Consider the following 56,944-nt stretch of genomic DNA (forward strand, 5'->3'; position numbering starts at 1 on the left):
GAATGAGAAGTACCCAGCCACGGTTCCGGTTTACAGTCCAACCACTGGAACTATCCGGGAAATCCAAACTGAGCAATTCCCTTTGGGTAAGCAGATCCACATTGCACCCGGCATGGCCTCAGACTATAACATTCGACTTTTTCATATTTACCCTTTGGCCACGCTGAAGGTGGGGGATAATGTAGCTGCCGGTCAGCAAATTGGGACTATTAAAGCAGTGCAAGGTTTTGACATTGCGGTGGAGAAGTTTGGCGCTCAACGTCCTTCGCTTCTCTCGATGTTCGAGGTGATGAATGAGCAGCAACTCGCAGCATGGGCAGCACGGGGTGTCACCCCAGCAAATGCAATTATCTCTAAAGCCGCCCGGGATGCAGACTCTCTAACCTGCAATGGCGAAGCTTTTACGACAAGCCAAGAGAATGCCAAGGATTGGGTGAAGTTGAAGTAGACTGATTTACTACGAAAGTTTGAGTTGAAACGCCTACACCATTGACAATGGAAAAGCCAAAAAAAACGGACAACCATAGTGGTGTCCGTTTTTTTACAAGGAGCCTGTAGAAGACCGGTATTAGTCGTCAGAGCGACCAAAAATCCGGAGGAGGTGCAAAAAGAGATTCACAATGTCCAGGTAGATTGCAACTGAAACGTCTACAGCGTTATCAAGTGTGTAATCTAGCTCCAACGCGCGATTCCAGTCGAACATGATGTAACAGGTGAAGAGTATGGCACCACCGTAATCAAGGATACTTACCCACCAGGGGACGGCTGCGGTGACATCGACAATTGGGGCAAAGAAGACTTCGAGGAGACGTCCTGCGAGTAGGACCAGTAAACCCGCAAAAAGGTACTTACTCCAATGCTGAAGCGAGCCTGGGTAGATGATGCCAATGATCGACATAATCGTCGAAACGCCGATTGTCATCAACAAGGCATTGATGACCACATCTGTTTTATAGAGAGCAACCGTAGGTCCACAGAGTGCCCCAAGCGGAATGACTACCATTAGGTAGCCAAGGAAGGAAATCACCCAGTTACGGCTGTTGACTGAAATGATTATTCCGGCAATGGGAATCCCGAGGCCGATGACAATAGCCATCAACCAGTGTGGTTGCCATGCCAAGCACTGATACGCCATCAACGCGGACGCGATGAGTCCCAATAAGGTAAAGAATGTCACCGCAAAGATGTACGTCCGCTCCGACATACTGGGTGTTTGAGCCCGGGACCAGCCACGATCCCAAACCGAATCAGATAATCCCATACTTTCTCCTCTCACTTTCTGTCCTCAAGTTATTCTACTGTCAAAGAGTTTGCTCATTACTGTAGCGCTATTTCAACACTTTGTCAAGTCCTTGTGCGCTTCCATGAAAAATATAAAGGATTTGATGAAGTAGGCGGTATTTATGCAAAATGAAAAAGCGGGAAGATTTCTCTTCCCGCTTGTATGTACAATTAGAACTTTCGCCCAGCGCCGCCACCGCCAAAGCGACCGCCACCGGGTTTGTACCCAGCGCCGCCACCAGACCGGGAACCGCCAAACGAGCTCGTTCGTCGGGTTTGATTCAGACTGGTGTACGTTTGCCGTGGATGCAAATCATCTTCGGCATAGCTCAGGGCGCTGCCCATAAGCTGTGTTGCATCCCTCAGGTGCTTGCTGACCTCCAACCAGTCAATTGGCGTCTCCGCAATCGATGCCTTAGCTGCTTGTAACGATTTTTCGGCACTCGAAAGTTTGGCCTTGGCTTCCTTTCCAACTTTCTCGTCGGCAACGGTTTTGCTCGCTATTGCAAGTGCATTTGTGAGTTTCTGTAGTTCTTCTGGAACTGTTTGCTGTGCGTGACGTAAATCCGCCAACCGAGCTGAGATTGCGAGAACAGATGCCTCAGCTTGGTTCGCCAGTATCAGCGCTTCTGCTGCAGCTGATGCAGCTTCGATTATGTCGTCTCGTTTTTCAGACTTCAGTAGCGTCGTTGCACGTTGCATGTGCTGCTCTGCTTTCGTGTGGAGTTTGGCAACGACGCTTGCGAAACCTGTCAGTGCGTTCCAGTTTACTGGCGGGTAGTTTTCTCGCAGATGCTGGAGAAGTTTTTCCTTTTCTGGAATTCCTTCTGTTGCACGAGCAAAGGTTTGTTTTACATTTCCTAAGCTCTTCTGCGCATCTTGCCGAGTTCGTTGCAAAAAGCGTTTGCGTTGAATTGGGATGTAAATAATTGCCGTAATCCCCCCAATGACCATAAGACCCAGAAGAACCATCAGGAAACCTTGTAGCAATGCCGCCGTCTCCTGCTTCTCTCGCTGTTGTACTTGCGTGTTGTATGCAAGGCGCTGTTCCCACGATTTTTCTCCTAGAGTGCGTTGTACGGCTTGCACCCCAGCCAGCAGTGCTTCAGCGTAGTGTTCCTGCTTCAACAAACCCATCATGTCTTGATCAATGATATGACCGCAAGCAATGTCCGGTAACTCATTTTCAATGCCGTAACCGGTATGGAAACGTACTTCCCGAGCATCAGGATCTACGGTGAGATGGAGAATGATGCCATTATCCAAACCTTGCTTTCCTGGCTTCCATACATCACCCAGCTTTTGGGTAAATGTAAACATGTCGTATCCACCAAGATTGGCAGTCGTCACCACCACGATTTCAATGCTGGTTGTGGTGTCGTAGGATTTCAGAATACTGTTCAAATGCGCACGCTGCGCATTGGAAAAAACACCAGCGTGGTCCTGTACGTACTCCCACTTTTCGTTGAAGACTGGGACTTCTTGCCCAAACCCAACGGTAATCATACTGGCAATAACCAGTGCTAGCCCAAGGAAAAATACTCGTCGCATCTCGCTTCCTCCTGTTCGGTGATATTGTATTGTTAATGAACACCTGAAACTACCTCATAAAACCTACTTTGTCAAGGTGTAACCATACTTCAGTTTTTTCCTCTATACTCAACTCCTATGCGCATTCCCACCCGTAAACCCGGTAAGTACGCTGACCTCTTCCGCGATCCTCACATGACGCAGGAGAAATTTGATGAACTCAGCGCACTCCTGGCTCGTCTAAAGAAAGCTAGGCCAGAAGCAGCGGCTGAAGTGAAACGTCTAGCCGAGATGGGGGACTTTTCCGAAAACGCGGCATACCAACTCGCCAAAGGCCGGTTGCGTGGGTTGAACCAAAAGCTCATGGAAACTGAGGATCATCTCAAACATGCGAAAATCATCTCCACGGCAAAAGGTAACGGCGTTGTGCAGCTAGGAAGTACAGTAACCGTGAACCAGGCTGGGAAGCAGCAGACGTACCGGATTCTTGGGCCAACCGAGACAAATCCTAGCAAAGGGATTATTTCGCATGTGTCACCGTTGGGTGCAGCATTACAAGGCAAGAAAGTAGGGGATACAGTGCAAATGAATATTGGATCGGACACTGTTCGCATTACCATCATCAGCGTGGCTTGACACTGTATTATAATAAGATTATAATACATCTACTATGACCCAAAAAGTCCTAAAAGTTGGCGATTCCGCGGCGGTGACTATTTCAAAGGAATCACTGAAAAACCTTGGCTGGAAGGTTGGTTCACGCGTAAATGTTACCGTTGACCCACTGAAGCAAATAGTAAAGATAGTCCCGGAAAAGCGTCAGAATGCTGATGAAGACAAGATCGCAAAATTGACGATGCGTTTTATTGAGCGTTATCGTTCAGACTTGTTAGCCCTAGCAAAACAGTAATGCGATACCTTAAAGTTGAGCATCTCTTGAAGATGCACTCATTTGTAGTAGACGAAACTGGTGGCGCTCATGGTCTTCGTGATCGTGGGCGCTTAGAAAGTGCAACAACCCGACCGCAACAGAGTGTGTTTGGAAAAGAATTATTCCCAACAATTTTTCAAAAGGCGGCTGCGTATGCACACGCAATAATTTTTGACCATCCATTTGTAGATGGAAACAAACGAACAGCTATGACTGCAGCGCTCGTTTTCCTTGAAGACAATGGTTTTCGCTGTGTTACAAAAGAAGGTGAAATTCATGCATTCGCTTTACGGATTGTCCGTGAGAAAATGGAAATTCCTTCAATTGCAATCTGGCTGCAAAAACATACTGAGCAAATAAGAAACTGAACCCCATGACACATGATTCCGTTGTTCTCCGTTTTTCCGACGTCAGCTTTGAGTACGAACGCAGCCACAAAAAGTTGCTGGACGACGTGTCTTTTTCTGTACGCACGGGCAGCCGCATCACGCTCATGGGCCAGAATGGCGCAGGGAAGAGTACTATTTTTAAACTCATTACCGGGGAAGCTGAACCAACCGAAGGCCAGGTCTTCCGAACGCCAAGCAATGCTACTGTTGCCATTGCCCGGCAAGTGATGCCCAAGGACATGCTGGGGCTGAGTATCCGGGACTACTTTGCCACAGCTTTCACGGAGGTCGAATACAGTCTGGATAAGCTTATTAAAGATGTCTTTGCAATTGTTCACCTAGATGTACCAATCACCAAACTGGTGAAGGAACTTTCTGGCGGGCAACAAGCGAGGTTACTGCTCGCACATGCACTCATTCAGAAGCCTGACATTCTGTTGCTGGATGAGCCCACGAACAATTTGGACCAGCATGGGATTGACCACCTCACCAGCTTCCTGGTGATGTATGAGAAAACCTGCCTGGTCATTTCGCACGATGCTGACTTCCTGAATGCATTTTCCGACGGGGTGCTGTACTTGGACGTGCACACGCAGAAGGTGGAGCAGTACACGGGGAACTACACAGATGTGGTAGAGGAGATTAGCCAGCGGATTGAACGTGAAAATTTACTCAATGCTCGTATGCAGCGCCAGGTGAAGGAGAAGCGGGCGCAGGCTGAAGTCTTTGCCCACAAAGGCGGCAAACTCCGGTTCGTAGCCAAGCGCATGCGGCAAGCAGCAGAGTCTGCCGAAGAAAGTATTGTCAGCGTTCGCCAAGAGGATAAAGCTATTCGACCTTTTACCATTCTCTGCCAAAACTTTGACAGCCACTTCCATGGGAAAATTGTGCAGCTCCATGCTGTGGGCGCCATGTACAACCACAAAGTGGCAATCAAGAAATTTGATCTGGATATTCGGAAAAATACCCACATTGTGCTTGCGGGTCCAAATGGCATTGGGAAGAGCACGTTGCTGGCCGTGCTCGCCGCAGGCTCGTCCGACTATGCCACCATTGCCCCAGAGGTTGTGGTTGGGTACTACCAGCAGGACTTTGGGAACTTGGATGGTGAGCAAATTGCGTACGACGCTTTGGTGGAAGTCATGGCCGAACGAGATGAGCACAAGCTGCGCTCCACAGCCGCTGGGTTTCTGCTGGACGGAGCTATTCTCTCCCGCAAAATTGAAGCGCTATCCGAAGGGCAGAAGGCGCTACTCTCGTACAGCCGTCTAGTTTTGCAAAAACCTGGACTACTCATTTTAGATGAGCCAACCAACCATGTGAATTTCCGCCATTTGCCTGTCCTGGCTGACGCACTGGATCAGTACCAAGGAGCAATGATTATGGTTTCGCACATTCCAGAGTTTGTGCAGCAAATCCGCGTGGATACGGTTATTGACCTCGCAGCGATACGGTAATGTCGGTGTACGACCTTTTGGTCATTGGTGGTGGCGCAGCGGGGATGATGGCCGCAGGCAGGGCTGCCGAGCGTGGGAAACGTGTACTCCTCCTTGAGAAGAATGCACAGCTTGGTGCAAAGCTCGCTATAACCGGTGGTGGTCGGTGCAACATTACCAACGCAGAAGAGAACCAGCGTCTGTTTTTGGCACACTTTGGGAAGGCGGAAAAATTCCTCTACTCGTCCTTTGCCCAATTTGACAATCAAGATGCAATGCGGTTTTTCACGGATCAGGGGTTGCCCACTGTGGTCCAAGCCGGTCAGAGAGCATTTCCAAAAACGGAACGCGCTGAGGATGTGGTTCGTCTGTTCGTCAACTACTTGGCATGCGGAAAAGTGGAGGTGCGGAAGCGAACAACCGTAGAAACCATCCGTATAGTTGATGGAAAAATAGCTGGCGTTGTGGTGGGGAAAGAACTCATGGTTGCAAAAAATTATCTATTGGCTACAGGCGGACGTTCCCATCCTGAGACTGGTTCAACCGGTGATGGTTTCCGGTGGCTGGCAAAGTTAGGGCATACCGTAGTACCCCCAACACCAACCATTGTTCCACTCGCTGTCGCTGACACCTGGGTAAAAAACTTAGCTGGTGTCGCATTGGATGATGTGCACGTAAGCTTTTTCCAAAAAGGGCAGAAGCTATTGCAGTTGAAGGGCCGGATACTCTGCACCCACTTTGGCTTGTCAGGCCCGCTCATTCTCAACGCTGCGGGCAAGGTGGGGGATATGCTCCGCCAGGGTAAAGTGACCGTGAGTATTGATGTTTTTCCAAAACTGGACTTTGGTAGCCTCGATAAGCACATCACCAAAGTTTTTGATCAAAATAAAAACAAAGTGTTGAAAAATGTGCTGCGACTCCTCACGCCAACCGGCACGGCAGCCAGCATCATTACCTTACTTCCCAGAGTTCTACACGAAAAGAAAATTCATAGTATCTCCCAAGCTGAGCGGAAAGCTCTGGGGCAATTATTGAAGGCTCTGCCCATCACCGTTCAAGGTCTTATGGGCTATGAATGGGCTGTGGTGGCAGACGGTGGTGTTCCCATTCGTGAGGTGGATGGGAAGACTTTTCGATCTCGGAAATACGACAATCTTTTCATTACTGGCGACCTACTGCACATTACCCGGCCTTCAGGCGGGTACTCTTTACAACTGTGCTGGACCAGTGGGTACGTAGCCGGAAATCATACCTAGTTGCTATACTTGCGCTATGGATACCTTGCAAGCGCAAATTGCAGAAATCCAAGCTAGAAATGCCAGGGTTGAAGCTGACAAAGCTTGGGAGCGAAGTTGGATACGTCGTGGCTTTATTGCCCTAACGACGTACGTTTTTGCGCTCCTTTGGTTGCTTGTCATTCACAGTGACCGGCCATTCCTCACTGCGCTCATCCCTTCTGTTGGGTACGTGCTTTCAACCATTTCCCTTCGCTCACTACAGCAAAGGTGGTTGGCACGCAAGAAGCAAGTCGTATGAACCGTCCCCTAATCTTTCTTATCACCCTCGTTGTAGTTGCTGCAGCCTTTGGGGTAGCACCCAAGGCTGGCAAAGCTGCAACGACAAAGACCTTTACCTTTGCAGCAGATATGTACAGCTTCACCTACCCTAGTACGTGGAGCACGAAGCAGGGGAAGAAGGCAGTCACACTTCTTCCACCAGCTGCAAATGTGAAAAAGCTACAGCAGCAAGGGGTTAGCTATACCGCAAACGTGCAATTGCTGAATAATGAGAGTAACATCCTCACAGCCGGGTTGCGAGCAACGTTGAAGAAGAGTTGGTCTGGGTTTGTCACAGCGTATGCGAAAGAGGTGACAAAGAAGAATGGCGCTACCCAAAAGGTTTCAGCATCCAGTCGCTTGGGTTGGCAGGCATCCATCATTACTTTGCAGCGGACAGTTCGTGGCACCAAGACCACATGGCGTATCACCCTACTCTCACCTGACAAGCAAAGCGTCTTTGCAGTTGCAGAAAAATGGACCAAGCAAAGCAGTAGTCCATTTCCGGCGACCATCGCCAATGTCGTAAAGACCCTTACCCCATTTGCAAATGTGCAGTGGTCATTCAACGGGCAGCAGTGGCGAGTGAGTGGTGTACCTCCTGCCTGCCCAAACCCATTGCTCATCCCCTCACCCGTGGACGTAACGCTGGCCACTTCAATGCTCTACCCCGGACAGTACCGGAGCGGGAATTACAAAGCGCACGGTGGCTTTCGGTTACAGGGCGTTCCAAGTGGGGAAGTGGGTATCTGGGTTCCTCAAGATGCGTTTGTTGTAGACGGGGCCCACTACACTGAAAATGGAGATCCACAGTACATGTTTGACCTCCATGCTCCTTGCGGCATACAGTACCGCTTTGATCACCTCCGTACTCTCTCACCAACTTTCGCTACACTGGCTGCGCAACTTCCTGCTGGAGGTGCGGGGGATACTCGCACCACAACTTTCAAAAAACCGCTTTTGGTCAAAGCTGGGACGGCAATTGCCACGACTGTTGGTGAACCTGCCAGTTCAAATATCTTTTTTGACTTTGGGGTCTACGACCTGCGCCAGCAGAATACTGCATCTCGGAATGCTACCTGGACTGCAGAGCACCCTTTGAGTAGTCAAAGTTGGTACGCGGTTTGCTGGCTCAAGCTGTTGCCAGCAGCAGATTCTGCCTTTGTTCTGGGTTTACCTGCAGCAGACGGGGTGAGTGGGGATAGTAGTGATTACTGCAATTAACCGTATGCACCTATGAAAGTGCGTAGGTTTGTCTGCAGTCGTAATCTCGTACTATACTACTGTGAGTTCACTCGCCATAATCATACCTTTGTATGACCAACAGTAGCCAAGCAGGTAGTGATGCACTCATTATCGAACGCACTTTTTCTGCACCCGTAGAAAAAGTCTGGCAAGCCTGGTCTGACCCAGAGCTCGCGAAGAAGTGGTGGGGTGCCAAAGCTTTTACTGCACCTTCTATGACCATTGACTTCCGCGTCGGTGGGAAGTACTTGTTCTGCATGCGCGGCAAGCCCGCACCTGATGCGCCAGAGCAAGATTTTTGGAGTACTGGCACGTACAAGGAGATTGTGCCCATGCAGAAAATTGTGTGCACCGACAGCTTTGCAGATGCGCAAGGGAATATTATTTCTGGGAAAGAGTATGGGATGGAAAACTTTCCACTGGAGTTAGAAGCCACAATTACTTTTGAATCACTTGCCGATGGTACAACCAAGATGCGCCTGGAGCATGCTGGCATGCCGGCTGGTACTGACAAAGAGCTAACGCAAGTTGGCTGGAACGAATCATTTGATAAGCTTGCGGCTGCAATCGAATAGTCTATGCAATCCACAAAAGTTCCAAAAACTGTCTCCGCGTACATTGCTGCTGCGGCGCCGCAAGCAAGGCCTATGCTACGGCAATTGCGGAAACTCATCACCTCTTGCGCACCCAAGGCAGTGGAAGGCTTAAGCTACCACATGCCGTACTACAGCTACAAAGGTCGCTTGGTGTACTTTGCTGCCTTTCGGGATCACTGCAGTCTTTTCCCAGCCAGTGGTTCAGTCACCAAAAATTTTGCCAAAGAGCTAACGAAGTACAAAACGTCTAAAGGGACAATTCAATTTCCCTTAGGAAAAGCTATTCCCGCTGGTTTAGTAAAAAAGATTGTGAAGGCGCGGATGCAGGAGAATGAAATACGAAATACGTTTCGGACTGTCAAAGTGTAGAAAAGGCGGTCGGCATGGAGGCTCGTTAGGTCAGAGGGTATGGAAGAAGGTTTTTTAGGATACATTGCATTTTCTGAGACTCTACCCTCGGCCGTACAACCTAACTAGCCTCCACACCCACTAACCACGTCGCCATACCTTTCCCCTTGCATGCATCGGCTATTCAGCGTACACTAGTAGCCTTTGGGCAACTCCTGCCTGGTATCTGCATTCTTATGGCGAAACCTTCATTTTCACGACGTCCAGGCGGTAAACGCCCAGCTGGGAAGTTTGGGGGTCGGGATCGGAGTGTGGATAGCACAATGCACTTGGCAACCTGCGCGAATTGCGGTGACTCATGTGAGGTACCGTTTTTGCCAAAGGGGAAAAAGCCCGTGTACTGTAACAAGTGCTTTAAGCAATTTGGGAAAGGTGAAGGGGAGGAGACATTTGCGGATGAACCCCGGCTGTACCCGGCAACCTGTGGCAATTGCGGCAATGAATGCACGGTACCTTTCCGGCCTGTGCAGGGTAAACCAGTCTTTTGCAAAAACTGCTTTGGGAAGTACAAAGGTAGCCCCGGCCAAGCAGATGGCGGAAATATGCAGGAGCAAATGGACCGCATCAATATGAAGTTAGATAACATTCTCCGGGTTTTGGCTGCTCGGCCCACCCGGCCTGCCGCACCAACGCGGGATTACCCCCGCACCGGAAAGAATTCTGGCTGGCGAAAAGACAACAAGAAGCGATTCTAAGTCTCTTCCTGTATGTACGTCCTTTACGTTGTTCGGTGCGCAGACGCAACTCTGTACACCGGTATTACCGTAGACATTTCCCGCCGGATTACTGAGCATAATACCTCCAGCAAAGGCGCGCGGTACACACGCAGCAGACGGCCTGTGCGTTTGGTATATGTAAAGAAGTACCGAACGCGTTCCACGGCAACCAAGGCCGAATTGCAATTCAAGCAGCTTTCTCGCAATGAAAAGTTGCAGCTTATCAAGCAGGCAAAGCGAAAAGCAAAGTAGAGTATACTGTGCGATATGAGCACGAGGACGGAAACCATAACTTACCTTTTGGACCAGCTCACTGGCTTGCCGGACATTGCCGCGCGAAAAATGTTTGGGGAATATGCTCTGTACTGCAATGGGAAGGTTGTTGCATTGGTGTGTGATGACCAACTTTTTGTAAAAATCACTGAACCTGGAAAAGGTTTCATTGGCAAGGAATATGAAGAAGGTGAGGCATATCCTGGGGCAAAACCTTCCATGCGGATCAGTGAGGAATTGCTGGAAGATCGGCAGTGGTTTGGTAAACTCATTCAGCTTACGGCAGATGCATTGCCAATGCTAAAATCAAAGCCGAAAAAGTTGGCAAGGGGCCCTCGTTCGTAGTTTTCAGGACTTTTCTTTGTCCATATGCGCAAAGTTGCAATTTTCGACATTGACGGCACTATCTTCCGTTCCAGCCTACTCATTGAGGTCACCAATGCTTTGATTGCCGAAGGAGTGTTTCCTGCATCAACAAGAAAAATGTACCAGAAGCCATTTGAAAATTGGCTGAACCGCAAAGCTGGGTATGACAAGTACATTGCCGCGGTGGTCAAGGCTTTTGATAAGCATATCCAGGGAGTAGAGCGCGCTGTCTTTCTCCGCATTGCGCAGAAAGTTTTGGACTACCAAAGCCACCGGGTGTACCGGTATACTCGTGACCTCATTACTACCCTGCGAAAGCGGGGCTACTTTCTGCTGGCCATTTCTCACTCGCCCAAAGACATGGTGGACGCATTCACCAAGCACTGGGGATTTTCCAAAGTGTATGGTCGTATTTTTGAACTTGATAGCCAAAATTGTTTTACTGGAAAAATTTTGTACCGCGAACTTATTGATGACAAAGCCACAATACTACAACGAGCAATTTCCAAGGAGAAGCTCTCGCTGAAAAGTTCCATTGGTGTTGGAGATTCGGAAGGGGACATACCCATGCTGAAAATGGTTGAGCAGCCTATTTGCTTTAATCCAAACGCTGTCCTCTACAAGGAAGCAAAGAAGCGGGGTTGGGAAATTGTGGTGGAGCGGAAGGATGTGATTTACGTTTTATAGTGCAATGAAAAGGCCTCGTTATGTAACGAGGCCTTTAACGAGCAAGTCGAAATTGTTTATGCGGTCGGCGTACCGTTATTAGGTGCGGCATTGAGCTTCGCAAGGTGGATTGAAATCACCTGTTGAACCTCAGAGCAGATTGATGGCCATGGAACAAGCGAAGTGCGTTCGATACGCACTTTGTACCGATCAACCTTCACGTCCTGAACGCCGTGGATTTTTGAAATCTCGATTACGAGATTTTCTGACGGTTCTGATGATTTCTGGTCAATCAGTTTGAGATGGTGTGCACGGTCTGAAAGTTGGACATTTGTGCTCAACCAGGCGACAGTGTATAGTTCGCCGTTTTGATCCCATGAAAATTGATGAATGCATGGCATTTGTAAAGAACCTCCTGTGCGCAATAGGGTTGCGCGTTCCCATCTTGAATCGATACCGAACACACTTATGGTCGCACGTTCAAGACTGCCTATACTAGCGCATGCAATGTGTATTGTCAAGGCTTACGTGCTCTGAGTATCACAAAACAAGGAAATTCTTGTTATGATAAAAAGTGATAGAATAATGTTATGTCCGACTACTACAACCCCCAAAGAACCAAAAATCTCTACGACCCCAAAAGTCCAGCGCCGTTCCGACTCTCTCGTTCAAAAATAGATTTGTATTTAGAGTGTCCACGCTGCTTCTACCAAGACCGTCGCTTGGGCGTGGGTCGGCCACCGGGGTTTCCTTTCAGCTTGAATAGTGCAGTGGATGAACTGCTAAAGCGGGAATTTGACGTGCACCGTGCCAAAGGTACCAAGCACCCGCTGCAGAAGAAGTACAAAATCAATGCCAAACCCATGGCGCATGAGAAGCTGGACGAGTGGCGTGATTCCCTTCGGCGGGGTATTACGTTCCACCATTCGCTTACAAACTTCCTCATTACTGGTGGCATTGACGATCTCTGGGTCAAACCCAAGGGTGAGTTGATCATCGTTGACTACAAAGCCACATCAAAAAAAGAAGAAGTGAACCTGGATGCGGATTGGCAAATTGGCTACAAGCGGCAAATGGAAGTGTACCAATGGTTGTTCCGGCAAAATGGCTTTACCGTTTCAGACACCGGGTACTTTGTGTACTGCAATGGGGACAGTGATGCAAAAGCTTTTGATGCAAAGCTGGAATTTACCATCAAGCTCATACCCTACGTCGGGAAGACAGACTGGGTTGAGCCAACGTTACTGGATGCGTACCGATGCTTGCAGTCAAATGACCTTCCTGCAGCTGGAGCAGGCTGCGACTACTGTCGGTACGTTGGTGCTATTACGCAAATACGCTCAGCGAAAGGCAAAAGCGGGTTATGAGTTCGTGAGTGGTAGGGGAGGGGAAAAAGCAGTACACTTACAGTACTTCGCATTTTTTTCATGGCTATGCCAGACACCCACGAGCACCATGCTCCATACCGAAAAACTATATTCTGGTGGGTTTTCTTTACCTTCCTTTTCATTGGCTTCATTGCCAGCGGAACACTCTATCTCATCCGAACGAAGTACATTTTTAGCGAAACGCAGAAAGAGCTACAACAAATTGCGATAAACGTCGTTCAAGGAGTTCCTGCAGTTGTGCATGAGTCCCTGCAAAAGCCCGAAGATCAAAAAGAGAGCGGCTACGCGCAAATTGAAAGCTACTTTCAATCAGTGATGAAAGGGAATCCGGCTATCGATGATATTTACACACTCCGCCCAACTGCCAATGCGCATACCATGACTTTTGTGGTGAGTGGTAAAGGATCAACCGACGCAGATGGGAATGGCACCATTGATAATGATGAAGTGAAAGCCATGCTGGGTGAAGAGTATGACACTACTGAACTTCCGGAGCTTGAAGCAGGTCTACTCGCTCCATCCGTAGACCCAGCGTTCACCTATGATAAGTGGGGTACGTGGCTTTCTGGGTACGCGCCGCTGAAGAATGCTGAGGGGACGTCCATTGCTGTTCTGGGGATTGACTTGTCAGCCAGTACAGTGAACGAACAGCGCTGGCAAGTACTTCGCTCCATTGGATATGCAGATTTGATCATTTTTCCAATCGTCCTCATCATCTCCTTGCTCCTGGCTTGGCGGATAAGTAAACCATTTACCATTCTAGCGCAGGGGATGGATCGGGTAACCCATGGGGATCTCAACTTTCACTTGCCAGTAACTGGAAATCGGGAAGAGAAGCATTTCCGAGAACTCTTCAATGGTATGCTTTCGGCTTTTGAAACTGCCCGTGCAAAGCCACCGAAGAAAAACTCATAGCGACTATGCCAATTGTGCAGCACACATCTTGGGAAGATATCTACCAATTTGGGAACCTGCAATCTGCATCGTGGTTTCGGAGTGATGTGGATCCAGATATTGAGAAGGCGGTAACAACCTACGGGCAGAAAGGTGGACGGGTGCTGGACGTTGGCTGTGGCATGGGCATGCAAACTATAGCCTTGGCAAAGCTTGGCTATCCAGCGACTGGAATAGACGTATCACCAACAGCCATTCACCACGCCCGTCAGCTGGCCGAGCGTGAGGGTGTGGAAGTAACTTTCACCGTTGCAAATTTTTTGCACGCACGTTTTCCAGAACCCTTTTCCATTATTTTAGACCGAGCAGTGCTGCAGGGTTTTAGCGTGCATGAGCACGAACTGTACATGGAGGCGTTGCAACATGCCTGTAGCGCCAGCGGCATTGTCATCGTTAAGACGCTGCACCAGCAATCCCAGAAAAGTGTTGGTCCACATGGGTATGACGAGGAAGCGTTGAAAGCTTTGTTCGCGCCAGCCTTTTCTTTGGAAAACATTTGGGAATGCAGTTTTAGCGGACACCCCAACGCCCCAAAGAATGCGCTCTGCGCTATTCTCCGTCGTGAAGCGTAAGGACAGTGGAGAGCGATCAATTTCACGCTATTGTTCTGGAGGCATGGGAAGCGCTTCCGGCACGGTTTCGGGAACGCATTCACAATGTTGCGATCGTCGTTGAGCCGGTTGGCCGCACGCCAGTTGGTTTTGAGCATGGGATTGCCAGAGGTTCCATACTCTTGGGTTTATACCAGGGCATTCCCTTGAACCGGCGGAGCGAAGGCTATAGCGGTGTGCTACCAGACCGGATTACCCTTTTCCAAGAAGCTATTCAGCAGGTTGCGCAAGGGGATGATCACCTCGTTCGGCAAGTAGTGGAAGATGTGCTACTGCATGAAGTTGCACACTACTTTGGCTTTTCGGAGGCTGAGGTTCGAGCAATGGAAAAGACTCGGGCAGCGCGTTTGACGCAGTCGGCTCGTCCTAGGTAGGGTACAGGTATGTCTACCCCGCACGATATTGCCGTCATCATTGTGAGCTGGAATGTCCGCGAGCAGCTTTTGGCGTGTCTGGCGAGTTTGCATGCCCTGCCAGAAGCCGAACAGCCAAACACCATTTGGGTGGTGGACAATGCCTCCACTGATGGCTCAGCCGTTGCAGTCCGCGCGCAATTCCCAGAGGTGCGCCTCCTTGCTCAAGCCACGAATGTGGGTTTTGCTACAGCGAATAACTTAGTGCTGCAGCAGATAGCAGAGCCATTCGCACTTCTGCTCAATCCTGACACGCTTGTTCCTGCTGGATGCTTCCCTGCATTGCTCGCTGCTGCCGAAAGAAACCCACGAGCCGGGATTGTTGGACCCAAATTACTTAATCTCGATGGATCGTGGCAACCCTCGGTTCGCCGTTTGCCGCATGTCTGGACGCTCGTAGGTATTGCGCTAAAAGTGACGCACTGGTGGCCATCACTACTACGAAAGTACTTGGCCAAAGACTTGGATCCTTCAAAGGAGCAAAAGGTTGAGCAGCTCATGGGTGCAGCATTGCTCATCCGCAAGGACGTATGGAAGCACATTGGTCTGCTAGACACGCACTTCCATGTCTGGTTTGAAGAAGTTGATTACTGTGCCCGCACCAAGCAAGCTGGTTGGGACATTTGGTACGTACCAGATGCTGTACTCACGCACCTGGGTGGTCAAAGTTTTCGGCAGGTGCCATCTGTCCGCCGGCAACGGCAGTGGATGCAGAGTGTGAATGTCTATGCCAGGAAATACTTTACTCTGCCATCACACGTGCTCATCTGGTGCGCTGGTTGGATTGGCCTCTTCCTTGTTTGGCTGGCGTCTTTGGTCACCCCAGAGAAGAAAGCAACGTAGTATGTCTTCGTCAACGCTTTGGAAAGTCTTCACCCTCCTCCTCTTGGTTGAAGTGGCATCCTATTTCAGCTGGCATGAACCGGTGCTGGGTGTCGTTTGCTGGGTGGTCATCGTTGCTGCAACGTTTGCCATTTCCCTTAGCCAGCCAGAGATTGGCGTGGCTGTTGTTTTGGCCGAACTGGTGCTCGGTGGCAAAGGCTACCTTTTCTCCTTACCTTTTGGCAGCATGGATATTTCTATTCGCTTGGGGATTTTTGCTGCGGTCTTCCTGGCTAGCTGCATGCACATTGTGCAAGGGAGAAGTCTCTGGGGTGGGCAACGCGCTTTTCGGTACGCGTGGTTGGTACTCTTGGGTGCTGCGGTGTGGGGAGTTGTGGTTGGCTTGTTGCGGAACCACGGTGCAGGTGCAATTTTTGATGATGCAAATGCCTTTCTCTTCCTCGGGCTCATTCCAGCTTTTGGCCTGCTCAAAAACCAAGCGCAGGTTCGCCGATTGCTGTACGTGGCTGGCGTCGCAGTTGTGGTGATGATGGTTAAAACCTTTGCTGTTCAGGCGTTGTTCGATCATATTGCTTCCACGTCGCTCGTCCCGCTCTACCGCTGGGTGCGGGACACAGGGGTAGGGGAAATTACTTACATTGTTGGCCACCTGTACCGCGTCTTTTTCCAAAGCCACATTTATGGCATTTTTGGCTTCTTCCTTGGGGTGAGCATGGTCATTGTTGAACCAGTGCGGCGCTGGTGGTGGATGCTGGTTGCCAGTGCTGGGGCTATGGTTGTTATCACCAGCCTTTCCAGAAGCTTTTGGCTGGGTGCTGGGGTAGCGGTGTGCATGGTTGGTTTTGGTGTCCTCTACAATCGCATTGCCCGGAAGCAGTTTGGAAAAGTACTGCTCTGGAGCGGCTGCGCAATTCTTCTTGGTTACCTTGGCTTTGTGTGGTCGGTGAACTTCCCCGGGCTTTGGGGTGGGGGAGCAAGCGGTGGGTCACTGGTTCGGCAGCGCGCAGAAATTTCCACTGAATCGGCAGTGTCCAGCCGCAAGGAATTACTGCCCGTCATGAACCAAGCAATCACAGCGCAGCCACTTCTTGGAAATGGTTTTGGTACGGCACTGACGTACCGAACCAAAGATCCACGTGTCAGCAAAAATCCAGAAGGCGCACTGTACACCACAACCGCGTACGAACTTGGGTACCACGGCTTTGCTGTCCAGTTTGGGTTGGTTTGGACGCTCGGTATCGTTGCGGCTCTCGCCTGGGTGCTTTGGCGGGTTGTCCACTTGCTTCGGCTCACCTCAGAACATCGGCCGCTCCTTGTGGGTGTGGGAGCCAGTATTCTTGCGCTGTGCGTCATTCACCTCACAACCCCGTACCTCAATCATCCGCTTGGTCTTGGCCTCCTCCTGCTCTGCACAACCATTTTCGTCGTGTACGACCCTCGGTATGCCAACCGTTGACGTTAGCATTGTCACCTGGAACAGCGCAACGCAGATCGCACACCTGCTCCGTTCTTTGCAAGCGCAGACAGTCAAGATTAGGACAATCTACGTCGTTGATAACGCTTCAACGGACGAAACGCAGAAAATTGTTGCAACTTTTCCGCAAGTCAAGTGGCTGCCGCAAACCACCAACGTGGGTTTTGCAGCCGGACATAATATCGCGCTACGGAAATGTGCTGCAGATTATCTGTTGGTATGTAACCCAGATGTAGTCCTGGAACCTACCTACGTGGAAAAGCTTCTTGATACCGCAGAGGAGTACTTAGCCGCAGCTGCGTTCGTTGGAGTTGTGCGTGGAGAACAAGCTGGGACCATTGATACGACTGGCTTGCATGTTTCTCGATATCGCGTGGTTCGAGAGCGAAAGGATGTGCCAACCATCCCCACAAAAATATTTGGGGTATCCGGCGCAGTTGCTCTCTACCGACGTCGCGCCTTAGAGGAGTGCAAAGTTGAAGGCGAATACTTCAACGAACTTTTCTTTGCGTACAAAGAGGATGTGGAATTAGCTTGGCGCTTGCAGTGGGCGGGTTGGGAGGCGATGGTCGTGCCGGAAGCGCTGGCGACGCATAACAGAGCGGTACGTGCGCAGACTCCACGATCGGCACGGAGTGACCAGCGCCGGTTCCTGAGCATTCGGAATCACTACCTCCTCTACGTTACCGCAGAAACCCGTGGCACCCTTGGCTCCGATCTTTGGCTGATTTTTCCAGCGGAGCTGTTCCGCATGCTGTACCTTTTAGCAACGGACTTTCACGTGACTATTCGTGCCCTTGCTCAATTCGTGAAAATGTGGCATGCTGCACGTACGTTCGCAGTTGATGAGCGTCGCTTCGTGCACGCCAAGCAGCTCCGAGCAGCCTTGCGGCTATGACCCAGCCTGACGTTTCCATCATTATTCTCAATTACAAGACCCGTGGTCTGCTTCGGCAGTGCCTGCGGGGCATTAGTAACTCTGGCGATAGCGTCACAGCGGAGTGCATTGTGGTGGATAACGCCTCAAAGGATGGAAGTGTGGAAATGCTGGAGCGTGATTTTCCCAATGTTATCACCATTGCTTCACCAGTGAACGAAGGCTTTGCTGCAGGGATGAACTTCGGGTTACGGCGGGCAACTGGTCGGTACGTCGTGCTCTTGAATACCGACGTGGCAATCATGGACAAGCCGTTTGACCGTCTGGTTGCGTTCATGGATCAGCATCCGCAGGTTGGGCTTGCTGGACCAAAACTGTTGAATCCAGACGGAAGCGTCCAAGATTCCTGCTACCGATTCCATGCCTGGTATACACCGTTGCTTCGCCGCACGCCACTTGGGAAACTGCCTGGCTGCCGGGCGCACCTTCGGCACTTCCTCATGCGAGATTTCAACCATGCGGAGAATGCTCCGGTTGACTGGCTCCTTGGGGCATTCCTCATTGCCCGACGCAGCGCCGTAGAGCAAGTTGGAGAAATGGATAGTCGATTCTTCCTCTACTTTGAAGATGTTGATTGGTGCCGGCGCTTCTGGGAGCGGAAGTGGGAAGTGCGTTACTGTGCAGACGTGGAAGTGGTGCACTACCATAAGCGACAGTCGGCTGATACTGCAGGATTTGCTTCCATTTTTTCCTACCCAACTCGCATTCACATTCGCTCCTGGTTTCGCTATCTCATGAAGTACTGGGGTACACCGATACCGCTTCGCTCCACTTCCGTGTAGAACCCTATGCAACGTAACTTTCTCAAAAAGCAAGCGTGGAAAAAAATTGCTGCCGCAACGTGGCACGGTTGCAAGCGCGCATGGCCATACACCTGGCCGCCGCTTGCGGTGATCGTGGTTATCCTGGGTATTCTGGGTGTGTGGTATGGTCCAGCTGCCAAAACCATTGCCACCGAAGCTTTAGCGGCAAAAGCCGACTTGGAAAAAGCGCAAACCTACATTGTGCAGCAGGATTTTACCGAAGGGCAAACCGCTCTTGCTTCTGGGAAGCAGCATTTGCAAACGGCGCAAGATCGGCTAGGGCGTTTACGCTCATTGAAAAAGCTTCCCTATGTCAAAACCCAAGTCATTGCTGTGGAGGAACTGCTCGCTGCGGGTATAGCTTCCACCGGCGGCATTGAACGCCTGAGCACATGGGCCGAAACCGTTGTTCGGCCATTCAAAACCGGAAAATCTTTTAGCTTAAGCTCGCTCAAGCCTGAACAGAAACGTGTCATTCTCAAAGCTATTGCAGAGGCACAACCGGACTTACAAGCTGCAAAAGCCTCCATTGACTTAGCTATGACGCATATCAATGCAATTCCAGAAACCGGTTTGGTTGGGAAGTTGCGCGAGGCAGTTGAACCTTTTCGGGAGCAACTGCCAGCCTTGCAAGACGGCATTACCCAGGCAATTCCCGCATCCCGCATTCTCCCGCCGCTCCTTGGCTATCCCGAAGAGCAAACCTACCTTTTCTTACTGCAGAACAACGCAGAACTTCGGCCAGCCGGGGGTTTCATTGGTACGTACGGCATCTTGAAGGTAAAAGACGGTGAGATCGTTTCTTTCACAACAGACAACGTATACAATTTGGATGATAAGGCGAAGAACTTACAGGTAACTCCGCCAGCGCCCTTAACCAGGTACAACAAAGTGAATCGTTGGCTCTTTCGTGATTCCAACTGGTCACCAGATTTCCCAACTGCCGCCCAAGAAGCGCTGACTTTTTACCGTCGAGAAGGCGGGAACGAACGCCGCTTGCACGGAGTCATTGCAGTTGACCCAACTTTTTTCCAAGATCTCCTGCAAATCACCGGTCCAATTACGATCAGCAAGAAAACATTTACTTCTGAGAATTTTGCTGAGGAATTGCAGTACATCACCAGCGTCGAATTTGCGCAGCAGGGGATTGATGCGAGTTTACGCAAGGGCATTATTGGTGATTTGGGTGCCGCGCTGATTGAGAAAATGCTGAAGCTGCCAAAGGAGAAGTACGGAAAAGCCTGGACTATTTTTCAGAAGAATTTGGAGCAGAAGCATGTCATGGTTTGGGTTGGTGACACCGCACGCCAAAACCAGCTTACGGATTTGGGTTGGACAGGGCATGTAGAAACGCCACGAGGCGATACGCTCATGGTTGTGGATGCGAACATGGCAAGCTTGAAGTCAGACCCCGCGGTAAAGCGAACTATCACGTACAAGGTTGAACAAAAAGAGAACGCGCTCATTGCGGATCTCACCATTCGGTATGAGAACACTGGCACGCTTAATTGGAAAACCACGCGGTACCGAACGTATACCCGGGTGTACGTACCTCGCGGCAGCACGCTGCTAGATTCCTCTGGTGCAATGGTGGATTGCAAAGTAACTCGTGCTGGAAAAGTGGAAACTTTGGAAGAGCTTGGGCTGACTGCGTTTGCAGGTTTCACCTGTACGGAAGTCGGCGCATCACATGAGCTACACCTTCGCTACACACTACCAAATACCCTTACTGCTCTCGTTGATAGCGGCGAGTACGCGTTGCTCGTGCAGAAGCAACCCGGGACACCAGACCATGCGCTGCAGGTAGAACTGCACTTGCCAGGAGACTTTGTCAATGGGGAAGACGCAGTAGACCAGTTGACCGTAAAGAACCAGGTGTACACTGCTGCCACAAACCTGCTTACGGATAGAAGCTTTCAGCTCCAAGCACCGTAGTATGGCTCTCTTTGGCAAAAAACTTGGGATTGACCTTGGGACAACCAACACGCTGGTGCACATGCCCGGACGTGGGATTGTGCTAAATGAACCATCAGTCGTAGCAATTTCTGTTTTGGACCGGCGGGTACTTGCTGTGGGTCTGGAAGCGAAAGAAATGCTTGGGCGAACTCCTGACACGATTACTGCTTCCCGGCCTTTGAAGGAAGGTGTGATTGCAGATTATAAAACCACGGAAGCAATGCTTCGGTACTTCATTAACAAAGCTTTGGGCGGTGTGCGCTTTTTCCGCCCCGAGGTTATGATTGCTGTGCCCGCGGGGATTACGAGTACCGAACGCCGGGCGGTCATTGACGCGACTATCCAAGCCGGGGCAAAAGCTGCGTACATTATTAAAGAACCCATTGCAGCCGCAATTGGTGCAAACATTCCCATTGGCTCTGCTTCCGGCCACATGATTATTGACATGGGCGGTGGGACGTCCGAAATAGCCGTCATTTCCCTGGGTGGTATTGTTGCCAACACGTCCGTTCGCATTGGGGGAAATAAGTTTGATGCAGCCATCCAAGAGTACACTCGGAAGAAGCACGGTGTTGCTATTGGTGAACGGTCAGCAGAGGAGTTAAAAATCACTGTAGGGTCGGCCTTACCGTTGGAGGAGAAACTCTCCATGGACATTCGTGGTCGTGACATGGTCAGTGGCCTCCCAACCACCCTTCGGGTGACGTCTGATGACATAACCGCAGCAATTCAAAACGAACTTGCTGGGATTGTTCAGGCCGTGAAATCGGTTTTGCAAAATACGCCACCAGAACTCTCTGCTGACGTGATTGATAAAGGCATGGTACTGTCCGGCGGTTCCTCCATGCTCCGGAATATGGACAAACTGTTTAGCCAAACGACTGGCGTACCAACCTACATGGCTGACGAACCGCTCCTCTGCGTAGCAAAGGGCACAGGTGTGGCGTTGGATAACCTTGATTCGTACAAGCGGAGCGTGCTTTCCACGCGTTAGGTACACTATGCGCATTGGCATTGATGCGTCCCGGGCAAATGTTGCACAGCGCACGGGCACCGAATGGTACGCGTTCCACTTGACGCGAAGTCTTTTACCGTTCCTCCGTGAACATACGGTCTACCTCTACGTACGAGAACCCTTGCGTCCAGAGTGGGGGAGTCTGCCTTCACATGTCAAGGTTAGGGTTCTTCGCTGGCCGCCAAAGATCATGTGGACGCAGTTGCGACTGAGTTGGGAAATGCTCTGGCACAGGGTGGATGTACTGTTTGTTCCAGCACATACCATTCCGTTCATTAGTCCACGTCAAACCCTAACGACAATTCATGATGTGGGTTTTGAACGAACGACGACGCTCTACGGCCGCAAGCCACTTGGGCAATCCACCGTGGGTCGCCGGTTTACCAACCTCCTCGTTCGGGTCTTGACCCTAGGGCGGTACTCGGCAACAGAACTTGACTACCATCGTTTCTCCGTCAGACTCGCAGTTCGCCGCTGCAAGCAACTGCTTACCGTGTCTGCATTCTCAGCAAAGGAAATTACAGAAACCTTGGGTGTCTCTCCCGACCGAATCACCGTTGTCGCAAATGGGTACGATGCGACGTTGTACAATGCTGCAGTCCGAGAAGCAAAGTCCCACATTGCTGCTGTGCAACAGCAGTACAAGCTTACTGCGCCATACATTCTCTCCATTGGTCGGATTGAGAAGAAGAAAAACACCTTGCAACTAGTGCAAGCATTCCAGGCACTTCGCATGAAACCAGCATTTGCGAATCTCCAGCTCTTCCTTGCTGGCAGTCTGGGTGAAGGTGCTGCAGAGGTTGTTGCCTGGAGAGAAAGAGAGAAGTTGCAAGCCTACGTGCACATGCCAGGCTGGGTTGCAGAAGCTGCTATGCCGGCTCTCCTCGCTGGGGCTGAAGTGTTCGTGCTTGGTTCCGCGTACGAAGGTTTTGGCATTCCGGTTTTAGAAGCAATGGCGTGCGGTACCCCAGTGCTGTGCAGTGATATCCCAGCGTTACGAGAGGTTGGTGGAACAGCCGCACGCTACTTTGCGGTTGGCGACGTTACTCAATGCACCCAGGGATTAGAGCAAATACTGTCTCACCCTCCATTGCAGCAGGAAATGCGGGCTGCCGGGCTTGCCCGGGTACAGGATTTTTCATGGGCACAGAGTGCGGCTTTGGTTGCGAAGCTGCTTATTGGGATGCATAGGTAAGTACTTGCCAAAGAAGGAAAAATATTGTATTGTGCGATGGTAGTTCACCATGGCAAAAGACGCAATACAACGTATTGGCCAAGAGGCGTTAGACCGTGCGCTCGGGAAAGTACTTCACGGGCGCCATTTTGGACATGCTTTTGGCTTTTTTGGTCCAGATGCTGCTGCGGTGAAAGCCCAAGCAACCTGGTTCACCAACGTCCTGGCATGTGCAAAGCAATCACTAGAACCATGTGGTGACTGTGAAGCATGCAAAAGCATTGCCCGGGCCGACGGCGTGGTGCTGATGCACGTGGAACCCGAGGCAGACCAGCGATCCATTTCCGTTGAGAGGATTCGCGCCTTGCGGCAAGATGTTGCTTTGCTGGCCGGTGCCCTGCCACGGATCATTTTCATTCCACAGGCCGACCGCCTTGCTGGTGCGGCTGCAAATGCGCTTCTGAAACTTCTGGAAGAACCTGGTGCAAAAACTTTCTTTGTGTTAACTGCCCCAAACGCAAAAAGCGTCTTGCCTACCATTCGTTCGCGAACTGCGTGGTATGCCGTTCAAGCCATTGCTGCGGAGCAAGCAGCACAGGCATTATGCAACGCTGGGTATGCAAAGCCGCTTGCAATGCAAGCACTACGCTTTGTCCCTGGTCAAGCACAGCTGGCTGCCCAACTGTGTGCTGCACCAGAACAGCTGGCGACGTTGGAAGCTACAGAACGTGCGTTGCTGCACATTTTAGCCCAACCACTTCCTCAGCGTTTTCAAAGCATGCAGCAACTTCTTGGGAAGAAGACAGAATCTACTGTGGAAACATCTCGGGTCTTCGCTATGCTCAATCAGCTCCTGTACCTTATCCGCCAGCAGCCTGGCCTCTGGCCAACAATCCCCAGTATTGGTAGAGCTTTCCTTCGCTTGCGTACCAATGCGCAACCGCGGTTGATCCTCGAAGCAATTTTCGCGGCCCTCCCTCAAACAGTATGAGAAAAATTTTCTTCCTTAGCGCGTTTGCTCTCGTAGCGTTCCTTCCAGCTTGCTCCCTTCGCTTGGGGGGTAGCGGAACCCCCAAAGCCCAAAGCCTGGCTGACGGTGGCGTCTTCATGTCCATAGACCGTGGGGAAGCGTGGACGCAAAAAGTATTTGTGCAAGACACAGCGCAGGGGAAGCAAACCATTAGCGGCACCAACGCTGGGTACTTCACCTTCCACCCAACAAGTTCGGAGATCCTCTACCTGAGTACCCTGGAGAACGGCTTGTGGTTTAGTGAGAATGCTGGTGAGCAGTGGACGCAACTTGGTTTGAAAGTAGGCTACGTTCGAGGGTTGAGTATTGATCCAAAAGCGACGAACGTACTATACGCCGGATACCAAAATACGGTGCAGAAGAGTCTTGACAGTGGTGCGACGTGGACCGTGGTGTATACCAACCAGCCTGGCAATGCAATCACGCAGGTGCGCCTTGATCCGTTTGATAACCGAGATGTCTACGCCACGACTGACGGAGGTGTCATGCTGAAGAGTGATGACCAAGGAACAACTTGGCGCATTCTACAACAGTTTCCTGGCGAAAACTTGAAGCGGCTGGTGATCTTGCAAAATGATTCTCGAATTATGTTTCTGGTGACCGCGGGAAAACTCCTACGCTCTTCTGACGCAGGCGTCACTTGGACCGATCAACCCACGCAGTCACTGCAAAAGGTGGGTGGTTTACCGGTAAACGATTTTACCTTCACCGAACGAACTCCCTCAGTGATGCTCGTCACTAGCAATGCTGGACTTTTCCGCTCACGAGATGGCGGTGCGACGTGGAACTTGGTTCCCACAGTCATTCCCACCAGCACTGTTCCTTTGAACGCCGTGGCGATTAATCCATTTGACGAAACTGAGCTGTACTTCACGGCTGCTGCAACTTTCTACAAATCAGAAGACAATGGTGCAACCTGGCAAACGTTGAAAAACGTTCCCTCAAGCCGGCAATTTACTGTCCTCACTGCTCACCCACGGCGCCCGGGAACGCTGTACTTGGGCACCCTCTTCGTCGGCAAAAAGTAACTCTATGCTTGTTGATCAACACCAAGAATCATTTGCAAAAGTTTTGGATCACCTCCACGAAGATTTGCAGACGTTGCGCACAGGTCGGGCAACCCCAGCAGTTGTGGAATCGCTCTTGGTGCCGGTCTACGGCACTGCCACACCTTTGCAGCAACTTGCAAGCATCACCTCACCTGAACCAACCCAGCTGCTCATTCAGCCCTACGATCCAAACATCGCCAAAGATATTGCGAAAGCAATTCAGTCTTCACCTTTGGGGATTACCCCAAGCATTGAAGGTATAAGCATTCGTTTAGCTTTCCCGCCCCTCACCGAGGAACGGAGAAAGGAAATGCAAAAGGTGGTAAAGGAAAAAGCGGAAAAAGCGAAGGTGAGTATTCGTAGCATTCGGGAGGGAGTGCAAAAGGATCTGAAGCAAGCAAAGGCAGATAATGAGCTTTCGGAGGATATGCAAAAAGCTGAAGAAAAAGCTTTACAAGAAGTAGTTGACAGTTTTGTAGGAAAAATTTCTGAGATGGCCAGCCGCAAAGATGCGGAGCTGATGCAAATCTAAACCGGATGTCTACTTTACTCACCTTCATTGTCGTTCTTGGTCTCCTGGTCTTTGTCCATGAACTTGGCCACTTTGTGGTGGCCCGGCTTTGCGGTATTAAAGTAGACGAATTTGGTTTTGGCTTCCCTCCGCGGCTGTGGGGATTTCGCCGGAAAGACACGGTCTACAGTATTAACTGGATTCCTCTTGGTGGGTTTGTGCGCCTTCATGGCGAGGATAAGAATGAGCGAGGTCCAGGAACATTCCTGGCGCAGAAGGCGTGGAAACGCACCCTGGTCATTGTCGCTGGGGTTACGATGAACGTCGTCCTTGCCGCATTCCTCTTTGGCATAGGCTTCATGCGCGGTCTCCCAGCAGATGTAGGGAGCGGTGTTCCAGCAGGGGCAACGATCCGCAATCCACAAGTGCAAATTGTTGAAGTGCCAGAGGCAAGTCCGGCTGCCACTGCCGGGTTGCAGGTAGGGGATGCCTTGGTACGTTTGAATGGTGAAACCATTACGGATATTCCAAGTGCGCAAGACGCTGCCAAACGCGCTGGCGAGGTGGAAGTCCCAGTGGTTATCCGCCGAGGTGATGCTGAGCAAACTGTGCAGGTGACTCTGAAGAAACTGGAAGGACTGGAACGGCCTGGGCTTGGTGTTTCACTTGCACATACTGGCATGGTGTCTTTTGGCTTCTTCCGTTCCCTGTGGGAAGGCGTGCTCACTGCAGGTCGATCTTTTGGGTACATTGTGGTTGCCTTCAAAGATTTCTTCGTCAATTTACTCGTCCACCGAGAAGTGGGTGCCGATGTGGCTGGACCAGTTGGCATTGCGGTGCTCACCGGCCAAGTTGCCAGGCTCGGCTTTGCGTACCTGTTGCAGTTCACAGCGCTGCTCTCCTTGAACCTCGCGTTGATCAATGTCCTGCCCATTCCTGCCCTTGATGGTGGCCGGTTACTCTTCCTCCTTTTGGAAAAACTTCGAGGAAAACCCGTAAGTACACTTTTGGAAGCAAAAATTCACAATGCGGGGTTTGTGGTGCTCATTGGACTCATTGCGGTCGTGACTTTCCGAGATATTCTCAACCTTTCAGCGGTGCAGGATTTCTTCCAGCGCCTTTTCTAAGCTTGTATGTTGCAAAGCCATCTTTTCATCCCAACCCGAAAACAGCCACCTGCGGATGAGCCATCCAAAAATGGACAACTCCTCGCCCAGGCTGGGTACGTTGACCGGCTGCATGCCGGTGCATACTCATGGCTCCCTCTTGGTCTCATGGTGTTGAATCGGGTGGCGAACGTCGTACGGGAAGAGCATGCCGCAATTGGCGCGCAGGAAGTCCTCTTGCCGGCATTGCAGGTACCCGGGGTTTGGGAAGAAACTGGCCGTTGGGAGAGTTTGGGAAAAGAAGTCATGTACCAGTGGAAAGACCAGTCTGGTCACCCATTTGGTTTAGCCACGACGCATGAAGAGGTGATGGTTGATTTGGTTCGACGGGGAGTGCAAAGTTACCGTGACTTGCCCCAAGCGCTCTACCAAATCCAGTGGAAATTCCGGAATGAAGCCAGGGCAAAGTCTGGCGTCATCCGTGGCCGGGAATTTCTCATGAAAGATTTGTACTCCTTCAACGTGGATGCGAACGCGCATGCAGCCTACTACCAAACAGTACAGGAGGCGTATAAGCGAATTTTTTTACGATTCGGTTTGAACGCGTTGGTGACTGAAGCCTCAGGCGGAAGCTTCACCAAGCAACACTCGCATGAATTCCAGGTTCCCAGTGATGCCGGTGAAGATCGGATTTTGACATGTGCTGCCTGCGGGTACGCGCAGAACGTTGAACTTGGAGAGTCAAACCAGTGCCCAAGCTGCAAGGCTGAAGCAAAAATAGTGAAGTCCATTGAAGTTGGAAATACGTTCAATTTTGGAAACACGTATGGTGACTCAATGAAGCTCACGGCAGTGGACACGCAGGGGAAGCCGCAGCCACTCTACGTTGCTAGTTACGGGATTGGCATCTCACGGCTGGTTGGCACTTTGGCAGAAGTCTTTGCAGATGAGAAGGGATTGGTGTGGCCAGCCGCTGCCGCGCCTTTTGCGGCGCACGTGCTCATCCTTGGGAGCGGAACCACAGGCAAAGCCAATGCACTTGAGCTAGAAAAGCAGAGTCTGGCTCGTGGTCATGCAGTACTCGTCGATGACCGTGATGTGTCTGCTGGGTTTAAGCTCAAAGACGCTGACCTGCTGGGTATGCCCTGGCGCATCGTGTGCAGTGACCGCCATGGGGAACAAGTGGAATTAACTGAACGTCGGAACGGGAATACAAAAATTGTCCCCCTCGCCGAAGCACTCGCTACAATGCACCAGGTATGATTTTTGACCGCTTCCTTGGAAAATTTTCCCGCGACCTTGGCATTGACCTTGGGACTTCCAGTACGCTCGTGTACGTCAAAGGCCGAGGGATTATGATTAACGAGCCATCCGTGGTGGCAGTGAACACGCGCACTGAGCAGATTCTTGCCGTGGGAACTGATGCCCGGAAGATGGTGGGAAAAACGCCGAGCCATATCATTGCTGCCAAGCCCATGGTGGATGGTGTTATATCTGACTTTGAAGTAACAGAAAAGATGCTGCGCTACTTTGTGGAGAAAGTGCATAAGGAAGGTTTTACGCTCGTCCCGCGCCCACGCGTGGTCATTGGTATTCCCTTGGGTGTAACCGAAGTCGAGCGGAAAGCCGTTGAAGATGCCACCTTGCACGCAGGCGCACGAGAAGTATTCCTCATTGAGCAACCTATGGCCGCCGCTATAGGGTCGCGTCTGCCTGTGCAAGAAGCGGCAGGGTTACTCGTTGTCGATATTGGGGGTGGAACCACAGATATCGCCGTTATTTCGTTGGGTGGTGTAGTAACCTGGCGAAGCCTTCGGAATGCTGGCAATGCTTTTGACGCCAGCATCATCCAGTACGCGCGTGAACATTTTAACTTGCTTATTGGTGAGCGGTCAGCCGAAGATGTGAAAATTGCCATTGGCTCCGCAATTGAAGAGCATGATCAGCTGGAGACAAAAGTGCGCGGTCGGGATTTAATCACCGGCTTACCAAAGGAAATCACCATTACTGGCGAACATATTCGAGAAGCGCTAGCCCGAAATTTGAACCAGCTTGTAGAGAGTATTGGAACGGTTATTGAGGCAACGCCACCTGAATTGGTCGCGGATATTCATACCCGTGGCATTTTGCTCACTGGTGGTGGCGCATTACTACGTGGCCTGCCAGAACGGATTCATCGAGAAACGAAAATTGCAGTGCACGTTGCCGATGATCCACTGACAGCGGTGGTGCGCGGGACTGGTATTGTCCTAGAAGAACTTGATACGTTACGGAATATTCTCGTCCTCTCTTCTGATGGATCGGGGGGCAGTGGAGTGAAGCATTAAGCTATGGCCGCAATCCGCCTTTCCAGCCGTGGTTGGACTATTGTGGTGAGCGTCGGCATTATGCTCGCTTTGATCATTGGCATTCTGGAGCCTGTACGTGGCGTTGCCACACGAGTTGTTGCACCTGTTGGCCAAGTGGCCTACCAGGTATTCCAGTGGGTTGATGGCCGTTTGGCACAACGGCAGACCACCAAAGATGCACAAGCAGCATTGGCTCGTCTGCAAGAGCAATTGACGGAAACCCAGCGCGCCTTAGCGCAGGCCCAGCAGCAGCTAGTTGATCTCCATTTAGTGCGTACCGAAAAGGCATTCATTGAGGGTCGTCATTTGCAGGGAATTCCTGTGCATGTCATAGGCCGATCGTCAGTCAATGCGCAGGAGCTTCTCGTCGACGCTGGTGGGCAGCAGGGGATTCGGCAAGGTGCAGCGGTCCTTGCCCCAGCGGGTGTGCTGGTGGGCATGGTGCGTGAAGTAGCAGAAAGCACTGCGTCTATTCAGCTCCTCACCTCCAGTAGTACAAATGTTGCTGTCCGCACACGGAAGCCCGATGGCCCACCCGGCATTGTGGTAGGGGAGCGTGGTACTGGACTACGCCTTACGCTCGTTCCCCAAAATGAAGAATTGAAATCAGGAGACTTGGTTATTACCGCTGATGTGCAGCCAAGCATTCCCAGTGGTTTACTCGTTGGTAGCATTACAAATATTGATGCACAACCTGGTGCTCTTTTCCAAAGTGCGACGGTACTGCCAGCAACGGCGTACGACCGGCTTTCCGTCTTGACTGTGCTTGTCCAATGATGAAGTACCTCAGTCGTGCTGTAGCGATTGTGCTCTGTTTTTCCGTGCAGATTGGGAGCGCAGCTTTTACCCCGTATGCGTGGACGCCAGCCTTCCTCGTAATCCTGACAGTGGTTGCGATATGGCGTGACCGCCAAGATGTACTGAGTGTGGTTATTCTTCCCACGGCGTTGCTGGTTGATTTCATTCACCCAGTTCATTTTCCACTCGTGAGTCTCAGCGTGCTCAGTGTCTGGGGTAGTACATGGCTCGTGCAGAGGTCCTGGCTCACAAATCGGAGTTCTGCTTCGCTCATGGGTCTTGCGGTGGTGGGCGTTGCAACGCGGGTTGGGGTGACGGTTGGTGGGCTTGCGCTCATGAACCTTTTCGGCTTTACTACAGCTTCAGTGAGCACCGGCTGGCAAACCGGTAACAATAGTGCGCTCTTGGGCATTGAATTTTTCAGCATCCTCCTTGTGGGTATTACCTGGCAATGGATTGTACGTCTCACACATCGAAGATTTTTTTATGGCACACGCTAATCCCTTCGACCTTGTTCCAACCTCAGGCTTGGGACGCTCACGCGTGGTCAGAAACTTTCGAAGTTTTGAATTGGAAGATGCATCCCTGGAAGCCCTCACCTCAGATGTGCCAACAATCAAACACCAGGTGTACAGCCACCGTTTTTTTGCACTCGCCTTCGCATGTTCGCTCATTTTGGGCGGGCTCATGTTTCGTGGAGCCTGGCTGCAGGTCGTCCATGGTAGTGCTTTCCGAGCTTCCGCTGAGGATAACCGGCTGCGCATTATCACGACACCTGCGCCGCGTGGCATTATCACCGACCGAAATGGAAAAGCCCTGGTGGAGAATGTTGCCGAATTTACTTTTGGCATTATCCCGGCTGACTTACCAAAAGTGGAAGCAGAGCGAACTTCTCACCTTCTCCGTATTGCTACTGCAGCAAAGCGACCACTCTCTGAAGTAGTGGAGATCATTTCTGGTGAGAATGGAAGGACAACGGAATTTCTCGCACTCCGTGATCACCTAACGTATACGGAAGCCATGCAGTTGAAACTCAGCATGCAAGACGAACCAGCGGTGCGCGTTGATGCAACTCCTCGTCGTCACTACCTTGGCAATGTGCTCTTCACCGGCGTGCTTGGGTATACCGGAAAATTGACAAAGGAAGAGTGGGACGAATTGAAGCTTGCCGCAAATCGGGAGTACCGGAAGAGTGACGTGATTGGCAAAACTGGCCTAGAGCTTAGTTACGAAGCCCAACTTCGAGGCGTAAGTGGCAAAGCCTCTGTTGAGGTAAATGCAGAATTGCGAGAGCAGAAAGTGATTAGCGCGCAAGATGCGCAACCCGGTCAAACGTTGCAGACCACCCTGGATTTCGATGTGCAGAAGGCCCTGTCTGAAGCAGCAAATGCTGCCATTCGCAACCTGCCAACTTCGGGTGCCGCCGCGGTGGCTATTGACCCGCGGACGGGAGGTATTATTGCGCTTGTGAGTGCACCCAGCTACGACGCAAATACTTTTGTGAGTGGCCTGAGTCAAGAGGCGTACAAAGAGCTCACTGATAATCCCAAACGACCACTGTACTTTCGACCCTTGAGCGGTGAGTACCCATCTGGTTCCACGGTAAAACCCATTATCGCTGCTGCTGCGCTGGATCAAGGGGTCATTACTCCAAGTACTTCCATTATGAGTACCGGTGGTATTCGGATTGACAAATGGTTCTTCCCCGACTGGAAGCCTGGCGGGCACGGAAGTACGGATGTTGGCAAAGCTATCGCTGATTCCGTCAATACCTTTTTCTACACCATTGGCGGTGGGACAGACACTTTTGAGGGTTTGGGTATTGAGCGAATGACGCAGTACGCTCGCGCTTTTGGTTTAGGTGCACCAACGGGCATCGACCTACCAGGTGAGCGGGGTGGTTTCCTCCCCTCCAAAGCATGGAAGGAGCAAACGAAGAAGGAACCCTGGTACATTGGTGATACGTACCACTTTGCCATTGGCCAAGGGGACTTACTCGTCACGCCGTTGCAAATGGCCTTAGCCATTAGTGCGATTGCGAATGGAGGAACGTTGTACAAACCACATGTGCTCAGCAGCTTCCAGTCCGCCGATGGGCATACCACCTCTGCTTTCAGACCAACCGCACTCCGGCAGACCACCGCAAGCCCAGACGCGGTGCAAACTGTACGAGAAGCAATGCGACAAGCAGTGACCAATGGCAGCGCCCGGCGCCTGCAAAGCTTAGGTGTCGCAGCCGGAGGGAAGACTGGAACCGCACAATTTGGCAATGAAGGAAAAACGCATGGCTGGTTTGTGGGATTTGCACCGTATGATCACCCAACTATTGCAATTGCGGTCATTGTAGAAGCAGGTGGCGAAGGACATGCCACAGCCCTCCCAATTGCAGAGGCTGGACTCAAGGCCTGGTTGGCGAAAGGTACCCCGGCGAGTTGACAGCTTTTCCGTTCACCCGTATCCTGTCAACCACACCTCCATCTCGCTCGACTTTTGATTGCTGCACCTATGACCCAGAAACAATTTCTCACGCCTGAGGGTTTAGAAAAACTCACCGCTGAATTGCAGCAGCTGAAGGTTGAGAAACGCCGTGAGCTGGCAAACCGCATTCAGGAAGCAAAAGAGTTGGGTGACCTTTCTGAAAATGCAGAGTACCAGGAAGCGAAGAATGAGCAATCCTTTGTGGAAGGCCGAATTTTGGAAATTGAAATGACGCTCAAGAGCGCAGAGGTTATTCAACCATCCAATTCTGGTACGGCGCAGGTTGGTTCGCACGTGACCATTGCCATGGCGGGGAAAAGCCATACCTACCACATTGTGGGTTCCAATGAAGCGGACCCAACGAATGGCCGTATTTCCAATGTGTCGCCGTTGGGCCAAGCCTTCCTTGGTCGGAAGGCGGGGGATACTGCCAGCATTGCCACCCCCAGTGGGGAAATTGAGGCAAAAATTACCAAGGTCGCGTAATCAGCTCCGGTGTTTCGCATACCCAGAAGCGCCATGCGCGTCCGTTCTTGGCTTGTCAAAAAGCAGAAAAACCCATAAAATCAGGGCATGCCTGTGGATATTAATGACGAACGAAGTGTCCGATTGCAACGCCTGGGTGAGCTCCAGGGCGCGGGTATTTCGGCGTACCCAAGTCACTCGATGCGGACGCATACCATTGCGCAGCTCATCGCAGCCTTTGCCGATGGGGGCGAGGAAGTAACCATCGTTGGGCGGCTACGTGGCGTGCGCCGCCATGGCGGCTCCACATTTTTGGATCTTGAGGACAGTACTGGTCGCTTTCAGGTTTTTTGCAGTAAAGCGGATTTGGCAGCAGTGTACGAGCAGCTCATCACTCGGTTGGATTTAGGTGACCACGTCCAAGCGACAGGTAAACCTTTCCGTACCAAAGCTGGTTCACCGGCACTCCACGCTTCAGACGTGACGCTGCTCAGTAAGGCGCTCCGCCCTTTACCTGAACAATTTCACGGTTTGACCGATACAGAACTTCGGTACCGTCGCCGTGAGCTTGACTTGATTGCCAACCCCGAAGCTCGGTCCGTCGCCCGAACTCGGTCGATGATTCTCCGTACCCTGCGTGCGTACCTGGATGAAGCCGGTTTTTTGGAAGTGGAAACCCCAATATTACAATCTATTGCCAGTGGCGCTTCCGCAAAGCCTTTTGTGACACATCACAACACCTTGCACGAAGACCTCTACCTCCGCGTGGCACCAGAGCTCTACCTGAAACGTTTAATCGTGGGCGGTTTGGAAAAGGTGTACGAAGTTGCACGTTGCTTCCGGAACGAGGGTATGGATCCGCAGCATAATCCGGAGTTTACCCAAATTGAATTCTACGCAGCGTACTGGGACTACCAGCAGATGCTCACGTTCTGCCAGGATGTGCTGGTGCACACTGTGGAAAAGGTGCACGGCAAACTGGTATTGGAATTTGATGGGAAGGCCCTGGACTTCACGCCGCCCTTCGCCAAAGCCTCATACATTGAGCTCCTGAAGGAACATTGCGGCGTCAATATTTTAGAAGCGACTGAGCAGGAACTTTCCGCCGCCATTGCAGCAGCCGGAGGAGACGCAGACCCCAAGGCTGGTCGTGGCAAACTCATTGACGAACTGTGGAAGACGGCGGTTCGGCCATCCATCCAACGCCCAACATTCGTAACAGATTATCCAGCTGAACTCTCGCCACTCGCCAAACGCTCAGCGAAAGATCCACGCGTGGTAGAAATGTTCCAGCTGGTCATTGCCGGCAGTGAGCTTATCAAAGCTTTTACAGAGTTGAATGACCCAGTTGACCAGCAGGCTCGTTTTACGGAGCAAGATGCCTTACGGAAAAAAGGTGATGATGAAGCGCAGTATACTGACGAAGTATTTGTGGAATCTCTAGAGTACGGCATGCCGCCAACCGCGGGCGCTGGTCTGGGCATTGACCGGCTCACGAGTATTCTCACCGGCAGTCATAGTGTGAAAGAAGTGATTCTCTTTCCCACGCTGCGAAAAAATTAGGTTCCCATGCTTGACCGAAAAATTTTTCTCACGCAGCCAGACGCAGTTTTTGCCGGCCTGAAAAAACGTGGCAAGAAGTTTTTTGATGCAGCCAAACTGCTTGCGGAACTACTGGAAAAAAGTCAGGGCGAGCGGCAGGCACTGGAATTGCTGCAGAGCCAGCTGAATGCCGGCAGCAAAGCTTTGGCACAGGTGAAAGGGGATGAGCGAACCAGCAAGCTTGCAGAATTAAAAAAACTTTCGGAGAAAGTGAAGGTTGATGAAGCACGGCTTCGAGCATCGGAAGAGGCAATTACCACGGGCATCCAGGCCTTGCCAAATATTCCGCTTGCGGATGTGCCTGAAGGAAAAGACGCGGATGCCAATGTGACCCTGCACGAGGTAGGGGAGCGGCCAAACCTGCAATCACCCAAAGACTACCTTACCCTAGCCGAAAGCTTAGGAATTATTGACGTACAGCGTGCCGCGAAAGCCTCTGGCTCGCGTTTTGGCTACCTTGTGGGTTCTGGGGCGCTTTTAGAGTTTGCGTTGCTCCAATACGCCATGAAAGGCCTTCTGGAGGCTGGTTTTACCCCCATGATCCCGCCAGTGCTGGTCAAAGAGGAGTTTATGGCTGGAATGGGGTACCTGGCACAAAGCGGGGAGGAGGAAGTGTACCACTTCCCAAAGGATAAGCAGTACTTGGTAGGAACGTCCGAACAAACCCTTGGCGCTTACCACGCAGATGAAATGTTGACACCCGAAGAATTACCGAAAAAGTATGCTGGTTTTTCCACCTGCTTCAGAAGGGAAGCGGGGAGTTACGGGAAAGACACGAAGGGCATTCTACGGGTACATCAGTTTGATAAAGTGGAAATGTTTGTGGTCTGCACACCTGAGGCATCGCAAGACCTGCACGAAGAACTTCTAGCGATGCAAGAAAAACTCGTTCAAGGTTTAGGCTTGCCGTACCGAGTAGTGAAACTTTGCACTGGTGACATGGGTTTCCCTTCGGCAAAAACCTACGACATTGAATGCTGGCTCCCAGGCCAGAATAGCGGTAAGGGTGAGTATCGAGAAACGCATTCCACGTCGAATACGACGGACTACCAAGCTCGCGCGCTGAATGTACGGGTGAAAAATGCCGAAGGGAAAAATATTGTTGCACACATGCTGAACGGCACGGCGTTTGCTATGGGCCGGACCATCATCGCCATTCTGGAAAATTACCAGCAGGCAGATGGGACAATTCGGGTGCCAGAGGTTCTGCAACCTTTCATGCATGGGGTGACGGAAATCCGGTAAGCCAGCAACGAATCCATGCTCACAAGTATTCACGTATCACGTTCCGCTCTGGTACGGAATGTGCAGATTTTTCAAAAACTACTCTCACCGCGAGTGCAGCTCATGGCAGTCGTGAAAAGTAATGCCTACGGTCACGGGGTCAAATTGTGTGCGCCGGTTTTTGATCATGCCGGCGTTCAGCGGTTTGGCACGGCCAGCGTTTCCGAGGCGCTATTGCTTCGAAAGTACGTGACGCGAAAACCCATCCTTGCCCTGAGCTACGTGGATGTCACAGATACTGAGCTCCGCCTCGCCTGGAAACTAGGTATCCGCGTTCCGGCGTATACCATGCAGATGCTCAAACGTTTTCAGAAAGTAGCTCGGCGGTCTCAATCACCCGTACGTATGCACCTAAAGGTAGACACCGGCACAACCCGCGTTGGTTTTCAGCTGCATGAAATGCCATCGGTGATCCGTTACCTGAAAAAATGTCCGAAAATTATGGTAGAAGGGATTTTTAGCCACTTTGCCGATGCAGAAGGGGAGTCAACAGCTTTTTCCAGCCTTCAGACCAAACGATTTGTAAAAATTTCTCAGGGACTTGCCCAAATAAACAAAAAACGATTCCTTACGCATCTCTCGTGTTCGGCTGGGGTGTTCCGATTTCCAGAAGCAGATTTTTCCATGGTTCGAGTAGGTATGTCGCTCTACGGTATTGGCACAGTCACCAAGCAACAAGCAGTCAGCTCTCGGTCAGGGATTGACCAGTTGCGACCCGCGCTCTCCTGGTACACACAACTTATTCAGGTCAAGGATGTTCCCGCAGGGACAAGTGTTGGGTACGGCCGGACATTCCGTTTTCAGAGGGCTGGAAAGGTTGGTATCCTGCCAGTTGGATACTGGGAAGGCTTAGATCGACGCCTGTCCAATAAGGGTAGCGTGAGCATAAGCGGGCAGCGTGTGCCGATCCGCGGGCGCATTTGCATGAACCTCTCCATGGTTGATGTAACGAAAGTAAAACGAGCGAAAGCCGGAACCCCAGTGGAGCTCATTGGCCCTCACCAACCTGCCACAAAAACTGCAGAATTGGCTGGGATGATACCCTATGACTTTCTCACTCGCCTGAATCCAGAGATTCCCAGAGTCTTAGTACCGTAGCTATGCGCTGGAATAATCGAACTCGCTCAACGCACCGAGGCAACCCGCTCTTTGCTGAACCCCAGCAAGGATCGTGGATTCTTCGGCACCCGCGGTGGAGCATCTTCATTTTCTTGGTTATCGTCATTGGGGCAATGTACGGAATCTACGGCGCACCGTTTTGGCAACTGCAGAAAGCAGAAGTGCGAGGGACGTACACATTGCCTATTGACCAGCTTCGTGCCGAGATAAAAGCGCAAACCCAGGCGCGATGGTTGCTCTTCTTCCGGCAAAGTGGCTTGTGGTCGTTTGATACCAAAGCCCTGGAGCGACGCTTACGCTCCCGTTGGATATTTACAGATCTCAAGGTTACTCGTTCGCCCCTGCATACGCTGCGCATCACACTTCAGGAGGAGTTACCAACTTTCCTGTTGCCAGTAAATGGTATAACTTTTGGCATCAATAGCCAGGGCGTAGCCTCGGCCATGGTCGACGTTACCAAGCTTGGCCAGGTACCACTGCTCACCCCTGCGCAGCTCCCAAGTCCACTGGCGTTAGAAGCCGAGATTGTAAGCCCAGCTGATGCGAGCTTTCTCCATACGTTTTCCCAAGCGGTACGCGAACGCGACAGCAAGCAGCTCGCCGTGAAAAGTATTACCTTGCCCGCAGCGCCGGATCGTACAGCACAGCTGACCCTGGCCACTGGTTGGTCCATCATTGTTGACCGCTCTGGTGACGCAAAGAAGCAGCTGGAAGCTTTCCTGCTGGCCTATGACCAGAAGCTGGTAGGGAAGTCCCTGGAGTACGTCAACGTGACTGTGCCAGCCCGGGTCTACTACAAATAATTTTTTATGCTCCTAAGTGTCCATGTGGTTACCGGTGCAGCAGTTGCGGTTGTGATCCGTGATCCTACACTCATCCCACCATTATGTTTTGCGACACATCTGGTTATGGACATGCTCCCACACTGGAATTTTCCCATTCCAAAAGGGAAGTCTCTTGGGCAATTTGTGGAATCCTTTGGTCCAGACTTGTTTGCGACGATCCTGGTGTACCTTGGATTGCTCCTGTGGCATCCAGAACTGTGGTGGTTAACCAGCTGGGGCGTGTTCTGGACCGTCCTGCCAGACTTCCTAACCTTGTTCCGCAAGGACAAGCCTTGGCGGCTTTGGCTGCGTGGCTACTACAAGCTCCACAATGCACTGCAAACCGAAGTGCAGCCAAGTATTGGTTTGATCATGCAAGCATTTGTAGTCTTCATTTGCATCATTATCTTGCGTAGTGCCTAAGCAGGCATTCTAGGGGGAAAGTAGCCAGAAACCCCTTGGCATCACGTACAAAGGTTTCTTTCTATCCTATTGGGTCATAAAAGGTATATTCTGCGACACATAATATGTACAGGATACTCATCATTCAGTACCATCCCCTGTAGCCAAAGTACATTTAAAAGAAGGAGAGTACATGAGGGCACTTCCATCGGTTACTGGAATGTCAAACTTTGAACTCAGGATTTTTCAATGGTTTTCCTGGGTCGGGTGGGTGTTCTTTTTCAGCATTATTGTCTGGGTTGTTTTACCGCAATGGACAAACATGCCGATGTGGATTCAGATAGTCCTAAATCCATTGACGGCAATCCTCAGTTGGTTGCTTGGCTATAAGTTACTAGTCGGTCCCCTCTTCTGCGGGTTTGCAACTCGGATTGAAACCAACCAAATCGGTGAGTAAACAAAATAGGCGTACCTATCCAATGGTACGCTTTCTTTTTTCACCTAAGTTCTTATGGCAAGTAATCTAACGGGTTCACCGGAATCCCGTTCAAACGCACTTCAAAGTGCAGGTGTGGCCCAGTGGTCATATTCCCTGCACCGGGTGTCCCGGGCATGCCACCGGACAGACCAATAATCTGCCCTTTCTTCACGAAGGTATCCTCCGCAACATTGATTTGGCTCACGTGGCCGTAGACTGTCGAGATGCTGTTGGAGTGCACCAGTAAAATGTAGCTGTACCCAAAACCAGCGTTCTTTGCCCGAGCCACGTAGCCATCATCTGGAGCGGCAATGGGTGTACGCTGCGGCGTTGGCACGTCAATGGCTGGGTGCTCAAAGTACTTGCGGTACGGGTAGCTTGGGTCATGGAAGTACGCGCTGATCCCCTTGGCGGGTGACACCGGCCAGGCGAGTTGCACGTTGCGGTTACCAGTGAACTTGGTTAGACCATCATCACTCCCCTGCCCGTTGGGTTCCAGCTTCGCTTTTACCTGCTCCTGCAGTTGGCGGATGTCACTGTCAGCGGAAAGTTGCTCCTGCCTTGACTGATCAAGGAGATTTGCGTACTGCTGCTCACTGGATTTCGTTTCATCGAGCAACGTTCCTTTGTAGGTTTTTTGGTCGTTCAAACTTGTCTGCGTGGCTAGCAGTTCTTTTTCTAAGTTTTCTAATTCGCGCTTGCGCACCTCACGATCCTGGCGCTCTCGTTCCAAGTTTACTTTGACGCCTTTAAGGTCAGTAAGTGTATCCGTCACCTGACGTTCCATCGTTGTGGTTGTTCGTAAGTCATTCACCACATCGGAAAAAGAATTGTGAATGACTAAAAGCTCCAAAGGGTCTTTTTGGTCATACCGATGAATAGTACGGACCAGCTCACCTAAGTAGGCTCGCTTCGTCTGCATGTCCTTTTCCGTACTTTCAATCTGCAGTTGGGTTGCGGTAATTTCGCGTTGCTTATCTTCAACTGCAAAATCAATAGTTTGCATGTCCGCTTCAGCTTTTTGCATCTGTGCGTCAAGCAGCTCCAGTTCCCCATGCAAACTTGCAGCAACTTTCTGCTTTTCTGCAACTTTCGCCGCATACTCCTCTTGCTTCTGCTGCAGTTGCTTGCGTTCAGCTTCTCGTTGCTCAATGGTTCGGTTCAGCTCCTCCACCGTGGTGTTCCCGCTCACCTGCGCACGCACAAAGACCCGGGCTGGAATCAGCGCTAGGCTGGCGACTATAACGGTCACGCCGAGGATGAGGATTTTCTTTTTTTGCACTTTCTGCATGGCAAAACCACTATAGCACATTCCAAGCAAAAAATCAAGTTTACCTACGACAGTGTACTGCTGGCTTCAACCAGGCGCTGCAGACTTTTTGCTTTGCCCAGAACAATAGCGACGCCAAAGACATCCGGACTTTTCGCTAGTCCTGTTAATGCAACTCGGGCTGGCCAGAGTACGGTGCTAGTATCCTGACCTGACGTCGTAATCCACGCCAAGGTTTGCTCTCGGAGACTATGAGCCGACTCCCAAGCGCTGTCCGTGAGCTGTGACCAGAAGGTGTGGATACTTTGTAAGGCGTGCTGGGTTGCCTTTGGCTCACCCTTTTTTGGCACCAAAAGCGTTGGCGCAAATGCCAGTTGGTCTGCGAGCAAAAAACTCAGGCGCTGGGGAATTTCGGAAAGGGTAACCGCCTGTTCTACCGCCAGAGGAATGGCTAGTCGGGCTTGCTCCGGGGTAAGGTGCAAACCTGCTGCTTGCGCCACAGTAATTGGATCAGCCGCGCGGAGGTGGAGCCGGTGCAGGTGCTGCAATTTTGCCAAGTCAAAGATTGCGCCAGCTTTGTTCACCTGCGTGATGTCAAAAGCGTTGATGAGCTCTGCATAGGTGGGGAAAAACTCCTGCTCGCTCTTTGGGTTCCAACCCAGGAGGGATATGAAGTTCACCATGGCAAAGGGAAGGTAGTCTTTCAGAAAGTCTCCAGCCGCGGTTGTGCCGTCACGCTTGGAAAGTTTTTTCCGGTTAGCGCCAAGGATGTGTGAGAGGTGGCCAAAGGTTGGTGCTGACCAGCCAAAGGCTTCGTAGAGCTGGAGGTGCAAAGGTAAGGACGGTAACCACTCCTCGGCCCGGAAGACGTGGGTGATTTCCATGGCATGGTCATCCACAACATTCGCCAGGTGATAGGTTGGAAAACCGTCACTTTTGAGAAGTACAGTATCTTCCAGCAGCGCGCTTTGGAAGTTGATGGAACCCCGAATGAGATCGGTGGCCAAAATTGCGCCGGCCGCTGGCATGCGAAACCGAATAATGTGCCGCTCCCCTGCTGCCGCACGCTCTGCAGCAGTGGTGGGTAGAATGTCGCGGCAGGTACCATCGTAGCCTGGTGGCAAGTGTTGGCGCTCCTGGGATGCGCGGAGCTCTTGTAAACGTTCTGGCGTGCAAAAGCACGGGTAGGCCTTGCCCGCTGCAACGAGCTGCTGTACTGCCGTGGTGTAGGATGCTAAACGCTTGGACTGCGTGTACGGTCCACAAGCGCCTTGCTCCGCAATTTTTCCATCAACCCGTACTGGCCCTTCGTCTGGAACCAAGCCGTACGCTTGCAAAGTATCAACGATGTCTTCAAACGCGCCAGGGACGAAGCGTTGCTGGTCAGTATCTTCAATCCGCAAAATGAACGTCCCACCATGCTTCTTGGCAAAGAGGTAGTTGAAAAGCGCGGTACGTAAACCACCAATATGCAAACGACCGGTGGGTGAGGGAGCAAAACGGACACGAGGTTTCATGGGTAGTGGATTTACTTCTGAAATCGGAGAAGCCAGAACTGCACCGTAGCCCGCCAAATCCGGGGGAAACGTTTGGGTTGGGTGACCAGGCGCCACCCCCACTCTAACCCAAGCGAACGCAAAAAGCGAGGCGCGCGGTGGCGGGCACCGGTAAGGAAGTCAATGGCACCACCCACACCGATCATGAGTTTGATGCTGGGCAAGTGCTTCTTGTTCGCCAGCATCCATTCCTCTTGCAGTGGTTGGCCCAAGGCAATGAAGAGTAATTGCGTGTCACTCGTACGAATTTGCTGGATGCATTCAGGGGTGTTTACCATCCAACACAGGACCTGGATGCCAGGAAATTTCTTCTGCATCGCTGCAATGACTTGATTGGGGCTTGAGAGACCCTGGGCTGGCACTACAATGCCCACGGGTAAATTTCGCTGCACGGCTTGGGCACACAGGGCAAGCACGATATCCGCCCCTGGGTAGCGTTCAGCGACAGGCGTTTTTCGCTGCACGGCCCATTGCAAGCCAACCCCGTCAATGAGACTGGCATCAGTGAGCCGGGACAATTCCTGCAGACGAGGTTGCTGCTGCGCAAGTACCACGTACTCTGGGTTTACGGTCATCACGGTTTTGGGGTGCGCGGTTTGCAAAAACCCATGGAGCAGGTGGACTTGCTCTTGCCTGGATCCGCAATCCACTGCTACGCCATGGTAGAAAATTCTTTGCATATCTGCATTGTGCTGATTTTCATGGTTTTTCGCAAGCTGCTGCAATACACAAAATTAGTAGGCTTGCAAATGTCTTGGCTGTGCTGTATACTCGTAGCTCATGCAATTTCTTCATCTTCCTAGATGGAAAAAGCTCGCGGCTGTTCTTGCCCTCATGGCAATATGCATGCCGGTTTTTGCGCAAGCTGCCTTCCAACCGGGCAGCATTATTAGCGATGCAGAATTTACGGATGCAGGGAGTATGACGATTGCGGATATCCAGCGGTTCCTTGACCGGCGTGGCGGCGCACTCGCAAAACTATCTGTAGAAGATTTCAACAAGGTGCCGAAACCCGCAGCCCAGGCAATTTTTGAAGTGGCGCAACTGTACGCAATAAACCCACGGGTTATTCTCGTCACCCTCCAGAAAGAGCAGAGCCTGCTGACCCTCACCGCACCTTCCCAGCGAGGGCTAGACTACGCCATGGGCTATGGCTGCCCAGACAGTGGTGGGTGCAGTGCAAATGCTGCAGGCTTCTACCGGCAAATTGATTTTGCCACCTGGCAATTCCGGAAGTACTTCACCTTCCCGTCCCAGTATACGTACAAGAGTGGCGGAACCTACACGTTCCGAGATTTGGGAAATACCCGTATTTCCACGGTAACCATCCTCAACCAAGCGACGGCAAACCTGTACAACTACACGCCGCACGTCTACAACGGGAATTTCAATTTCCATCGTTTCTACGCAGAGTGGTTTAGCAAAGTGTACCCTGACGGCTCGTTGCTCCGGATAGGGAAGAACGGCGGCATTTGGCTCATCCAAAATGGTGAACGTCGCGCCATGCAAAACCGTGCCGCGTTCGTTACCCGCTTTGGCGATTTCAAAAAAGTCATTGAAGTAACCGCCGACGTGATTGAACTCTACCCCCGGGGCGCAGACATTCGTTTACCAAACTACTCCTTGGTCCGCACACCGGACGGCCACATCTACATGCTCAGCGGGGATGAGAAACGGCTCATTGCCTCAGATGACGTTTTCCGTAACTTAGGGTTTAACCCTGAGGAAGTAACAGATGTCACCATGGAAGACATTGCGCCATACTTGGATGGAGTGACCATATCTAATGCTAGTGCGTATCCTGCCGGCGCCTTGGCACAAATCAAAGAGACCGGTGCAATTGTCTGGATTGAGCAAGGTATCTGGTACCCCATTGTTGACCGTTCCATTTTGCAGTCTCGGTTCCCAAACCGCAAGCCAACCCTAAAAATCACTTCGAGTGAGTTAGCGAAGTACGAACGGGCAGCCTCGTTGACACTCCGGGATGGTGAGCTGGTTCGAACCAAAGGCGAAGGTGGTGTCTACGTCATCTCCAATGGTCTTCGCCGGGCAATTCGTTCGCGGCAAACCTTCAACCGGTACGGGTACAACATGAAAAATGTGCTGACCATTAGTCCCCGGGTCGCCGAAATGCACCCGGTTGGAACGCCGCTTGATGATCCAGCCTAACTATGGCAATTGTCGCTGCGGCCTTCGTTTCCCACTCTCCCCTGCTCCTGCCTACCACCAAAGCAACACACGCCAAGCGGCTTGCGGATTTGCACAATGCCATGGATCGAGCCATGGAACACCTGTACGCCGCGAAAGTAGATTCGATCATTGCCTTTAGCCCGCACGCCTTGCAGGTTGGGAATACCTTCACCTTCAACCTCTCTCCTACCCTGGAGGCGCACTTTGACGACTTTGGGGATGTGAGCACTGTTGCCCACGCAACTGGGGACCCCAGTTTTGGCTACCGGCTGAAAGAGCAACTGGAAGCCCTGCTCCCGGTCAGTGCTGTGCACGACCCTCGGCTCAATTACGGCAGCGGCATTCCCATGCTCTTCCTGAACGCCCTGCCCACCAAGCCCCGCTGGGTGAATATTTCCACCCGCCTGAGCACCCTGGATGAGCACATTCGCTTTGGCGTAGCACTCCAAGAAGAACTGCAGAACACCACCCACCGGATTGGGATTCTGGCCAGCGGCGACCTGACCGCCAGATTTTCTGATGCCGCGCCCCAGGGCAAGCACCCCAAAGCCGAAACGTTTGTCCAAGCCTGGCACGCAGCGTTGCAGGCCCATACTCTGCCTAGCTTCCTCCGGAGCTGCAGCGCTGAGCAAATCCAAGACTTAGGTGCGTGCGGTGCCTGGAGCATGGCGCAACTGCTGGGAAGCATAAATTCGCTTCAGATGCACCACCAGGAGCACTACGCCGCAGCGCCGTACGGAGTTGCCTACAGTGTGGTTACATGGACACCTGCCTAAGACCTAGCACCTAGGAGCTTTTGGTGCATTCCAGTACACTGCGGGTATGCAGCCAGCCTTTGTCCAAATCATTCCCCTCCGCCGGGTGCCCCGGCAATTTGGTGTACTTGATTACCAGCTAGCTGCAGACCAACCCCACCTCCAGCCTGGAGATATTCTGCAGGTGCCTTTTGGCACGCAAAAAATGGAGGGTGTGGTGTGGGCATTACTCACTGAGTCGAAGTTGCAGAAAGTCCGAACCATCCCTGCTCAGCAACCCCAAAAGTATTTTACCCCTGCGCAAATAGAGGTTCTGACCCAGCTACACCGAGCAAGTCTGGCGCCTTTGGCAGCTATTGCCCGGGGCATGGAACCACAAACGTACCCTCGGGTAAAGCAGAAAAAGCAAACGTCAAAGCAAGTGGAACCAACCATAGTTCTCACGCGAGATTTGCAAGCCCGCACGAAAATGCTCCAAGAGATTGTCCGCCGTGCGAGCGCCGAAAAGCAGGGCTTGACCTGCGTTGTGGTGCCCACGTACACCGCACTTGCCGAGTGGGAAAAAGTCGCTGGGTCTGCTGCAGTGATACTCACGGCTAAGCAATCGCACAAGGAGCAAGTTGCTGCACTGACCAAAATTGCACACACACAGCTCCTGCTCTGCCTAGGCACCCAGCTCCTCCTGCCTTTTCCCGGACTCCACCGTCTGGTGCTTGACCAAGCAGATGACGCCGCGTACGGTCTGTACGAACAGCAGCCGCGCTTTGATGTCCGATGCCTGGCGCAAATTGTGGTACAAGTCTACGGCGCTTCGCTTACCGTCCTTGCCCGTTGGCACAGTCCACGCCTGCAAACCTGGATCCCAGCCCGTAGGACTCCGGTCACCTTAGGGACGCTGGCTCCGGTAACCATCATCAACCGGCAATTGGAAACTTTGGAAGATCGTCGGCTACCACTCTCACCAACCTTACTGACTAACCTGCATTCGCAAAAAGTTCTGTGGCTCGTTGATACCCCAGATGACGCCAGGGCGCTGTGGTGTGCAGCCTGCGGTACGCCAGTACGCTGTCCAACCTGTAGCAACACCCTTCAGGTACGCAGTGAGGGACGAGAATTATTCTGTTCAAAAGATCGAACACGCATGGCAGCACCAGCACTCTGTGCAGCGTGCGGCAGCGCGCATTTGACCATGCAGAAGAAAGGCACGGCCGCGGTCCGGCAGCAATTGCGGAGTGTGATTCCGGCAGAGGAGTTTACTGAGATTGTCTCCAAAAAACCTGAGTTACCGTCCGCCACAGCTAGGCACGTTCTCTCCACGACAATAATCCAGCGCTTTCCAGAATTACAGTTTGACGCGGTGGTCATTCCCTTTTTGGATTACACTATTACCCGGGGTGATGACTTTGCCGCGAGTGAGCGAGCTATGGATATTCTCGCTCTCGCCCGCATGCATGTTGCCCCAGGTGGAAAGATTTTCGTGCAAACCTTCCAACCTGACGCAAGCTTCTTTACCCACGTCCAGAACCCAGAGGCCTGGGCAGCTCACCTTACTGAGGAACGGCGTGAGCTTGGCTACCCTCCAGCAGGCATCTTGGTTACCCTAGAACAGCAAAGTCCCACAAAAGCCACGGCTTCGCTCCCAGACTTCCCTAGCTTTGTTCGAGCCAGCAGCTTGAGTGCGCACCTGACCAGCCTTCGAGTGCCAAGAGCAAACTACGCAGAACTTGTCCCACTTTTGCAAACGCTCTCAGGCCAAGGTTGGAACATCCAGGTGAATCCTCCACGTTTGCCACGCCTGCAGGCTTGACGAAAAGGACTTTTTGCTATACTATTCTCCGATGGCGCTTTTACCACTCACCCTCATCCCCAGCCCAATACTCCGGCAAAAGACCAAGCCGGTAGACCTTGCTGTTCTGGAAACGAAAGACTTCCAAGTTTTTTGCGATGACCTGATTGAAACCATGTTCGAAAAAGATGGGATTGGCTTGGCCGCACCACAAGTTGGGCAGAGCATCAGCGTCTGCGTAGTCACCCATGTGGATGGTCCAGTGATCATGGTCAATCCAAAGATCACCAAACATTCATTTCGCAAGCAGGTTATGGAAGAAGGTTGCTTATCCATTCCTGGTGTCTTTGGGACAGTCCGACGTCCCAAGCGTGTGGCAGTGACGTACACTGATCGCTTTGGTAAGGAGCAGAGCGTTGACGCCCAAGGGCTTTTTGCCAGGGTGATACAGCACGAAATAGACCACCTGAACGGTATCCTCTTTACGGATATGGTCATCACCTACACCCATGGCGAGCGACCAGCCAAAAGCTAAAACCTGGAAAATTCTCTTTGCTGGGTCACCAGCATACGCTGTTCCCAGTCTTGAAGCTATCCATGCACTACCAGAATGTTCTCTGGTGGGGGTCTGCGCTCAACCAGCCAAGCCGCATGGTCGTGGCCATGTGTTACAACCAACAGCGGTTGAAACCTGGGCAAAGGCGCACAACATTTTTTGTCTAACTCCAACTACCCTTCGAACCCCAGAAGCCCAAGCTGCTATCCGGGCATTGGCCCCAGATGTTGCCGTTGTAGTTGCGTATGGCAAGCTTATTCCCGCAGACCTGCTGGAAATGCTTCCCTATGGTTGGGTCAACGCCCATGGATCTTTGCTTCCCCGCTGGCGTGGCGCTTCGCCAATCCAGCAAGCAATCCTTGCGGGTGATACGGAAACCGGCGTGACGCTTTTGAAGCTTGATGCGGGTATGGATACCGGGCCAGTCTTTGCCTCGCTTCACGTTCCCATTGCAGATGATGATACTGCGCCAACCCTGGCAGAAAAACTTGCACGGTTAAGTGCTCAGGCATTCCAAGAGCACCTTGTCCCCTACCTCCTGGGAGAACGTCCGCTCCAACCACAGCCTGTTGATGGCGTGACCGTTGCGCCAATCTTAGAGAAGTCGGACGGGCAATTGCACTGGGATGAACCGGCCTCTGCTCTGTGTAGGAAAATCCGCGCCCTCCAACCCTGGCCAGGCTGCACCACAATCTGGAATGGCCAGCAGTTGACCATTTGGAAAGCCGAAGAAATTGTAGGTTCTGCGCAACCCGGCCTTGTTCAAGCGAACGGTGTAAGCTGTACCATTGGAACTGCTAAAAATTTGCTCAACGTTCTGGAAGTGCAACTGGCGGGAAAAAAACGAGTGCCCGTAGACGCATTTCTGCGCGGGGCACCCGGGTTTATTGGAACGACCTTACCTTAGTTACTCAGCAACAATTTCCACCTTCTCCATCACGTCGCCAACGGCGATTTGCTTTACGACTTCCAAGCCTTTGGTCACCTGTCCAAAGAGGTTGTACTGCTTGGGGAGTTTGGTGGTTAAATCATCCAGGGCAATGAAGAACTGCGAGCCATTTGTATCAGGTCCAGAATTTGCCATGGAAACTGATCCTACCAGGTACTCACCCTGTACTGGTTCATCCTCAAACTTGTACCCAGGTCCACCCGTGCCGTTACCCACTGGGTCTCCACCTTGAATGACAAACTCAGGTTCGACCCGATGAAAGGTCAAACCATTGTAAAACCCTTGCTCCGCCAGGTACACAAAGTTGCTGACCGTCTTTGGCGCGGCATCACTCTTGAGCGTAAACTCAATAACTCCTTTGTTTGTCGTTAAAACCACCTTCTTGCTGCCAATCCGATCTGCGGGTAAAACTCCTGGGAAGCTGTAGTTCATAGTTTTCGTTGTTGATTGCGAGGTGTTCACATTTAATGCACTATAATTGTCGGCATTGGTATTTTTTTTGGTTCCAGAGTTGGTCCCAGACCAAATGAGCACCACCGCGGCTATGAGAACGATGCCTACGACAGAGCTAAGCACAAGGGTGAGTTTTTTTATACGCATAAAAGCAGACGGATAGCGTTTGATAGGCCTAGTATAGCAGGCTTCACTGTGAACGGCCAAATGCGCTATACTATTTCCCAGAAAGGATACCCCTTATGCGAAAAATGACTCTTGTGTTTAGTGCTTTTGTGTGTGCCCTCCTGCTGGGTACTCCAGCGTTGGCACAGGTCAACGGTTCAACCGATCTTACCAAACCCACTATTTCCAGTGTGACGGTTAGCAACATTACGTCCACCCGGGCTGAAGTCACCTGGTCCACCAACGAACCAGCCACCAGCTATGTGGATTTTGGAACCAGTGACCTCTACGGCACCACTGCTGGTGAAGGGAGCTACCTGACCGCACACGTCGTTACGGTTTCCGGCTTAACCGCAAACACCATTTACCACTTCCGCATTCGTTCCAAAGATGCAGCTGGGAATGAGGCAACCAGCACGGACACGACCTTCACCAGCGCAGCAACTGCCGTGACAAATACAAACACTGCGGTGAATAGTAATGGGAATGTGAATACAAAGGTGAACACGAATACCGCAGTCAACGCGAACGCGAATAAGAATACCAACACCGCGGTCAACAAGAATACGAACACGAAGGTGAATACGAACGCCAACAAGAACGTGAATACGAATGCAAATGCAAACAAGAATGTGAACAAAGCAGCGGATGAAACGAATGTGAATTCGGCAAACCTGAATACCAACACGGTGAATGAGAACGCAAATGACGCACTGGATCTGAATGCTAGCGCAGACACCACCAACACGACGAACACGGCGGATACCGGAACAACGTCCGATGGACGGACTGGCGTGCTCTTAATTGTCTTGGGATTACTCTTGCTGGTTGGCGTCCTGGTCACCCTGTGGGTGAAGTCCCGCCGGGAGCGCGGACCCCGCCCTTAGTCCAAGGGCTGGTCAATAGTAGCTCCACCCAGGCAGACCTGCTGGTCGTAGAACGCGCAGATTTGCCCAGGCGTGATTGCACGCTGTTTACGGACAAAGTTGACCGTCAGCAGCCCATCATCACCCACAATCACTGTACAGGCCTCCACAGGCTGCCTGTAGCGTATTCGTGCTGCACAATTAAAGGTTGCCCCAGGTGGCGTCCCTGCAACCCAGCTGGCTCCTGAAGCGGTTAGGCCTTTGTGGTACAGCACTTCATCTCGGTTCCCTTTGGCGACGATTAAGGTGTTGGTAGCTGAGTCTTTTGCTGCAACGTAGTACGGCACGCCACCCCCAACCCCTAGCCCATGCCGTTGGCCAATGGTGTACAGGGCAATGCCCTCGTGCTGGCCAACCACTGTACCATCAGCGGTTTGCACTGGTCCGGGATGAACACCAAAACGCTCTTTGAGCAAAGCATGCACATCCACCTTGCCCACAAAGCAAATCCCCTGGCTGTCAGGTTTCGCAGCAGTTGGTAACTTTGCTGCCTTTGCCATTGCACGTACCTCGGGCTTCCGTAAATGGCCAATGGGAAACTGCACATGCCGCAGCATGTCCTGGCTGAGCATGCACAGAAAGTACGTCTGGTCTTTTTCGGTATCAACAGCCGTAAGCAGCTGAACATGTTTTCCGTCACATTCAACCCTAGCATAGTGTCCGGTAGCGATTTGATCGTAGCCTTCTGCAATCGCTTTTTGTAAAAACACCCCAAACTTAATTTCTCGGTTGCACCACACGTCTGGGTTTGGCGTCCTGCCCGCTGCGTAGGTGGCGTAGAAGTACTCCAAAACCGCAGCACTGTACTCTTTGGTAAAATTCCAGGTTTCCCAAGGAATACCAAGGTGCTTGCTCACCTTCTCTACATCTGCCTGATCAATTTCCCACGGGCAGTCTGCCAGAGCATCTGGCGGTGGTTCATAGTTCTTCATGAATACGCCGCGCACATCAAAACCCTGCTGCTGCAGAAGCAGCGCGGCTACGGACGAATCAACCCCACCGGAGAGAGCAACAATAATCTTAGACATGGACAGCTTCTTTGCGTTGGATTACGCGGCTGCTTTAAATTTTTCCCCACTCACGTCACCAGTCTTTTTCTTGCGGAGGCGGAACGCAAACCGAGAATCTGGACTAAACTGGTCGTCATCCGCAACCCACTCCCCGTCCAATGACAGTCCGTCCTCGCTTCGTCCGAGAGAAAAAATGTCCGGATAGCTCCTCCTCCCAATAATTTGCTTCATGCCAGTATATAATGACTCGTTCATTGGCTGGTTGGCGTATTTCAGTCGGTACTGTGGCCCCACATTCGCAGCACACGGTTCCAAACCCAACTCCTGGGCACGTTTGAGGATTTCCTTGATCGTGGTGTATCTCTGGAAACCCAAGCTTTGCACGGTAGGGCAAATTAGGTGAGCTGCTTCAGATTTTTCCATCACTGAAAAATCTGAACCCCATAGCATAGCTTTTGCGTGATCACTTATTATGACGCCTTGTTCCTCAAGCTGGCGGAGAAGTTCTTCTTTTGTTGTGCCGCCAATCTCTATAGTATCTTGTCTGATACGTCCTTCGGGGAAGGATGTGTAGATGTGTGCCATGCCTTCGGGCAGCATCTGGAAGATACCAGGAACGAGTTTGCCCACGTAGGCCTTTGTATCTTCGGTAATATCCCCGGCGTCTCGGGCGATTTGGTCTGGGCTACACTCGAACACCACAGGCATATCTGCTTCAGGGTTGCGAGTTTTAAGGAGTTCAGCAATCCGCGGGTCGCGATCATAGCCGAAACCCTCAATTTCGCTATCCAGTTCGTAGAGGAAACAGAGTTGTTCCTTCGTGAGGGCTTCTCCTGCCTTCGTGGCGTGCTCAATGGCCGTGAGTATCTTCATGTCCGCAGACTTCTTCTTGTACCCTTCTGCGCCGGGGAGGCTAGCCATTTTCTGCTCGGCGATGTCTGCCATGTTGCCTTCCAGGTTCTGCTGGTTATCTGCCACCCCACGGACTTCACCAATGTGGTCACCATCCATGCGGATGGCAATGCGGGGAATAGTGGGTTTGCCTTGGCTGTCGAGAGTGTAGTACACGTGGAAGTCGCCACCTTCGAGCTGCTTCTGGGCTGTGGCAAAGCCTTTGGTGCACCAAGCTGTGCCTTTGTTCTGCAGGGAGGCCCAGAGCGCGGTGGGGTCAGTGCCCTTTTGGTACGTCACCCACTTGCCTTGGGTTTCCTCACGCATCTCTGGGGTAATTTCCCCGGCCTGGCGGATACCCTCGGCGTACTGCTTGGCAAAGGAGAGTTTCGCAAAGGCGGCGGCTTTCTCCTTAGTGAGGAGCTCACCTGCTGGGAGGTTGTTATTCGCGGCGGCGCGCTGGGCATCCTGGAGGCGCACCAGCATGCCTGGGTCTTTCGCGGCCTCAATCATCTGCTGTACGTGCGCCAAGGCTCCGTGGTCCACATCGGGGAACAGGCGGGTGGTACCGGGGGAACGCTTCGTGAACTCGCCTTTGTCCTTGTCAAAGTCCCCCATCTCCAGCACGTTGCGAAAGGCGTAGTACCGGAACCAAGTGGGGTAGGGTTCGTTGGCGTCAGAGAGGTACAGCAGCCAGTTGTCCAGGGACTTTTCCAGGTCGACGACGGCAATGTCGCCACGCTGGTCCAACGCTTCTTCGTTATACCGTACATCCATTCCCAGGTTGCGGGCTGCACGCTCTTCTACCCGCGCGGCACCTTCGGCTAGCTTGTCTTTGTTGGTACGGACGTACTTCTCCATGACCATCTCCCGCAGCAAGGAGAGAGCACGGGGTCGGGATTTCCCAGCCACCATTTTCTTACCTTGGGTCTTCTCCGAGTCCATGGCCAGCCGTTCCAGACGGCCAAGGTAGTTCTGGATTTTTGCTGCTGGATCCTGCGGGACTTTTTCACCCGTCCGTCCCTCCGTATGCACAGCAGCACGTTCCACCTCATCACTGGTGTGGAGGTTATACTTTTCTTTTAGAAATTCAGGATTTTCGCCACGCATATACTACTCCTACTCTATCCCCTTTTTCTTGAAAAACCAAAAGTTGTTCTCGTGGTTCACTAGCTCAAAACGTTCATCCTTTTGCAAGTCTTCAAACTGTACGTGGTTTCGCTGCCACTCTAAAGAACCTTCTTTTGCCAGGAGGACGAGAATGTAATCTGCCAACTCAATCCCCTGGGGGAATTGGTACAGGTGTTCCCGCTCAGCCAGTTGCGCGCCAACGGTGTTGGTTGCAGAGACTGGTGCATTTTCTGGGATCTGGTCAATTGCCGCGTGGATAACTGGCGCCATGGGTGCGCGCCAGTATGCCCGCATATCTGCATGCTGTGCATACGGTAGTGGGCTGAGCCGGTATGACTCCACTGCCCCTATAACGAGCAAGAAGAGGGCCAAGAAACCAAAAAGAGATAGTCTCATCCAAGACTTTACCCGCCGATCCCACCAGGCTCCAAAACGACGCTGGAGTGCTGCGATGCCAAAGATGGTACTAATGAAGACAAAACCGCCAATCGCCGCCTGATAGTGATAGATGAGGGTTCGTGGCTCGATCCGTTCATTGAAAAGGTTCACCACAAAATCTGGCCAGGCAACAGCCAGCCAGAGCGGACTGGCGATGGAAAGAAAGCCAACTGGCCCCATGACCCCAGCGTACATATGCCGTGCCTGCTTCCCCGCCACCATGGAGACAATCAACCGCGGATTGGTCGTTGCAGTTTTCAGAATTTCCGAAGGTGACGAACCTAGGGTATCGTACAAAACTGTGTACTTATTAGGCACACCATGCCGTGCAGCAGGCATGATGAGGAAGTACACCAAGCAGAAGTACGCAACAGCCAAGCCAATAACCGTAAGTGCTCGTTTCCAGGCAATACGATCTCGGAAGTACATGAGCACCCCCACCCCGGCCACCATCAGTGCCAGCTCCTCTTTGCATAATGCGAAGAGGATGGCGAAAATAGCAAACCGCCACCAACGCTTTTCCACCATAGCCAGGATCATGCCAATGGCAAAGGTTGGCGCTAAGGTTAAACCATGAAAGTCAAAGAGCACGGCACGTTGCAGGGTTGGGTAGAACAGGTAGCTGAGCGCTAGGACCGCGGCTAGCCACTCGTGCCCCAGGACTTTTCTGGCCAACCGGAACACGAACCACCCACCCAAGGCCACAATGCAAGCCTGCAAGACGAGTAGCAACATGGGGCTGGCAAAAATCCAGTACAGCGGGGCGATGAGAATGAGAATGAAGTCCGCGTGGTGAATTGCTCGGTAGACTGTTTCCGTGCTGTAGGGGTTGGTAAATTGGAATATCCTACCCTGGCTGGTGTTCCATACGGTCTGGTCCATATTCCCCAGGTCAAACCGGGAAGTTATGACTTTGGACTGCATGACCAGGGTGATGATGGAAAAGTAAACTGCAAAACCGATAATGAAAACAACAACGATCCCGGCTGGGGTGCGGATTTTTTGCCAGAGCCATACTAATCCTTGCCTGATGTACGACCAGGCAAAGATGCCAACGCATACAAACTCTGCAATCGTTGCGCCCAAACGGACAAGTGTGGCGGCAATAACGCTGCTAGGTCCCAAGCTGACGCTCAAGAGGCCAGCGAGCACGGCCTCTCGCACGCCAATGCCGCTGGGGGTGAGGAAGCTCAGGTACCCCAATGCCCAGCTCAGAGGCAGTGCGGCCAGCGCCAACACAATGGATACAGCCGCTTCAGTTTGAAAAGCTCGGAGCAGCAAATACCCACCAACGCTGTACGACGTCCATGCGAGGAGCTCCCACACGAAAATAGTACAGAAAACTTGCCCGCCAATTGGCGCTGCAACGAATTGCTTCCCCATGCGCTGCATACCCCAAGCCAAGAACCGGTGGACAAGCTTGGTTGCAAAGACTGCAACCACCGCGCCAGCCGCACCAAGACCGCCAGCATACCGAACCCATGATGGAAGATCTGAAGTGAAAAGCGCAAACGCACCACCTAACGTTGCCGCTGCAGCCAGCATGCCCGCGACTTCAATAATCGTTGCGTACAACCCGGTGCCAGACGCCATCCCAAACTTTGCACTCTGCGCCATGCGGCCAAGCACGCTCCATACATTCCCCGGAATGTACCGCACTGCATCAGAGAGCATGATAACCTGTCCGGCTTCCCGGTACGACAGACGCGTACCCAAGGCTTTACTCAGGTGCTGCCAGGCAAAAATGCGGAAAAAGGAAAAGCCACTAAAACCAAGTAAGCCCAGCACCAGCCAGCGGACGTCCGGTGCGTGCCACGCCTGCGCAACCGTGCCCCAGCTCTGTTGCAGAGCGCGTGCGAAGAAAAGAACGACAAGCAGGACAACCACGGTTGCCAGCACCCGGCGTATGGGCTTTTGCAGATTAGACCAGCTCACCATGCCCATTCCATTCATCTCGCACAGGGACAGAATCACGATCTACGGACCGGACGAGCAATTCTGCAAGGAGACCGGTAAAAATGAGCTGCAGACCAACGAGCGCAAAGAATATGCCAAAGGTGAGGAGTGGCCGGGTGCCAATTGCTGCGCCGGTGAAGAGTTTGACGCAGACGAGGTAGAGTAGAATGACACTACCCAGGAATGTCATGCTGGCGCCAATGCCACCAAAGAGGTGCAGCGGCCGCCGATTGTACTTGGTGAGAAAAAGTACAGTGAGCAAATCCAAGAAACCTCGAAGGTACCGTGCGCCGCGGTACTTCGTTTCGCCGTACTTTCGGACCCGCGTGTGCGTTGGCACTTCCACCACGGAAAAACCTTGGGTGTGCGCCAAGATAGGAATGTACCGATGCAGCTCGCCGTAGAGTACCAAACTCTGCGCAGCAGTTCGGGTGTAGGCCTTAATGGCAGAATTGAAGTCATGTAACTGCAAGCCAGACACTTTTCGGGTAATCGCATTAAAAAACTTGGACGGAAGTCGCTTCTCCAGACTGTCCGGCCGGTCAAACTTCCAACCATTCACCACATCCGCCCCGTCTGCAATTTTCTCTAAGAGCTTGGGGATCTCTGCTGGGTCATTTTGCAAATCAGCATCCAGGGTCACAATCACCTCACCCCGAGCCTTTTGGAAACCAACGTAGAGTGCTGCAGCTTTCCCCATGTTCCGCCGGAGGATAATGGGATGTAATCGAGTGTCCGTCAGCGCTTGCGCACGGAGGAACGCTTGGCTGCGATCAGTCGAGCCGTCGTCCACCACAACAATTTCGTACGGGATGGCCAAAGTTTTGGCAAAGGCATGGAGTTCAGCAAAAAGCTCAGGCAAGCTCTGGCGCTCGTTGAATGCTGGGGTAACGAAAGAAATCGACCGGGGTGTCATACCCCTGTATGCTAGCAAGCCCTGGAAGGATTTGGCAAACCCGATACCACAAGAGAAAGTAAGGAAATTTCACTATTCATACAAAAGGAAAAGAGGGCATCGTTATCGACCGAAGTCGAATGTGCGTGCCCTCATGTTTGGGTCACTTGACCCTAAAGATAGATGTATTTGAAAACAGAATACGAAATAAAGTATACAGTAATGAAAGTTTTTGTCAAATGGAAAGCACATTTTTGGCTTAGCTAAGCTAAAATTCCTAAGATATATTAATACCTTAACCACTGCTACTTGAACCGCACGACCTGACCAAAAGCAATGGGTTGTTCAGGGTCAGACTCTTTGGCGAGCTTGGGTTTTTGGGCAGGTGGAATAGGCTTTGGCTCTTCTGCTGGTGTTTGCGTAGGTTGAGATGTCGCAGCTGGTGCAATTGGCCGCTGGGAGGCCTGGGGTGCTGGAACCTGTGGCTGCAGTGGCCGGGGTTGCTGGTTGAAGCGTGGTGAAGGATTGTACGACGGTCGTCCACCAGGGCCTTGCCGGCGGGGGCCTTGGTGCTGGCCAAAACTGGAACCACCTTCCCGCCCAGGGCCGGTGGGACGAGGACCTTGTGGACGTGGGTACGGCGGTCTTTCAGAACGGGGTGCAGGTGACGCTGTACGATTTTCGCTGGGTGGTGCTGTTGGCTGGCTTGGCTGCGACTGTGGCAGCAAATCGCTGAGCTTCATTGCTGGTTGCTCAGGCGTGCTGGCGACAACTGGTTCCACCTCCACTTGGTCACGCTGGAAGAGATTATTTGGCGGCCGGCGCTTCTTGCCCTCTGCCCGGTATGGCGACTCCTCTTGCTGCACGGCAATGTTCTCCTCTTCAGCCGAAGCTCGGTACACCTCATCAACTCCGCTCCAGCGGAGAATTTTCTCTTCAACTTCTTTCTGTGGGGCGCTGTACCGTTCCCGTGAAGCAGCAATCACCTTTGCTCGGTTGTCAGTTCGACCACCCACGGGCGGCAACGTGGTAGCGCTAAACGGTTCAGAGGCAACCCCGTCAATCATCAACTTGAGGTAGATTTCGTACTTAGGGAGGTTCACTAAATCCACCTGGGTAAAGGTCGGGAAAAACTCTTTTTCCAAAAATTCACCATCTGCCCCACCCACCCGGAATGCCATAATCGTACCCACGTTCCCAAAGACCGCCGGTGCAACCTTCTCATCCAACTGCTCAATGTACTGGTGGGCAATGGTGAGATTCAAACGGTACTTCCGAGCTTCGGAGAGAATGTTCGCAAAACTCTCCGTGGCAAAGTTTTGGAATTCGTCCACGTACAGGAAGAAGTCATGACGCTCTTCTTCCGGAATGTCCACCCGGCTCATGGCTGCCAGCTGCATGCGAGTAATCATCATGGCGCCCAGCAAGGCAGAGTTATCTTCACCAATGCGACCTTTGGAAAGGTTGAAGAGCAAAATTTTTCGGCTGTCCATTATTTCCCGCAAATCAATGGAACTCTTGGACTGGCCAACAATGTTGCGAATAATGGCACTGGAGAGAAA

Annotated in this window: 58 protein-coding genes (2 of these 58 running past the window's edge); 46 read left to right on the forward strand and 12 right to left on the reverse strand. The window is 51.9% G+C overall.

The features are described from left to right. Positions 1 to 448 carry the 3' portion of a hypothetical protein gene (locus tag WCV85_03020; GenBank protein MFA6473822.1) on the forward strand. It extends 338 nt beyond the left edge of the window, so 448 of the gene's 786 nt are visible here — the last part of the coding sequence; its start codon lies off the left edge, out of view; the stop codon is at positions 446 to 448. Between the two features lie 120 nt (positions 449 to 568). Here the strand turns inward: WCV85_03020 and WCV85_03025 are convergent, their stop codons facing one another. Together WCV85_03025 and WCV85_03030 are read right to left on the reverse strand one after the other, a co-directional pair. Next, on the reverse strand, positions 569 to 1,261 hold the full coding sequence (locus WCV85_03025) for a Bax inhibitor-1 family protein (GenBank protein ID MFA6473823.1): 693 nt from the start codon (positions 1,259 to 1,261) through the stop codon (positions 569 to 571). 191 nt (positions 1,262 to 1,452) lie between these two features. After that, positions 1,453 to 2,832 carry a TPM domain-containing protein gene (locus tag WCV85_03030; protein MFA6473824.1) on the reverse strand — a complete coding sequence of 460 codons (1,380 nt, stop codon included), beginning with the start codon at positions 2,830 to 2,832 and terminating at the stop codon, positions 1,453 to 1,455. A 117-nt stretch (positions 2,833 to 2,949) separates the two neighbouring features. Between WCV85_03030 and WCV85_03035 the strand changes: the two genes are divergently transcribed. The 13 genes from WCV85_03035 (at position 2,950) to WCV85_03095 (ending at position 11,414) form a co-directional block, all read left to right on the forward strand. Next, complete coding sequence (locus tag WCV85_03035) at positions 2,950 to 3,447, forward strand: GreA/GreB family elongation factor (protein ID MFA6473825.1); 498 nt, start codon at positions 2,950 to 2,952, stop codon at positions 3,445 to 3,447. Between the two features lie 34 nt (positions 3,448 to 3,481). After that, entirely contained in the window at positions 3,482 to 3,721 is a 240-nt protein-coding gene (locus tag WCV85_03040) for a hypothetical protein (GenBank protein ID MFA6473826.1), read from the forward strand. Further along, a complete protein-coding gene (locus tag WCV85_03045) occupies positions 3,721 to 4,110 on the forward strand; it encodes a type II toxin-antitoxin system death-on-curing family toxin (protein ID MFA6473827.1) in 390 nt (129 codons plus the stop codon). Before WCV85_03040 ends, WCV85_03045 begins: the two co-directional genes overlap by 1 nt. A 5-nt stretch (positions 4,111 to 4,115) precedes the next feature. Further along, on the forward strand, positions 4,116 to 5,588 hold the full coding sequence (locus tag WCV85_03050) for an ABC-F family ATP-binding cassette domain-containing protein (protein MFA6473828.1): 1,473 nt from the start codon (positions 4,116 to 4,118) through the stop codon (positions 5,586 to 5,588). Further along, on the forward strand, positions 5,588 to 6,823 hold the full coding sequence (locus tag WCV85_03055; GenBank protein ID MFA6473829.1) for an aminoacetone oxidase family FAD-binding enzyme: 1,236 nt from the start codon (positions 5,588 to 5,590) through the stop codon (positions 6,821 to 6,823). Before WCV85_03050 ends, WCV85_03055 begins: the two co-directional genes overlap by 1 nt. Before the next feature lie 16 nt (positions 6,824 to 6,839). Then, positions 6,840 to 7,103: a hypothetical protein gene (locus WCV85_03060; GenBank protein MFA6473830.1), complete on the forward strand. Its 264-nt coding sequence runs from the start codon at positions 6,840 to 6,842 to the stop codon at positions 7,101 to 7,103. Then, positions 7,100 to 8,347 carry a hypothetical protein gene (locus tag WCV85_03065; protein ID MFA6473831.1) on the forward strand — a complete coding sequence of 416 codons (1,248 nt, stop codon included), beginning with the start codon at positions 7,100 to 7,102 and terminating at the stop codon, positions 8,345 to 8,347. Before WCV85_03060 ends, WCV85_03065 begins: the two co-directional genes overlap by 4 nt. Before the next feature lie 92 nt (positions 8,348 to 8,439). Next, entirely contained in the window at positions 8,440 to 8,943 is a 504-nt protein-coding gene (locus tag WCV85_03070) for an SRPBCC domain-containing protein (GenBank protein MFA6473832.1), read from the forward strand. A gap of 3 nt (positions 8,944 to 8,946) precedes the next feature. Next, the gene (locus WCV85_03075; GenBank protein ID MFA6473833.1) at positions 8,947 to 9,333 is read left to right on the forward strand and encodes a DUF1801 domain-containing protein; all 387 of its coding nucleotides are present in this window, start codon (positions 8,947 to 8,949) and stop codon (positions 9,331 to 9,333) included. A 215-nt stretch (positions 9,334 to 9,548) separates the two neighbouring features. Next, positions 9,549 to 10,067: a CxxC-x17-CxxC domain-containing protein gene (locus WCV85_03080; GenBank protein MFA6473834.1), complete on the forward strand. Its 519-nt coding sequence runs from the start codon at positions 9,549 to 9,551 to the stop codon at positions 10,065 to 10,067. A gap of 12 nt (positions 10,068 to 10,079) precedes the next feature. After that, a complete protein-coding gene (locus WCV85_03085; GenBank protein ID MFA6473835.1) occupies positions 10,080 to 10,340 on the forward strand; it encodes a GIY-YIG nuclease family protein in 261 nt (86 codons plus the stop codon). Between the two features lie 15 nt (positions 10,341 to 10,355). Beyond that, positions 10,356 to 10,706: a TfoX/Sxy family protein gene (locus WCV85_03090; GenBank protein ID MFA6473836.1), complete on the forward strand. Its 351-nt coding sequence runs from the start codon at positions 10,356 to 10,358 to the stop codon at positions 10,704 to 10,706. A 24-nt stretch (positions 10,707 to 10,730) separates the two neighbouring features. Then, on the forward strand, positions 10,731 to 11,414 hold the full coding sequence (locus tag WCV85_03095) for an HAD-IB family hydrolase (protein ID MFA6473837.1): 684 nt from the start codon (positions 10,731 to 10,733) through the stop codon (positions 11,412 to 11,414). A gap of 56 nt (positions 11,415 to 11,470) precedes the next feature. Here the strand turns inward: WCV85_03095 and WCV85_03100 are convergent, their stop codons facing one another. Then, positions 11,471 to 11,794 carry a hypothetical protein gene (locus WCV85_03100; protein MFA6473838.1) on the reverse strand — a complete coding sequence of 108 codons (324 nt, stop codon included), beginning with the start codon at positions 11,792 to 11,794 and terminating at the stop codon, positions 11,471 to 11,473. 189 nt (positions 11,795 to 11,983) lie between these two features. Here WCV85_03100 and WCV85_03105 point away from each other — a divergent pair, with 189 nt between their 5' ends. From WCV85_03105 to WCV85_03230, 26 genes are all read left to right on the forward strand, one after another. After that, positions 11,984 to 12,760 (forward strand): PD-(D/E)XK nuclease family protein, encoded by a 777-nt coding sequence (locus WCV85_03105; protein MFA6473839.1) that lies wholly within the window; start codon positions 11,984 to 11,986, stop codon positions 12,758 to 12,760. A 66-nt stretch (positions 12,761 to 12,826) separates the two neighbouring features. Then, complete coding sequence (locus WCV85_03110) at positions 12,827 to 13,696, forward strand: HAMP domain-containing protein (GenBank protein MFA6473840.1); 870 nt, start codon at positions 12,827 to 12,829, stop codon at positions 13,694 to 13,696. Between the two features lie 5 nt (positions 13,697 to 13,701). Next, positions 13,702 to 14,307, forward strand: coding sequence for a class I SAM-dependent methyltransferase (locus WCV85_03115; GenBank protein ID MFA6473841.1), 606 nt, complete (start codon positions 13,702 to 13,704; stop codon positions 14,305 to 14,307). A gap of 5 nt (positions 14,308 to 14,312) precedes the next feature. Then, the gene (locus WCV85_03120) at positions 14,313 to 14,720 is read left to right on the forward strand and encodes a metallopeptidase family protein (GenBank protein MFA6473842.1); all 408 of its coding nucleotides are present in this window, start codon (positions 14,313 to 14,315) and stop codon (positions 14,718 to 14,720) included. 9 nt (positions 14,721 to 14,729) lie between these two features. Then, positions 14,730 to 15,602 (forward strand): glycosyltransferase family 2 protein, encoded by an 873-nt coding sequence (locus WCV85_03125; GenBank protein ID MFA6473843.1) that lies wholly within the window; start codon positions 14,730 to 14,732, stop codon positions 15,600 to 15,602. 1 nt (position 15,603) lies between these two features. Further along, the gene (locus tag WCV85_03130; protein MFA6473844.1) at positions 15,604 to 17,058 is read left to right on the forward strand and encodes a hypothetical protein; all 1,455 of its coding nucleotides are present in this window, start codon (positions 15,604 to 15,606) and stop codon (positions 17,056 to 17,058) included. Then, positions 17,045 to 17,974, forward strand: a complete 930-nt coding sequence (locus WCV85_03135) for a glycosyltransferase family 2 protein (protein MFA6473845.1) — start codon at positions 17,045 to 17,047, stop codon at positions 17,972 to 17,974. Before WCV85_03130 ends, WCV85_03135 begins: the two co-directional genes overlap by 14 nt. After that, a complete protein-coding gene (locus tag WCV85_03140; GenBank protein MFA6473846.1) occupies positions 17,971 to 18,795 on the forward strand; it encodes a glycosyltransferase family 2 protein in 825 nt (274 codons plus the stop codon). The genes WCV85_03135 and WCV85_03140 overlap by 4 nt, the downstream gene beginning before the upstream one ends. 6 nt (positions 18,796 to 18,801) lie before the next feature. Then, a complete protein-coding gene (locus tag WCV85_03145) occupies positions 18,802 to 20,751 on the forward strand; it encodes a DUF4012 domain-containing protein (protein MFA6473847.1) in 1,950 nt (649 codons plus the stop codon). 1 nt (position 20,752) lies between these two features. After that, positions 20,753 to 21,766, forward strand: coding sequence for a rod shape-determining protein (locus WCV85_03150; protein MFA6473848.1), 1,014 nt, complete (start codon positions 20,753 to 20,755; stop codon positions 21,764 to 21,766). Positions 21,767 to 21,773: 7 nt separating this feature from the next. Continuing rightward, on the forward strand, positions 21,774 to 22,982 hold the full coding sequence (locus WCV85_03155) for a glycosyltransferase family 1 protein (GenBank protein ID MFA6473849.1): 1,209 nt from the start codon (positions 21,774 to 21,776) through the stop codon (positions 22,980 to 22,982). A 49-nt stretch (positions 22,983 to 23,031) separates the two neighbouring features. Further along, positions 23,032 to 23,952 (forward strand): hypothetical protein, encoded by a 921-nt coding sequence (locus tag WCV85_03160; protein MFA6473850.1) that lies wholly within the window; start codon positions 23,032 to 23,034, stop codon positions 23,950 to 23,952. Beyond that, positions 23,949 to 25,019, forward strand: coding sequence for a YCF48-related protein (locus WCV85_03165; protein ID MFA6473851.1), 1,071 nt, complete (start codon positions 23,949 to 23,951; stop codon positions 25,017 to 25,019). The genes WCV85_03160 and WCV85_03165 overlap by 4 nt, the downstream gene beginning before the upstream one ends. Before the next feature lie 4 nt (positions 25,020 to 25,023). Continuing rightward, positions 25,024 to 25,572 carry a ribosome recycling factor gene (frr, locus tag WCV85_03170; protein MFA6473852.1) on the forward strand — a complete coding sequence of 183 codons (549 nt, stop codon included), beginning with the start codon at positions 25,024 to 25,026 and terminating at the stop codon, positions 25,570 to 25,572. 5 nt (positions 25,573 to 25,577) lie between these two features. Further along, positions 25,578 to 26,678 carry a site-2 protease family protein gene (locus WCV85_03175; protein MFA6473853.1) on the forward strand — a complete coding sequence of 367 codons (1,101 nt, stop codon included), beginning with the start codon at positions 25,578 to 25,580 and terminating at the stop codon, positions 26,676 to 26,678. Positions 26,679 to 26,684: 6 nt separating this feature from the next. After that, the gene (locus WCV85_03180) at positions 26,685 to 27,920 is read left to right on the forward strand and encodes an aminoacyl--tRNA ligase-related protein (GenBank protein ID MFA6473854.1); all 1,236 of its coding nucleotides are present in this window, start codon (positions 26,685 to 26,687) and stop codon (positions 27,918 to 27,920) included. Continuing rightward, positions 27,917 to 28,984, forward strand: a complete 1,068-nt coding sequence (locus tag WCV85_03185) for a rod shape-determining protein (GenBank protein MFA6473855.1) — start codon at positions 27,917 to 27,919, stop codon at positions 28,982 to 28,984. Before WCV85_03180 ends, WCV85_03185 begins: the two co-directional genes overlap by 4 nt. Positions 28,985 to 28,987: 3 nt before the next feature. Then, positions 28,988 to 29,782 carry a rod shape-determining protein MreC gene (gene mreC, locus WCV85_03190; GenBank protein MFA6473856.1) on the forward strand — a complete coding sequence of 265 codons (795 nt, stop codon included), beginning with the start codon at positions 28,988 to 28,990 and terminating at the stop codon, positions 29,780 to 29,782. Next, positions 29,779 to 30,303, forward strand: a complete 525-nt coding sequence (locus WCV85_03195) for a hypothetical protein (GenBank protein MFA6473857.1) — start codon at positions 29,779 to 29,781, stop codon at positions 30,301 to 30,303. Before mreC ends, WCV85_03195 begins: the two co-directional genes overlap by 4 nt. Beyond that, positions 30,290 to 32,239 (forward strand): penicillin-binding protein 2, encoded by a 1,950-nt coding sequence (gene mrdA / locus WCV85_03200; protein MFA6473858.1) that lies wholly within the window; start codon positions 30,290 to 30,292, stop codon positions 32,237 to 32,239. The genes WCV85_03195 and mrdA overlap by 14 nt, the downstream gene beginning before the upstream one ends. A 69-nt stretch (positions 32,240 to 32,308) precedes the next feature. After that, complete coding sequence (gene greA, locus WCV85_03205; GenBank protein MFA6473859.1) at positions 32,309 to 32,767, forward strand: transcription elongation factor GreA; 459 nt, start codon at positions 32,309 to 32,311, stop codon at positions 32,765 to 32,767. An 87-nt stretch (positions 32,768 to 32,854) separates the two neighbouring features. Further along, complete coding sequence (lysS, locus tag WCV85_03210; protein ID MFA6473860.1) at positions 32,855 to 34,309, forward strand: lysine--tRNA ligase; 1,455 nt, start codon at positions 32,855 to 32,857, stop codon at positions 34,307 to 34,309. 6 nt (positions 34,310 to 34,315) lie between these two features. Next, the gene (serS, locus tag WCV85_03215) at positions 34,316 to 35,593 is read left to right on the forward strand and encodes a serine--tRNA ligase (GenBank protein ID MFA6473861.1); all 1,278 of its coding nucleotides are present in this window, start codon (positions 34,316 to 34,318) and stop codon (positions 35,591 to 35,593) included. Between the two features lie 15 nt (positions 35,594 to 35,608). Further along, on the forward strand, positions 35,609 to 36,730 hold the full coding sequence (gene alr / locus WCV85_03220) for an alanine racemase (protein ID MFA6473862.1): 1,122 nt from the start codon (positions 35,609 to 35,611) through the stop codon (positions 36,728 to 36,730). 2 nt (positions 36,731 to 36,732) lie between these two features. Further along, entirely contained in the window at positions 36,733 to 37,554 is an 822-nt protein-coding gene (locus WCV85_03225) for a hypothetical protein (protein ID MFA6473863.1), read from the forward strand. A gap of 6 nt (positions 37,555 to 37,560) precedes the next feature. Continuing rightward, entirely contained in the window at positions 37,561 to 37,998 is a 438-nt protein-coding gene (locus WCV85_03230; protein ID MFA6473864.1) for a hypothetical protein, read from the forward strand. A gap of 488 nt (positions 37,999 to 38,486) precedes the next feature. Here WCV85_03230 and WCV85_03235 read toward each other — a convergent pair whose 3' ends face one another. Genes WCV85_03235 through WCV85_03245 form a run of 3 tightly spaced genes read right to left on the reverse strand, consistent with a single transcriptional unit; the run spans position 38,487 to position 41,961 of the window. Further along, a complete protein-coding gene (locus WCV85_03235; GenBank protein MFA6473865.1) occupies positions 38,487 to 39,746 on the reverse strand; it encodes a peptidoglycan DD-metalloendopeptidase family protein in 1,260 nt (419 codons plus the stop codon). Positions 39,747 to 39,790: 44 nt separating this feature from the next. Next, complete coding sequence (gene gltX, locus WCV85_03240; protein MFA6473866.1) at positions 39,791 to 41,242, reverse strand: glutamate--tRNA ligase; 1,452 nt, start codon at positions 41,240 to 41,242, stop codon at positions 39,791 to 39,793. 11 nt (positions 41,243 to 41,253) lie between these two features. After that, entirely contained in the window at positions 41,254 to 41,961 is a 708-nt protein-coding gene (locus WCV85_03245) for a WecB/TagA/CpsF family glycosyltransferase (GenBank protein ID MFA6473867.1), read from the reverse strand. A 166-nt stretch (positions 41,962 to 42,127) separates the two neighbouring features. Here WCV85_03245 and WCV85_03250 point away from each other — a divergent pair, with 166 nt between their 5' ends. Genes WCV85_03250 through fmt form a run of 5 tightly spaced genes read left to right on the forward strand, consistent with a single transcriptional unit; the run spans position 42,128 to position 47,475 of the window. Continuing rightward, positions 42,128 to 43,450, forward strand: coding sequence for a hypothetical protein (locus WCV85_03250; protein ID MFA6473868.1), 1,323 nt, complete (start codon positions 42,128 to 42,130; stop codon positions 43,448 to 43,450). A gap of 2 nt (positions 43,451 to 43,452) precedes the next feature. Further along, positions 43,453 to 44,247: a hypothetical protein gene (locus tag WCV85_03255; GenBank protein ID MFA6473869.1), complete on the forward strand. Its 795-nt coding sequence runs from the start codon at positions 43,453 to 43,455 to the stop codon at positions 44,245 to 44,247. Between the two features lie 46 nt (positions 44,248 to 44,293). Next, positions 44,294 to 46,033, forward strand: coding sequence for a hypothetical protein (locus tag WCV85_03260; GenBank protein ID MFA6473870.1), 1,740 nt, complete (start codon positions 44,294 to 44,296; stop codon positions 46,031 to 46,033). Between the two features lie 31 nt (positions 46,034 to 46,064). Next, the gene (gene def, locus WCV85_03265; GenBank protein ID MFA6473871.1) at positions 46,065 to 46,547 is read left to right on the forward strand and encodes a peptide deformylase; all 483 of its coding nucleotides are present in this window, start codon (positions 46,065 to 46,067) and stop codon (positions 46,545 to 46,547) included. Continuing rightward, positions 46,522 to 47,475 carry a methionyl-tRNA formyltransferase gene (fmt, locus tag WCV85_03270; GenBank protein ID MFA6473872.1) on the forward strand — a complete coding sequence of 318 codons (954 nt, stop codon included), beginning with the start codon at positions 46,522 to 46,524 and terminating at the stop codon, positions 47,473 to 47,475. The genes def and fmt overlap by 26 nt, the downstream gene beginning before the upstream one ends. On the opposite strand, the gene WCV85_03275 is transcribed toward fmt, so the two are convergent. After that, the gene (locus WCV85_03275; GenBank protein ID MFA6473873.1) at positions 47,476 to 48,117 is read right to left on the reverse strand and encodes a peptidylprolyl isomerase; all 642 of its coding nucleotides are present in this window, start codon (positions 48,115 to 48,117) and stop codon (positions 47,476 to 47,478) included. Positions 48,118 to 48,221: 104 nt separating this feature from the next. Between WCV85_03275 and WCV85_03280 the strand changes: the two genes are divergently transcribed. Beyond that, entirely contained in the window at positions 48,222 to 49,022 is an 801-nt protein-coding gene (locus tag WCV85_03280) for a fibronectin type III domain-containing protein (GenBank protein ID MFA6473874.1), read from the forward strand. On the opposite strand, the gene mnmA is transcribed toward WCV85_03280, so the two are convergent. The 5 genes from mnmA to WCV85_03305 form a co-directional block, all read right to left on the reverse strand. Beyond that, complete coding sequence (gene mnmA, locus WCV85_03285) at positions 49,019 to 50,089, reverse strand: tRNA 2-thiouridine(34) synthase MnmA (protein ID MFA6473875.1); 1,071 nt, start codon at positions 50,087 to 50,089, stop codon at positions 49,019 to 49,021. The genes WCV85_03280 and mnmA overlap by 4 nt on opposite strands. A gap of 21 nt (positions 50,090 to 50,110) precedes the next feature. Beyond that, a complete protein-coding gene (locus tag WCV85_03290; protein MFA6473876.1) occupies positions 50,111 to 52,072 on the reverse strand; it encodes a hypothetical protein in 1,962 nt (653 codons plus the stop codon). Between the two features lie 9 nt (positions 52,073 to 52,081). After that, entirely contained in the window at positions 52,082 to 54,469 is a 2,388-nt protein-coding gene (locus tag WCV85_03295; GenBank protein ID MFA6473877.1) for a DUF2079 domain-containing protein, read from the reverse strand. Continuing rightward, positions 54,453 to 55,403 (reverse strand): glycosyltransferase family 2 protein, encoded by a 951-nt coding sequence (locus WCV85_03300; protein MFA6473878.1) that lies wholly within the window; start codon positions 55,401 to 55,403, stop codon positions 54,453 to 54,455. Before WCV85_03300 ends, WCV85_03295 begins: the two co-directional genes overlap by 17 nt. Before the next feature lie 284 nt (positions 55,404 to 55,687). Beyond that, positions 55,688 to 56,944 carry the 3' portion of a type IV secretion system DNA-binding domain-containing protein gene (locus WCV85_03305; GenBank protein MFA6473879.1) on the reverse strand. It continues 624 nt past the right edge of the window, so the window shows 1,257 of its 1,881 coding nt (coding positions 625-1,881); its start codon lies beyond the right edge, outside the window — the gene reads right to left on this strand; it ends in the stop codon at positions 55,688 to 55,690.

This window comes from Patescibacteria group bacterium (assembly GCA_041665345.1).
Taxonomy (GTDB): Bacteria; Patescibacteriota; Patescibacteriia; order PEXW01; family PEXW01; genus JBAYJA01.

Bases quoted from the DNA above. Each gene is read 5' to 3' on its own strand.
- mreC (MFA6473856.1), top strand. From the start codon at position 28,988: ATGGCCGCAATCCGCCTTTCCAGCCGTGGTTGGACTATTGTGGTGAGC.
- WCV85_03195 (MFA6473857.1), top strand. From the start codon at position 29,779: ATGATGAAGTACCTCAGTCGTGCTGTAGCGATTGTGCTCTGTTTTTCC.
- WCV85_03175 (MFA6473853.1), top strand. From the start codon at position 25,578: ATGTCTACTTTACTCACCTTCATTGTCGTTCTTGGTCTCCTGGTCTTT.
- WCV85_03040 (MFA6473826.1), top strand. From the start codon at position 3,482: ATGACCCAAAAAGTCCTAAAAGTTGGCGATTCCGCGGCGGTGACTATT.
- WCV85_03140 (MFA6473846.1), top strand. From the start codon at position 17,971: ATGACCCAGCCTGACGTTTCCATCATTATTCTCAATTACAAGACCCGT.
- WCV85_03115 (MFA6473841.1), top strand. From the start codon at position 13,702: ATGCCAATTGTGCAGCACACATCTTGGGAAGATATCTACCAATTTGGG.
- WCV85_03080 (MFA6473834.1), top strand. From the start codon at position 9,549: ATGGCGAAACCTTCATTTTCACGACGTCCAGGCGGTAAACGCCCAGCT.
- WCV85_03060 (MFA6473830.1), top strand. From the start codon at position 6,840: ATGGATACCTTGCAAGCGCAAATTGCAGAAATCCAAGCTAGAAATGCC.
- WCV85_03095 (MFA6473837.1), top strand. From the start codon at position 10,731: ATGCGCAAAGTTGCAATTTTCGACATTGACGGCACTATCTTCCGTTCC.
- gltX (MFA6473866.1), bottom strand. From the start codon at position 41,242: ATGAAACCTCGTGTCCGTTTTGCTCCCTCACCCACCGGTCGTTTGCAT.
- WCV85_03180 (MFA6473854.1), top strand. From the start codon at position 26,685: ATGTTGCAAAGCCATCTTTTCATCCCAACCCGAAAACAGCCACCTGCG.
- WCV85_03260 (MFA6473870.1), top strand. From the start codon at position 44,294: ATGCAGCCAGCCTTTGTCCAAATCATTCCCCTCCGCCGGGTGCCCCGG.
- mnmA (MFA6473875.1), bottom strand. From the start codon at position 50,089: ATGTCTAAGATTATTGTTGCTCTCTCCGGTGGGGTTGATTCGTCCGTA.
- WCV85_03070 (MFA6473832.1), top strand. From the start codon at position 8,440: ATGACCAACAGTAGCCAAGCAGGTAGTGATGCACTCATTATCGAACGC.
- WCV85_03255 (MFA6473869.1), top strand. From the start codon at position 43,453: ATGGCAATTGTCGCTGCGGCCTTCGTTTCCCACTCTCCCCTGCTCCTG.
- WCV85_03055 (MFA6473829.1), top strand. From the start codon at position 5,588: ATGTCGGTGTACGACCTTTTGGTCATTGGTGGTGGCGCAGCGGGGATG.
- WCV85_03145 (MFA6473847.1), top strand. From the start codon at position 18,802: ATGCAACGTAACTTTCTCAAAAAGCAAGCGTGGAAAAAAATTGCTGCC.
- WCV85_03045 (MFA6473827.1), top strand. From the start codon at position 3,721: ATGCGATACCTTAAAGTTGAGCATCTCTTGAAGATGCACTCATTTGTA.
- WCV85_03300 (MFA6473878.1), bottom strand. From the start codon at position 55,403: ATGACACCCCGGTCGATTTCTTTCGTTACCCCAGCATTCAACGAGCGC.
- WCV85_03290 (MFA6473876.1), bottom strand. From the start codon at position 52,072: ATGCGTGGCGAAAATCCTGAATTTCTAAAAGAAAAGTATAACCTCCAC.
- WCV85_03225 (MFA6473863.1), top strand. From the start codon at position 36,733: ATGCGCTGGAATAATCGAACTCGCTCAACGCACCGAGGCAACCCGCTC.
- WCV85_03295 (MFA6473877.1), bottom strand. From the start codon at position 54,469: ATGGTGAGCTGGTCTAATCTGCAAAAGCCCATACGCCGGGTGCTGGCA.
- WCV85_03125 (MFA6473843.1), top strand. From the start codon at position 14,730: ATGTCTACCCCGCACGATATTGCCGTCATCATTGTGAGCTGGAATGTC.
- serS (MFA6473861.1), top strand. From the start codon at position 34,316: ATGCTTGACCGAAAAATTTTTCTCACGCAGCCAGACGCAGTTTTTGCC.
- mrdA (MFA6473858.1), top strand. From the start codon at position 30,290: ATGGCACACGCTAATCCCTTCGACCTTGTTCCAACCTCAGGCTTGGGA.
- def (MFA6473871.1), top strand. From the start codon at position 46,065: ATGGCGCTTTTACCACTCACCCTCATCCCCAGCCCAATACTCCGGCAA.
- WCV85_03030 (MFA6473824.1), bottom strand. From the start codon at position 2,832: ATGCGACGAGTATTTTTCCTTGGGCTAGCACTGGTTATTGCCAGTATG.
- WCV85_03085 (MFA6473835.1), top strand. From the start codon at position 10,080: ATGTACGTCCTTTACGTTGTTCGGTGCGCAGACGCAACTCTGTACACC.
- WCV85_03065 (MFA6473831.1), top strand. From the start codon at position 7,100: ATGAACCGTCCCCTAATCTTTCTTATCACCCTCGTTGTAGTTGCTGCA.
- WCV85_03275 (MFA6473873.1), bottom strand. From the start codon at position 48,117: ATGCGTATAAAAAAACTCACCCTTGTGCTTAGCTCTGTCGTAGGCATC.
- WCV85_03075 (MFA6473833.1), top strand. From the start codon at position 8,947: ATGCAATCCACAAAAGTTCCAAAAACTGTCTCCGCGTACATTGCTGCT.
- lysS (MFA6473860.1), top strand. From the start codon at position 32,855: ATGCCTGTGGATATTAATGACGAACGAAGTGTCCGATTGCAACGCCTG.
- WCV85_03090 (MFA6473836.1), top strand. From the start codon at position 10,356: ATGAGCACGAGGACGGAAACCATAACTTACCTTTTGGACCAGCTCACT.
- WCV85_03050 (MFA6473828.1), top strand. From the start codon at position 4,116: ATGACACATGATTCCGTTGTTCTCCGTTTTTCCGACGTCAGCTTTGAG.
- WCV85_03035 (MFA6473825.1), top strand. From the start codon at position 2,950: ATGCGCATTCCCACCCGTAAACCCGGTAAGTACGCTGACCTCTTCCGC.
- WCV85_03245 (MFA6473867.1), bottom strand. From the start codon at position 41,961: ATGCAAAGAATTTTCTACCATGGCGTAGCAGTGGATTGCGGATCCAGG.
- WCV85_03150 (MFA6473848.1), top strand. From the start codon at position 20,753: ATGGCTCTCTTTGGCAAAAAACTTGGGATTGACCTTGGGACAACCAAC.
- alr (MFA6473862.1), top strand. From the start codon at position 35,609: ATGCTCACAAGTATTCACGTATCACGTTCCGCTCTGGTACGGAATGTG.
- WCV85_03105 (MFA6473839.1), top strand. From the start codon at position 11,984: ATGTCCGACTACTACAACCCCCAAAGAACCAAAAATCTCTACGACCCC.
- WCV85_03110 (MFA6473840.1), top strand. From the start codon at position 12,827: ATGCCAGACACCCACGAGCACCATGCTCCATACCGAAAAACTATATTC.
- WCV85_03160 (MFA6473850.1), top strand. From the start codon at position 23,032: ATGGCAAAAGACGCAATACAACGTATTGGCCAAGAGGCGTTAGACCGT.
- fmt (MFA6473872.1), top strand. From the start codon at position 46,522: ATGGCGAGCGACCAGCCAAAAGCTAAAACCTGGAAAATTCTCTTTGCT.
- WCV85_03185 (MFA6473855.1), top strand. From the start codon at position 27,917: ATGATTTTTGACCGCTTCCTTGGAAAATTTTCCCGCGACCTTGGCATT.
- WCV85_03165 (MFA6473851.1), top strand. From the start codon at position 23,949: ATGAGAAAAATTTTCTTCCTTAGCGCGTTTGCTCTCGTAGCGTTCCTT.
- frr (MFA6473852.1), top strand. From the start codon at position 25,024: ATGCTTGTTGATCAACACCAAGAATCATTTGCAAAAGTTTTGGATCAC.
- WCV85_03130 (MFA6473844.1), top strand. From the start codon at position 15,604: ATGTCTTCGTCAACGCTTTGGAAAGTCTTCACCCTCCTCCTCTTGGTT.
- greA (MFA6473859.1), top strand. From the start codon at position 32,309: ATGACCCAGAAACAATTTCTCACGCCTGAGGGTTTAGAAAAACTCACC.
- WCV85_03100 (MFA6473838.1), bottom strand. From the start codon at position 11,794: ATGCCATGCATTCATCAATTTTCATGGGATCAAAACGGCGAACTATAC.
- WCV85_03235 (MFA6473865.1), bottom strand. From the start codon at position 39,746: ATGCAGAAAGTGCAAAAAAAGAAAATCCTCATCCTCGGCGTGACCGTT.
- WCV85_03025 (MFA6473823.1), bottom strand. From the start codon at position 1,261: ATGGGATTATCTGATTCGGTTTGGGATCGTGGCTGGTCCCGGGCTCAA.
- WCV85_03155 (MFA6473849.1), top strand. From the start codon at position 21,774: ATGCGCATTGGCATTGATGCGTCCCGGGCAAATGTTGCACAGCGCACG.
- WCV85_03135 (MFA6473845.1), top strand. From the start codon at position 17,045: ATGCCAACCGTTGACGTTAGCATTGTCACCTGGAACAGCGCAACGCAG.
- WCV85_03280 (MFA6473874.1), top strand. From the start codon at position 48,222: ATGACTCTTGTGTTTAGTGCTTTTGTGTGTGCCCTCCTGCTGGGTACT.
- WCV85_03250 (MFA6473868.1), top strand. From the start codon at position 42,128: ATGCCGGTTTTTGCGCAAGCTGCCTTCCAACCGGGCAGCATTATTAGC.
- WCV85_03230 (MFA6473864.1), top strand. From the start codon at position 37,561: ATGCTCCTAAGTGTCCATGTGGTTACCGGTGCAGCAGTTGCGGTTGTG.